We start from the raw sequence: 56,172 nt of genomic DNA on the forward strand, positions 1-56,172 counted from the left end.
ATGAAGGTTCCCTTCATCGTTTGCGCACGTGCCGGTGAGCGCTGGCGGCATAGGCCGGTGGTGCGGGCGGGATCCGTTCATCCAGGACGTAGCCGCACTTCTCCGCGACCCGGCAGGAAGCCTGGTTGTCCTCGGCGTGCACGAGGCTGAGGCGGGTGAGGTTCAGCGTGTAGAACGCCCAGCCCGTCACGGTTTCCACGGCGCGCGCGGCGATGCCCTGGCCGCGGGCCTGAGGTGCGGTCCAGTAGCCGACTTCGGCCACCTCCGCGGTCGCCTTCACCACCACGTGGCCGACGGGGACGTGCTGAGTCAGCACGGCGAAGCTGAACCGGGTCCGGGAGGCCCACCCGGCCGCCTGCACGTCCAGCCACTGCCGCGCTTCCGCCTCGTCGGTGAGGGAAGTGGAGAGCCAGCGGCGCATCGCCGGGTCGCGGTGTGCCGCGAGCAGTGCGGGCAGGTCGTCCGTCCGCCACGGGCGCAGGGTGATCGTCACGGTCGCCATTGTGCTCCGGCGACCGTGACGGCTTCCGTTCGTCAGCCCTTCGTGGAGCCGAGGGTCAAACCGCCGACGAACTGCCGCTGCAGCACGAAGAACACCACCAACGTCGGCAACGCCACCAGCAGCGACCCCGCCGCGATGAGGTTGTTGTCCGTGAAGAACGTGCCCTTGAGGTTCTGCAACGCCGAGGTGACCGGCATCTTGTCGCCGTCCTGGATCAGCACCAACGCCCACAGGAAGTCGTTGTAGATCCAGGTGAACTCCAGCGTCGCCAGCGCGGCGAGCACCGGCCGGCACAGCGGCAGCGTCAGCTGCCAGTACTGCCGGAACACCGACGCGCCGTCGACCCGCGCGGCCTCGGTCAGCTCGTACGGGATCGTCTTCATGTAGTTCGACAGCACGAACGTGCAGAAGCCGGACTGGAAGGCGATGTGGATCAGCACGACACCGATCGGCGAGTCGATCAGCGAACCGCTGTCGCTGATCCACTCCGGCACCTCGATGAGCCGGTACAGGCGCCACAGCGGCGTCACGATCACCTGCTGCGGCAACAGGTTGCCCGCGGTGAAGATCATGAGCAGCAGCAGGTTGAACTTGAAGCTGAACCGGGACACGCCGAACGCCACCATCGAGCTGAGCAGCAGCGTGATGATCAGCGCCGGGACGGTGATCAGGAACGTGTTCCAGTAGAAGTGCGGCAGGTCGCCGATGTCCCACGCCTTCGCGAAGTTCTCGAGCGTGAGCGACTTCGCGATGGAGAAGTACCCGTTGACCGACGTGTCCTCGTACGTGCGCAGCGACGCGTAGACGGCCCACAGCAGGGGCGCCAGCGTCATGAGGCACGTCAGGATCAGGAAGGTGTGCAACGCGACCCGCGCCGGAGTCACGGTGCGCTTCTTAACAGCCGGCACCGAAGGCCGTTCCAGCGTGGCCGTCACGACCGGTTCTCCTTGCTGAACGTCTGGTACAGGTAGGGGATGATCACGCCGAGCGAGATCGTCAGCAGGATCACCGCCACCGCGGAACCCCGGCCGATGCGCGAGGCCTCACCGATGATGTTGTCGGTCACCAGCACCGACAACAGCTCGAGTCCGTTGCGCCCCTTGTTGATGACGTACACGATGTCGAACGCGCGCAGCGCCTCGATCACCGTCACGACCGCGACGACGATGTTCACCGGCTTCATCACCGGGAAGGTGACGAGGAAGAACGTCTGGGTCGCCGAGGCACCGTCCAGCGAGGCGGCTTCCTTCAGCGACGGGTCGACACCCTTCAGGCCGGCCAAGTACAGCAGCATGATGTAGCCGGTGTGCCGCCACGCCGCCGCGACGAGCACGGCGTAGAGGTTGATGTCGGAGTCGCCGATCCAGTCGACGGGCTTGTCGCTCAGGCCGAGCAGCGAGTTCAGCAGACCGCCGTCGGGCGTGTAGATCAGCTGCCAGATGAACCCGATGAGCGCGAGCGACAGCACCATCGGCATGTACAGCGCGCTCTGGTAGATCCGGCTGAACTTGATCTCGCGGTCGAGCAGCACGGCGAGCAGCAAACCCGCACATGTCGGCACGATGAGCAGGAACGCCAGCCAGATCAGGTTGTGCTGCACGGCCGGCCAGAACCGCGGGTACTCGGTGAAGATCTCGACGTAGTTCGAGACACCGATCCACTCGATGTCCTCGAAGCCGCCGATGCCGTTCCACCTGCTGAACGACAGCGCGACGGAGCCCAGCGTCGGGATCCACACGAACAGCAGGTGCACGATCGTGGGGATGCCGAGCATGAGCCCCAGCACCAGTTTGTCCGTGCCGGCGAGGGCGGTGGCACGCTTTCCACGCCGACGAGGCGGCGGCCCCTGGGGGGCCACCGCCTTCGGCTTCTCCTGCAATGCGGTCACTTGAAGATGTTCTTCGCCTGGTCGGCCATGCCCTTGAGCACGGTGTCGACGTCGTCGGGGTTCTTGATGAAGGAGATGAGGCCGTTGGTCGCCGCCTCGCTCGCGAAACCGGGATCGGTGTCGCGGTCGAGGAACTGCGTGATGTGCTTGGCGTTCTTGATGACCTCAGCCGACTTCTTCTGCAGCGCGTTGTAGCCGGACGTGTCCGCCGTCTGGTTGGTCGCGACCGCGGTCGGGTCGGCCTTCAGGTAGGCGAGCTGCGGCTCGGCGCTCGACAGGTACTCGAGCAGCTTGAGCGCGCCCTCCGGGTTGGCCGGCTTCTTCGCCATCATGTAGCCGTCGATCGGCGCTTCGACCGTGTCCGTGCCGTGCTCCGGGTTGATCTCCGGGAACGGGAAGAAGTCCAGGTCGTCCTTCTCCGCGTCCGGGAACTGCTGGCCCACGAACGCGCCCAGCAGGTACATGCCGGACTTCTTCTGCTGCAACGTCTGCGCGGCTTCCTGCCACTCGCGGCCGAGTGCGTTCTCCTGGTGGAACGGCAGCAGCCGCTTCCAGGTGTCGAACACGTCCTTGACCTTCTTGTCCTGCCAGCTCTCCTTGCCGGCCAACAGGTCGACGTGGAACTGGTAGCCGTTCTGGCGGAAGTTCAGCTGGTCGAACGTGCCCATGAGGGGCCAGCCCTGCTTGCCGGCGGACGCGATCGGGATCAGGCCGTCGGCCTTCATCTTCGTGGCGAGCGCGACGAGCTCGTCGAGCGTCTTCGGGGTCTGGTAACCCTTCTCCTGCCAGACGCTCTTGCGGTAGAAGATGCCCCACGGGTACTGGGTGAACGGGATGAAGTACTGCTTCTTGTCCGAACCCGTGGACGCCTGCTTGAGCGCGTCGGAGTAGTTGCCACCGACCTTGCCCCACAGGTCGCTCAGGTCGCCGGTGAGGCCCTGGTCGGCGAAGAACCGCATGCGGTAGCCCGCGAACCAGGCGAGCACGTCGTCCGGCTTGCCCTGCAGGTAGTTGTTGATCTGCTCCTGGTACTGCTCGTGCTGCTTGGTGTTGATCGTGACGGACAGGCCGCCGGAGTTCTTCTCGAACGCCTTGACCGCCGCCGTGATCGCGTCCTTCGGCACCTGGTCGGACAGGTTGTTGCCGAAGGTGACGACCTTCGAGTCGCTACCGGAGCCCGAACCGCCGCCACCGCACGCCGCGAGGCCACCGGTCGCGGCCACACCGGCGCCGGCCAGCATGATCCGCAACAGGGTGCGCCTGTCGAGTTGCGGTAACGGAGAGGAACCTGACGCGTACCGGACCATCTTCGCTCCTACAGGTGACACTCGCTCGTGTGCGAACCGAACAGGACTCCAACAAAGTTGCGCACAATGTGGTCCCAGGCACACATCCTGTCAAGTCCCGTTACTCAGCTGTTAAACCCGTGCACAGCCGGTTTCTAGCACGATCCCGGTACTTGTACCGGTCAACCGCCGAACAGACCCAAACGTGAAGTTGTGTTTGCTTGTGTTGACGTTGTGGGTGTTTGTCGGCCACTCTTGCCGCCGTGACGACTTGGCCAACTGACATGCCCGGGCTCGGCTGGGGTGCTGACTACAACCCCGAGCAGTGGCCTGAACACGTGTGGGCTGAGGACGTCGAACTGATGCGCAGGGCCGGGGTGAACCTGGTCAGCGTGGGGATCTTCAGCTGGGCGAAGATCGAGGTCAGCAAGGGTGAGTACCGGTTCGGCTGGCTCGACCGGGTGCTCGACCTGCTGCACGCGGGAGGCATCCGCGTCGACCTCGCGACGGCCACCGCCGCGCCCCCTCCGTGGCTCACCACCGCGTACCCCGAGATGCTGCCCGTCCGCGCGGACGGCGTGCGGTTATCGCACGGATCACGGCAGGCGTACTGCCCGTCGTCGCCGATCTACCGCGACCGGGCGACCGCGCTCGCCGCCGAGATGGCCTCGCACTACCGCGACCACCCGGCGCTGGCCGCGTGGCACGTCGGCAACGAGTACGCGTGCCACGTGAAGCGCTGCTATTGCGACACGTGCGCGGCGTCGTTCCGTGACTGGCTGTCATCGCGGTACACGCTCGATCAGTTGAACGACGCGTGGTCGACGGCGTTCTGGAGCCAGGGCTACACGGACTGGTCGCAGATCCTGCCGCCGCGTGTCACGCCGACGTTCTCGAACCCCGGCCACGTGCTCGACTACGACCGGTTCTCCGACGACGCGATCCTCGAGCTGTACAAGGCCGAGCGCGACGTGCTGAAGATGATCACGCCGGACGTGCCGGTCACCACGAACTTCATGGTCAACTGGACCTTCGGCGCGCTGGACTACTGGAAGTGGGCGCGCGAGGTCGACTTCGTCTCCAACGACCACTACACCGAGTCCCAGTCACCCGACCGGCACGTCGAGCTCGCGATGTCCGCGGACCTCGTGCGCGGGCTGGCGGGCGGTGAGCCGTGGTTGCTGATGGAGCACTCGACGTCCGCGGTGAACTGGCAGCCGCGCAACATCGCGAAGCTGCCGGGCGAGATGCGGCGGCACTCGTTCCAGCACATCGCCCGCGGTGCGGACGGAGCCCTGTTCTTCCAGTGGCGGCAGTCGCGCGGTGGTGGCGAGCGCTACCACTCGGCGATGGTGCCGCACGCCGGAACCGACACCAAGGTGTACCGCGAGGTGTGCCAGGTCGGTGCGGAGCTCGGGCAGTTGACCGGAGTTGCCGGATCCACTGTGGACGCTCCGGTCGCGATCCTCTACGACTTCCAGTCCGGCTGGGCGCTGCAGCAGGACGCGCACCCGACCCAGGACTTCGACTACTTCAAGCACGTCTTCGGCTACTACAAGGCTTTGTGGGAGTCCGGGGTCACGGTCGACTTCGTGGCGCCCGGCACGAACCTCTCGGCGTACTCGATGGTCGTCGTACCGGCGTTCCACGCGGTGTCCGACGCGCACGCCGCTGTAGTCGCCGACTACGTGGCAGGCGGCGGTCATGTCGTGGTCACGTACTTGTCCGGTGTTGCCGACGAACACCTCCGGATCCGGCTGGGCGGGTACCCCGGTGCGTTCCGCGACGTCCTGGGTGTGTGGTCGGAGGAGTTCTTCCCGCTGCGGCAAGGCGAAACCGTCTCGTTGAGTGATGGTTCAACAGTCTCGCTGTGGACGGAACACCTGCACGTCAGGACCGCTGACATCGTTGCCTCGTACGTCGACGGGCCGTTGCCCGGCGTGCCCGCGGTGACACGAAACGCGTTCGGCAACGGTGTCGCGTGGTACGTGGCGTGCGATCTTGATGGGAGCGGTCTCCGCCGAACGGTGGAAAACGCGCTTTCCGGTGCGGGCGTACCGGTGTCTGCCCAAAGGATCGAACACAGCGGGATCGAGCTTGTGAGGCGGAAGGGCGACGTATCGTGGCTCTTCGCCGTCAACCACACCGACACCGACGCGCAGATCGAGGCGTCCGGTGTCGACGTGTTGTCCGGCGCGCAGGTCTCCGGACGCCTCACCGTGCGAGCCGGGGACGTCGTCGTCCTCAGGGAAGAGGTGTGAGGTGCTGGCACGTCAACGGCAAGCGGTGATCCTGGAAGAGGTCAAGCGGACTGGCGCGGTGCGCGTGAGCGACCTGGTCGTCCGGCTCGGCGTCTCCGACATGACCGTGCGCCGCGACCTCGACGTGCTCGCCTCGCGCGGACTGGTGGAGAAGGTCTACGGCGGCGCGACGTCCGTGGTCGGCCGCTCGACCGACGAGCCGGGGTTCGAGGCCAAGTCGGTGCGGCAGCTGCCCGAGAAGGAAGCGATCGCGGCGCTGGCGGCGGGACTCGTGCGTCCGGGAACGGCCATCGGGCTGTCCGCGGGCACGACGACGTGGACGTTGGCCCGGTTCCTGGACGACATCCCGGACCTGACCGTCGTCACGAACTCGATCCGCGTGGCTGACGTGCTGCAGCAGAGCGGGCGCACCGACCGCACGGTGGTGCTGACCGGTGGCGTGCGCACGCCGTCCGACGCGCTGGTGGGCCCGGTGGCCGTGCAGGCGTTGCGGTCTCTGCACCTCGACGTGGTGTTCCTGGGCGTGCACGGCATGGCCGAGCGCTCCGGCTTCACCACCCCGAACCTCAACGAGAGCGAAACGGACCGCGCGCTCGTCGACGCCGCCGGGCGGGTGGTCGTGGTCGCGGACCACACGAAGTGGGGCACCGTGGGCATTTCCACGATCGCCGACCTCGACGAGGCGCACGTGCTGGTGACCGACGAAGGTCTGTCGGACGACGCGCGCGCGGCACTCACCGAGCAGGTCGGTGAGTTGGTTTTGGCGCATGTACCAGGAAGCGGCGAGGAGTTGGCGTGAGGCGTACCGCGGGGAAGCTGGCGGACGGCCGGGAGATCATCTACTTCGACGACAGCGCTGAGGCGCCACCGCGGGTCGCGGTGGACACCCGGGACCTCCCGGAGTCTCAGCCGATGTCCGAAGTCCGGCTGGACCCGTTGACCCGCGAGTGGGTCGCCATGGCGGCTCATCGCCAGACTCGGACGTACAAACCGCCGGCGGACCTCTGTCCGTTGTGCCCGTCGACGCCGGGGCGGCCCACGGAGATTCCCGAGGCCGACTACGACGTCGTCGTGTTCGAGAACCGGTTTCCCTCGCTGGCGCAGAACGTTCCCGAAGTTCCGTCCACTGTGGATGGTGAGGCGCTGTTCGTGCGCGCGCCGGGGCGTGGGCGTTGTGAGGTCGTGTGCTTCACGTCCGACCACAACAAGTCGTTCGGTGAGCTCTCGCCGTCGCGCGTGCGGACCGTCGTCGACGCCTGGGCCGACCGGGTCGAGTACCTGTCGTCGTTGCCCGGTGTCGAGCAGGTCTTCCCGTTCGAGAACCGCGGTGAAGAGATCGGTGTGACGCTCTCGCACCCGCACGGCCAGATCTACGCGTACCCGTTCGTGACGCCTCGGACCGAACGCATGCTGGAAGCCGCGTTGGAGTACTACGCAGCTAACGGGCGTCCGTTGTTCGGTGACGTGCTGGAGGCCGAGCTACGCGCGGGCGCGCGTGTGGTGGAGGAGTCTCCGCACTGGGTGGCGTTCGTGCCTGCTGCGGCGCGCTGGCCGGTCGAGGTCGTGCTGGCGCCGCGTCGCCAGGTCGCGGACCTCGCCGGTCTGTCCTCTGTGGAGCGTGACGACTTCGCGTCGTTGTACCTGAAGGTGTTGCACCGGCTGGATGCCTTGTACAACCGGCCGTTGCCGTACATCGCGGCGTGGCACCAGGCGCCGGTCAACGTCGGTCGTGACGAGCTGTGGCTGCACCTGCAGGTCTTCTCGGTGCTGCGGACCGCGGACAAGCTGAAGTACCTCGCGGGCTCCGAGTCCGGTGAAGCCGTGTGGATCAACGACGTGACGCCGGAACAGATCGCCGAGCGCCTCCGAACGGTCTGAAGAACTCCTCACAGAGCTCCAAGGCTGGTCTAAGGGTTCTCTCAGGACGGGCCGAGAGACTATGCCCATGACCGAGAGCAACCAGCCAGCGCAGCAGCCGGACCAGCCCCACTCCGTGCCGCCGACCGCCGGTCAGAGCGACTCCGGCGCGCGGGAGCAGGGCCCGTCGCAGCCGGAACCCGGCCAGCCGGATCCTTTGCAGGGGGGATCCGGCCAGGCTGGGGCTCATGGAGCACCCGCAGGCCTGGGTGATGTGCCCGCTTCGTTCACCTCCGCCCAGCGGCAGGTGCCTTCACCTGCCGCGGGCCTGGGCGACGCGCCCGCTTCCTTCTCCTCGGGCCAGGTGCCTTCACCTGGTGCGGGCTTGGGTGACGTGCCCGCCTCTTATTCTTCGGCCCAGCCGCAGGTGCCCTCACCTGACGCGGGCCAGGCGCAGCTCGGCGGGTCCGGACCCGGCCAGCAGCTACCTCCAACCGGGTCCGGCCAACTTCCCCAGGGCCACCCCCTCGGCCTGGGGTCCACCACCGCCCAGTTCGGTGCGGAACCCGGCCCGTCCACGGGCCAGTACTACCTGCCGCCCGGTTACCAGCCTCCGCCCGTCCCTGCGCGCCCCAAGGGCCGCGGCAAGGTCGTGGCGGGCGTCGCGGCCCTCGTGCTGCTCGTCGGTGGCCTCTCCGGCGGTCTGGGCGGCTACCTGGGCTACACCTTCGCGAACGAGTCGTCGTCCGTCAGCTCGCTCGACACGCCGCGCCCGGCCTCGCAGACCAGCAACGCCCCGGCGGGCTCGGTCGAGGAGGTCGCGAACAAGCTGCTGCCGTCCGTCGTGCAGATCCAGGTCGTGACGCGACAGGGCGCTGGCGAGGGCTCCGGCTTCATCATCTCCAGCAACGGCCAGATCGTGACGAACAACCACGTCGTCGAGGGTGCCGCGGCCGGCGGTGACATCAAGGTCGTCTTCCAGGACGGCAAGACGGTCAGCGCCAAGATCCTGGGCCGCGACCCGAGCTCGGACATCGCGGTCATCCAGGCGGACGGCGTCTCAGGGTTGCCCGTCGTGCAGCTCGGCAACTCGGGCGACATGAAGATCGGCCAGGGCGTCGTCGCGATCGGCTCGCCGTTCGAGCTGTCCGGCACCGTCACGTCCGGCATCGTCTCCTCGCTGAACCGCCCGGTCTCGGCCGGTGGTGACGCCCGCAACTCGCAGGCGACCGTGCTGAACGCGATCCAGACCGACGCGGCGATCAACCCCGGCAATTCGGGCGGCCCGCTGGTGAACATGCAGGGCCAGGTCGTGGGCATCAACTCCGCGATCTACAGCCCGAACCAGTCGGGCGGCCAGGCCGGTTCCGTCGGCATCGGCTTCGCGATCCCGATGGACCAGGCCCGCCGCACGGTCGACGAGATCGTGAAGTCCGGCAAGCCCAAGCAGACCGTGCTCGGCGTGAAGGTCGAGTCGACCGAGCAGGGCGCCAAGATCTCCGAGATCACGCCTGGCGGTGCTGCCGAGAAGGCCGGGCTGAAGGCCGGCGACGTGATCACCAAGTTCGGGGACCGGCGGATCGACGAGTCGGACACGCTGGTGGCCGCTGTTCGGTCCAAGGCGCCCGGCGACAAGGTCACGATCACGTTGTCCGACAACAGGACTGTGGAAGCCACCCTCGACGGCGTCGAGGTGGGATAGGTCGGGGGAGCGCGTGGTTCTGGCATCCGCCGCCCGCCAGAACCACGCGTCACGACCCGAAGGACCGGCCCTGTGCGCACCTGCCCCGCGCGCAGGCCGGTCTCTTTTCGTTTTCTTACGGATCTGAGCCGGGCGGGCTCGGGTGGCCTAGCTTGGTGACGTGGTGGAACGGGTGCTGGTCGTCGACGACGACACGACGGTGCGGGACGTGGTGCGCCGCTACCTCGAACACGCCGGGTACGAGGTCGAGCTCGCCGGCGACGGGGAGACGGCGCTGCAGCTGATGGCCGCGCACGAGCCGGACATCGTCGTGCTGGACCTGATGCTGCCCGGGATCGACGGGATCGAGGTGTGCCGGCGGATCCGGCAGCGCGGCAGCACGCCGGTGGTGATGCTGACGGCGCTGGGCGAGGAAGAGGATCGCATCGCCGGGTTGCAGATCGGGGCGGACGACTACGTCACCAAGCCGTTCAGCCCGCGCGAGCTGGCGTTGCGGGTGTCGTCGGTGCTGCGGCGCGCCAGCCGGGCCTACGAGCCGCGGGTGGTGCGAGATGGGGACCTCGAGCTCGACGTGGCCGCGCACACCGCGACGTTGGACGGCATGCCGTTGCAGCTGACGACCCGGGAGTTCGACCTGCTGGCGTTCTTCATCGGCAACGCGGGCAAGGCGTTCGGGCGGGCCGAGCTGCTGGAACGGGTGTGGGGCTGGCAGTTCGGCGACCAGTCGACCGTGACCGTCCACGTGCGACGGTTGCGGGAGAAGATCGAGAAGGATCCCGCCAAGCCGCGGCGGCTCAGCACCGTGTGGGGTGTGGGCTACCGGTACGACAGAAGTTCGTTGTGAAGATCTTCGACCGGCTGAGCCGGGTGTCGCTGACCACCGCGATGACCGTCATGGTGATCGTGCCGGTGGTCGCGACCATCGGCGGCGTGCTCGTCGTGAGCGGGTTCATGTTCACCCCGATGCTCAACGCCGCGCTCATGGCGTGCGCGGTGGTCGCGGTGGTCACCGTGCCGTTCTCGATCATGCTGGGCCGGGCGATCGCGCGGCGGACCATGTGGGAGCGCGAGGCCGAGGCGGCGCGGCGGCAGCTGGTGGCGTGGATCAGTCACGACCTGCGCACGCCGCTGGCCGGGATCCGGGCGATGACCGAGGCGCTGGAGGACGGCGTCGTCTCCGAGCCGGGCGAGGTGGCCGTCTACGCGAAGCAGATCGCGCAGGAGGCCGACCACCTGTCGAAGCTGGTGGACGACCTGTTCGAGCTGTCGCGGATCACGGCGGGCGCGTTGAAGCTGGCGCTGCACGACGTGGCGCTGGCCGATGTGGTCAGCGATGTCGTGGCGGCGTCGCGGCCCGTGGCTCAGCTTCGAGGTGTGGAGCTGCGCGCGGACGCTCGCGAGTGGCCGGTCGTGCGCGGGTCAGATCCGGAACTGATGCGTGTCGTGCGCAACCTCGTGTCGAACGCCATTCGCCACACACCGGAGGGCGGCACGGTCGCCGTCCAGGTCGATGTGGACGGTGGCGAAGCGGTGGTGCGGGTGGACGACGCGTGCGGCGGCATACCCGCTGACGTGCTGCCTCACGTGTTCGACGTGGGGTTCCGCGGTTCTCCGGCACGCAATCCGTCCGGTGCCGGACTGGGCCTCGCGATCGCGCGCGGCCTGGTCGACGCGCACGACGGGACGATCGCCGTGCAGAACCAAGGTCCTGGCTGCCGCTTCGAAGTCCGACTCCCGCTACGGTGATCGGTATGGAACGCAGCGCGCAGCGCCTTGGCCGCGCTTTGGTCGTGATCGTGGACGACCGGGTGGCGCACGGCGAGCAGGACGACAACTCCGGTCCCCTCGTCACCGAACTGCTCGAAGAAGCGGGCTTCATCGTCGACGGCACCGTCGCGGTCGAGGGTGAGGTGGTCGACATCCGGGCCGCGCTCAACACGGCCGTCATCGGTGGCGTCGACCTCGTGGTCACCGTGGGCGGCACAGGTGTGTCCCCGCGCGACGTCACCCCCGACGCCACGCAGGGTGTGCTCGACCGTCCGATCCACGGCATCGCCGAGGCCCTCCGCGCCTCCGGTCTCGCCGCGGGCGCGGTCGACGCGGGCATCTCGCGCGGGCTCGTGGGCGTCTCCGGCAGCACGCTGGTCGTGAACCTCGCGGGCTCCAGGTCCGCCGTTCGCGACGGCATGGCGACGCTGTCGGCGTTGGTGCCCTACGTCATCGAGCAGTTGAGTGGTCTTGACGAAGAGTGATTCGCCAGAGCCGGCCGACGACGACGCTGCTGTGAAGCGCCGTCGCCGGCTGGCTGAGGTGTTCGGCGACGTGCTGCCGGAGACGACGTCGGACGAACGCGGTGGCGCCCCCGAAGGCGACCGCGAAGCTTGGTACCGCGAGAACCGGCCGCCGCACCACGGCGGATAGGGGGTCGTGATGCGCAGGCCGTGGAACCCGGACTTCAAGCCGAAGCGCTCGGACCGGATGGCGACCGTGCTGCTGCTGCCGCAGGACGAGGCCGCCCTGCAGGCGGCGATCGTCGCTGCCTGGCCGTCTACGCGGATCATCGACGGACGCGCCCCGTGGCCCGCTCAGACCACGTCCAGGCCGCCGGTGCGGGACTCCGTGCTCGATGTGGAACGCAACGCGTTTCTCTGGGACCCGGAGATCCATCCCCGGCTGCCCACACCGCGGTTCACCGGCTACGCCAGGCGCGCTCCCCAGGCCGGACGCGTGGTGGAGTGGCGTCGGAGCCTCTGCACGGACGGCGTCCTCGCCAGCGGCATGATCAGCGCCGTCGTGTGGGACGACATGGACCCGCGCATGATCGCGTTCATCAGCGCCGTCTGGCGTGCGGTGGTGGAGCACACGAGCAACAACCTCGTGCGGTGGATCGAAGGTACGGGTCAGGAACAGCTGATGCGTGCCAGCCGCGTCGGCCATCACGCGCTGGCCGCCGCTCGGGCCGGCGAGATCTGCCTGGGCACGACGGAGGAGAAGTGGCGGCTGCACCCGCCGAGCCAGGAGAAGGCGCGCGGCGCTCACTGGTGAGACCGCGCGCCTCGTCCCTAGACCTTCGGGTTGCGCACGTCGGTTCCTGACGTCGGCTGCTGCCCGTTCTGCGCGGCCAGCAGGTCGCGGATCTCCTTGAGCAGCTCGACATCGGTGGGCTCGGACGGGCCGGGCTCCACACCCCGCTCGCGGCGCTCCTTGATCTTGTTCATCGGGAGCACGAAGATGAAGTAGACGACCGCGGCGACGATCACGAAGTTGATGCCCGCGGTGATCAGCGCACCGAAGTCCATCACGGTCTTGTCGGAGTCACCGAGCTTGACCGCCAGGCCCTCCACGTTGTTGCCGCCGAGCAAGGCGACCAGCGGGTTGATGATGTTCGCCGTGAACGCGGTGACGATCGCTCCGAACGCGGCGCCGATGACCACGGCCACAGCCAGGTCGATGACGTTTCCGCGCATCAAAAAGTCCTTGAAACCCTTCAGCATCAGCGGAGGGTAACGGCTAACGCATGATCCAGTGACATCGCGGCCACGCGATTCGCATTAAGTCTCGGCAACATGAGCACAACGACTTGTCCTCGTGTCTCACGCACGGATGCGTTCTCCGCCAGCACTTCGGCCGACGGCGACACCACGTCGACCCGGTCGCCCATCCGCACCACACCGGCCAGGCCCTGGTCAGCGACCCGCACGGCAACGGAAGCCAGGTCGTCGGTAGCTGAGGAAAGATCGAAGTCGGTCAGCGGGACGCCGGAACGTGCCGCACCGCTCAACGTTCTGCCCACGACCAGGTCCGCGCGGGAGAACGAACCCGTGACAGGGGCCGGGAAAGACACCAGCCGGACATCGGTCGCCGACAGCGCGGCACCGGCAGGCAGATCACGTGAGGTGACGACGGCCGGGTACCCCACGTCAGGCCAGAAGGCTCCCAGAGCGGCCAGTAGCACCAGGCCCAGAGCCAGAAACCGGCGCCACGCAACAGAAGGACGACGGCGGAGCAGAACGCGGACCCGGTCGAACGCGGTGCTGGAAAGAGTCATGCCCTCGACGGTAGGGCCGTCGAGGGCATGTCAAAGGGGGCTCAGCCGCAAGTTGTGGACAACTCGCGATCTTCAGGACGCAGCTGCTGCCGGAGCGCTCGTCGAAGACTTCGAGTCCGACGAAGACGTCTTCTTCTCCGACGACTTCGAGTCCGACGACGCCGCGGGCGTGGACGAAGTGGTCGACGACGTGCTCTTGGTCGAGGACCGGCTGTCCGTGCGGTAGAAACCGCTGCCCTTGAAGACGACACCGACGGCGCCGAAGAGCTTGCGCAGCTTGCCCGAGCACTCGGGGCACTCGGTGAGCGAGGCGTCGCTGAACGACTGCACAGCCTCGAACCGGTGCTCACACGCGGTGCAGGCGTACTGGTACGTAGGCACTGGGTTTGCTCCTAGCTCTGGCACTCGACCGTTGTGAGTGCCAACACGATTTTCGCTCAAGTCCTTCCCGGAGTGCAAACACCCCAGGTCAAAGTCACAGCCACCGCAGGCCCACCGAGGGGGTCAAAACGCCGTTCATCAGCACGTCATGCGGCTCCGCGGGCACGTCGGCGAGCACTTCCGCATCCCGCACGACAGCCACCAACGGGGCTTTGACCAGCGGCAACGTCCGGTCGTAGTGGCCCTTGCCCTTCCCGAGCCGCACCCCGGACACCGACACCGCCAGCGCGGGCACCAGCACCAGCGAGGCTCCAGAGATCGCCGAGGCGCCGAGCCGCGGTCCGGTGGGTTCGAGCAGTCCCAGACCGGCCTGAGCGAGTGCTCCGGTGTGGACGGCCCAGTCGAGCGGCGCGTCCCCCGTCACGATCGGTAGCAGCACGCGGCAGCGCAGTCCGTCCAGCCACGACGCGTCACCGGGCTCCGACCCGACCGGCAGGAACGCGCACACAGTCTGATCAGGACGAACGTCCAGGGCGGCCACGTGCGCCGCCAGCGCCGCCGCCTCCACAGCGCGGTCCTCGGCGGAAACCGCACGGCGCGCGGCCTGCAACCGTGAACGCAGCGTGGCCTTACGATCACGAAGATCGGACGTCATGGTGGGTAACTCCCGGTATGTCGTTAGCATCGCTGCCCATGAGCAGCGCCTTCCACACCGCTATCGTGCCCGCGGCCGGCTTGGGCACCCGTTTCCTCCCCACGACCAAGGCCGTGCCGAAGGAGTTGCTGCCGCTGGTCGACACCCCGGCCATCGAGTACGTGGCCAGGGAAGCCGCAGAGGCAGGCGCGACGAAGCTGGTCATCGTGACCTCGCCGACCAAGGGGTCGGTCGCGAACTACTTCGACGAGAGCCCCGAGCTCGAGCAGTCGCTGGCCGCCAAGGGCAAGACCGACCTGGTCGAGAAGATCCAGCGCGCCCCGAAGCTGATCAAGGCCGAGACCGCCGTCCAGGAGCAGGCGCTGGGCCTCGGGCACGCCGTCGGGTGCGCCGAAGGCAACCTGACCGGCGACGACGAGGCCGTCGCGGTGCTGCTGCCGGACGACATCATCCTGCCCACCGACGCCCTCAAGAAGATGGCGAAGGTCCGTGAGGAGAAGGGCGGCAGTGTCCTGCTGGCGTTCGACATCCCGCGCGAGCAGATCTCCGCGTACGGCGTGTTCGACGTCCGCGACACCGGCAACGACGACGTCAAGCAGGTCGTCGGCATGGTCGAGAAGCCGAAGCCGGAGGACGCGCCGTCGACGTTCGCCGCCGCCGGGCGCTACCTGCTCGACCGGGCCATCTTCGACGCGCTCAAGCGCATCACCCCTGGTGCGGGCGGTGAGCTGCAGCTCACGGACGCCATCGCGCTGCTGATCGCGGAGGGTCACCCCGTGCACGTCGTGGTCCACCGCGGCGGGCGACACGACCTCGGCAATCCCGCCGGATTCCTGCGGGCTGCGGTTGACTTCGCACTCAAGACCCCGGAGTACGGACCCGATCTGCGCGAGTGGTTGCGGGAACGCCTCGACAACTCCTGAGCGCTAGGACCAATCACATGAGGTCAGTGGACGAGCAGCTCGCTCGGGTGATCGCGGCCGCGGTGCGGCCCGCACCCGTGCGGGTGGCGATCTCGGAGTCGCAGGGCCTGCTCTGCGCCGAGGAGGTCGTGGCGGAACGCGCGTTGCCCGGCTTCGACCAGGCCGCCGTGGACGGCTACGCCGTGCGCAGCGTCGACGTGTCCGGCGCGAACGCGAGCCCCGTGCAGCTACCGGTCGTGGGCGAGATCCCGGCCGGCTCCCGGCAGCCCCGCCGCCTGCAGCCCGGCCAGGCCGTGCGGGTCGCGACCGGTGCGCCGCTGCCCACGCTGGCCGACGCGGTCGTGCCGGTCGGCTACACCGACGGCCACCACGCCAAGGTGACGGTCAACCGCAGCGTGCCGTCCGCCGGGTTCGTCCGCCGCACCGGTGAGGACGTGCAGACGGGTGACGTCGCAGTGCGTCGTGGCGCGTCCATCGGTGCAGCTCAGGTGGGTCTGCTGGCCGCTGTCGGCCGCAACAAAGTGCTCGTCCACCCGCGTCCGCGAGTCTCCGTGATCTCGCTCGGCGAGGAGCTCGTCGACGTCGACCGCACGCCCGGCCAGGGGCAGGTCTACGACGTGAACTCGTACGCGCTGTCCGCCGCCGCCCGCGACGCGGGAGCCGAGGTCAGCCGGGTCGGCATCATGTCCGCCGACCCGCGCCGGCTGCGCGAGGTCGTCGAAGGCCGGCTGCTGCTCTCCGAGATCGTCGTCATCGCCGGTGGGGTGGGCGGCGCGATCGGTGACGAGGTCAAGGCGGCGCTGGCCGACCTCGGTGACATGGACGTCACCCGCATCGCCATGCACCCCGGCTCCGCGCAGGGCTTCGGGCGACTCGGCCCGGACGCCGTGCCGACGTTCCTGCTGCCGGCGAACCCGATGAGCGCTCTGGTCGTGTTCGAGGTGCTGGTCAGGCCGCTGATCAGGGCTGCGCTGGGCAAGAAGAACCCGTACCGCCGGGCCGTCAGCGCCCGGCTGCTGTCGCCGCTGCAGTCGACGAAGGGCCGGCGCGGCTTCCTGCGCGGGCAGCTGCTGCGCGACGCGGACAACGGCGAGTACCTGGTGCAGCCGCTCGGCACGTCCGGTGCCCACCTGCTCGCCTCACTGGCCGAGGCCAACTGCCTCATCATGGTCGACGAGGACGTCACGGAGGTCTCGGTCGGCGAAGAGGTGCTGGTCAGCTTCCTAGCGCAGCGTGGATGAGCGTTTTCGCGGATCTCGGCAGGCACCCCGGCTGGCCCGCCCGGCTGGGGCCCATCGAGGTGCGTGCGGGAACCGTCGAACTGCGTGGTCCCCGGCTCTTCGACGGCTCGAAGTGGTCGCGCCAGCGCATCCGTGACCGCGACTACCTCGAACAATGGGAGCCCACAGCCGCTGAGGGCTGGGAGGAGCGCAACGCGACGCTCTCCTGGCCCGCCCAGTGGTCGTCGCTGCGTGCGATGGCCCGGCGCGGCACCACGCTGCCGTTCATGATCCTGGTCAACGGCGAGGTCGCCGGCCAGATCACCGTCGGCAACATCGTGCGCGGCTCGTTGCTCTCGGCCTGGATCGGCTACTGGGTAGCCGCTGATCGGGCGGGCGGCGGCGTCGCAACGGCGGCCGTGGCGTTGCTCACGGATCACGCCTTCCGCGACGCTGGTCTGCACCGGCTCGAAGCGACTGTCCGTCCAGAGAACGCCGCCTCACTTCGCGTGCTGGCCAAATCCGGCTACCGCGAGGAAGGCCTCTTCAAGCGTTATCTGGATGTTGCCGGCCAGTGGCGTGACCACCTCTGCTTCGCGCTCACCTCCGAAGAAGTCCCGGATGGCCTAGTGCGCCGTTTGGTCGCACGCGGAGAGGCCCGTCTTCCCTGACGTTCGCGTCCGTTCGTCCTAATCGCTTCACCCAAAAGTGGGTGATACACCACACTTTGGTACGCACCGAGTTCGGCGAGCCTCCGACACAGGTGTGACTGTTGTGACTAGCGTGGTGAAAGCACCACGCGTGGGCCGGGGGAGGTGAACGGGGAATGCCGAGTTCGCTGATCATCGTTGCGCTGGTCGTGGCGTGGCTCGTGGTCCTCGTCCCCATGATGGCCCGCAAGCGCCAGGAGAGTGCGCGCAGCGTGGGGGAGGAGTACGACGCCATGCCAGACGCCGAGTACGACGACATCCACGACATCGACGACGACTACTTCGACGAGGAGGAGTACGTCGAGCGCCCGTTCCGGCGCGGCCGCGGTGGCTACGACCCCGAGACCGCCGCCCTGGTGGCGCAGGCCAAGTACGCGTTCCGGCGCCGGGTCGTCGCGTTCCTGCTGTTCGCCGCCATCGCTTCCGGCGTCGTGGCAGGCGTGTTCTACCCGATGCTCTGGTACGGCCACGCGGGAGTCGACCTCCTGCTCGTGGGCTACCTGACCTACCTGCGCCGGCAGGTGCGGATCGAGGAGGAGATCCGCGCACGCCGGCTCGCCCGCCTGCAGCAGGTGCGCCGCCGCCGTGCGACGGGCCCGCAGGTGCAGCAGGCCGACGAGATTCCCGCGCCCGCGCCGGCTCCGGCCGTCGAGGAGATCGAGACCACGCAGGTCGAGATCGTCGACGAGAGGCCGGCGCTGCCGCCGTTGCCGCGCTTCGAGTACCAGGTGCGTCCGGGCACGATCCCGGTCGACTCCGACGACGAGGACCCGGTGTTCGTCGAGTTAGAGGGACTGGAGTCGCTGCGGTACCGAGGTGCTGTGGGGGCCTAGAGGGGGTGGTGAAAACACCCCCTCTAGGACTGCTATAGTTCTCTCGTAACACCGCAAGGGGCTGTAGCACAGTTGGTAGCGCGTCTCGTTCGCATCGAGAAGGTCAGGGGTTCGATTCCCCTCAGCTCCACAAACACATTGCACGACTGCAAGGGCCTCGCTGTCCGTCGGCCTGAAACACTGTCGGCGTGAGCCAGGAAATCCGGCAGTCGTGCAATCGCATCGGGGCGTGGTTGCGGGCACACACCCGAGAAGAGCATCGGCCCAGGCCTGCCGCTGACCAGACGTCCGTCGACCGGGTCGAGCGTGACGTTGGTGTGGCGTTTCCGGCGGACCTCGTGGCGCTTTGGCGGCAGGACGGGATCGACGCGGGCTGGTGGTTGCCGCCTGAATGCGGGTTCGCCCTGGAAGAGCCGGACGAGGCGCTGGCCACCTGGGCGATCCTCTTGCAGGTGGCCGAAGAGGAGGACCCCGACGATCCGATGTGGCCCGACCGGTTCACACCGGATCTGTTCCCGATCGCCATGAACAGCGGTGGGGACAGCCTGGTCGTCGACCTCCGGCCAGGAGAGCACCGCGGCGCCGTCCACTTCTGGGATCACGAGGAGTGGGGACTGGATGAGCCGTTGTGGCCCGGTGTGGGTGCGATGCTCGCCGACATCGCTGATGCCCTCGAAGCCGGAGGCCCCGCGCTGACGTGGCATGCGGCTCGCGGCGGACGGCAGCGGCCTTGTGCTCCGATCGTCAATCACCAGAACGAGTTCGAGGGATGGCAGTCCTGACCCGGAGGTCGGATGCGAACCACACGAAACGGTGACGCGCCTGCGCACACTCGGCGAACGCGAGAAGAAAACGGTTGTCTGAGGGAACCAGACCCAGTCCATTTCCCTCTTATCGATGCGCCGAGTCCACACGGCACGGTCGCGCCTCCTGTTCGCCCGCTGCAGAAAGCCGTTCCATGCGCATCTCGCTCGCCGTGATCACCATCGCCCTGCTCGCCGCCGGTTGCGGCGGTTCCGGTCAGGAGAACAAGCCTGCCGCCGAGAACCAGCCGACCGAAACCTCGTCGTCGGCCTCGGACATGCCGAAGAACCTCCTCGTCGGCGACTGGAAGGAGAGCGCGGGTCAGTCGGACAAGGTCCAGGAGACACTGTCCAAGGCGGGCTTCGACTGTTCCCGCGCCGACATGGACTACGTGGACCTGCGCATGTGCGTGAAGTCCGTGCCGCCGCCCAGCGCGGAGAAGGCGGGCTCCAGCATCCGGATGAAGTTCCTCGCCGACGGCAAGGGCACCGTTGTGCGCGCCGCGATCGACGGCGCCGACAAGGAAGGCTCGATGCGCAGCGCGGCGCTCAAGGCGTTGCTGCCCGAGCAGGACGTGGCCGTGGTGCAGGCGGGCGGTCAGACGCTCACCTGGGGCACCATGAAGGAGCAGCAGGACACCGTGCACCTCGTCGTCAAGGGCGGCGAACAGGCTGCGGACGTGCTGAACCCGATCAGCTTCAACACCACCAAGGAGCAGGCGCTGCCGAAGATGCAGGCCGGCGGCTTCAAGTGCGAGTTCAAGGCGCCGATCGGCTCGACGCAGCAGACCAGCCTCGAGTGCAACATGTTCGGCGGCGGGTTCGAGGACATCCAGCGCAGCGCGTCGCTGGCCGACGCGGGCAACGGGTTGAGCGCCATCACCATCAAGGCGTGGCAGGGCAAGACGACCGACCAGAACATCGCTGCGCTCAAGTCCATGGTCAAGCCCGCGTTCGAGGTGAGCGACGACCTGAAGGACATCAAGGCGTACGTGGAGAAGAACCTCGACGGCAAGGAGCACTCCGCCTACGTCGGCAAGTTCATCGTGACGATCCAGATCTCCAAGAGCCTGATGCTCGGCGACTCGGCGGCGGTCAACGTGACGCACGAGACGAACGACTTCGGCGCAACGAAGAAGTAGTCGCTCACCGGTTCTCTCCGTGTGGAGGTCCTGTGAAAACGGCTTCGGCGGAGACGTCGTCACGGATACCTTGTGCGCGTGAACAACCTTGGGGGATTCAAAGCGGTAGTCGTCGTGGCGGCGGTGGCACTTGCCGCCGTCAGCTGCTCGACTGGCGCACAACAGCAACCGGCCGCGCAGGAGAAGCACTTCGACGTCACGGGTTTCGGCAAGCTCAAGCCGGGCATGTCCCGGCAGGACGCGCTCGCCACCGGTGACCTCGCGGCCACGGGTGCGGGCAAGTCAGGCAACTGCGAGGACTTCCGGTACCAGGGCGCGCCGGCGCCGGACGCGGCCGAGCTGGCCGCGGACGCCGACGTTGAACAGAAGCTCTCGGCGGCGCAGAAGGCCGCGGACGACGCGGAAGCCGCCGTCGGTCCCGCACCGGGGGCGAACGCGGGCGCCGCGGACTACGCGGCCCACGCGGAGAAGCTCGCGGCGTCGGCGGAACTGAGTGCCAAGGCGACCGAGCTGATCGCGGAGTCCACGCAGCGGATCGCCAAGCGGGCCGAGGCGCGTGAGGCCAACGGTGGCGTGTTGTTCGCCGGCGACAAGATCCGGATGATCGTGCCGCCGCCGGGCGTCACGGCTGCCAACAACGTCGGCAAGGGTGCCACCATCGACCAGGTCAAGGCGGCCTACCCGAACGGCAAGGACGCGGACGACAAGGGCTACGACGTGCCGGTGCCGGACCAGCAGGGTGTCGTGCTGAGCTTCCACTTCACCGACGGCAAGCTCGACGTGTTCATGCTGTTCAACGGCGCGGCGAAGTGCAGTTGACCTGAGCGACCGGGGGCCGTCCACGTAATGTGGGCGGCCCCTTCGCCTATATACCGGCCGTAAGCCCGTTCGGCTCCCGAAAGGCTGTGCCCATGAGCGACGCGCCGCAGGACAAGGTCACCGTCCTGTCCGCCGAAGCGCTTGCCCAGTTGAAGTCGTTCCCGCTGCACGGCGACGAACGGCTGCTGAACAAGTTGCTGTGGAAGTCTCCCAACGGCGACACGATCGTCGGGCTCATCCAGATGGCACCGGGTGCGCGCGACGTCGGCCACAACCACCCGTCGGCGACGCAGCACACGTGGGTCATCGACGGCACGGTCAGCATCGGTGGTGTCGAGGCGAGTGCGGGTTCGTACGCGTTCGTGCCGCCCGGTGTCGACCACGAGACCGTTGCCGGTGACGAGCCTGTCACGATGTTCTACATCTACCAGCCGTTCGCGCCCGAGCACGACCACGACCACCACGACCAGCACGACCACTGAGCTACGTCCAGCTGCGTAGCCGGGATACCGGTCGAGGCTGACGACCTGCCGGTGTGACCGGAGCACGCTTCGTCGCATGAACAAGATTGCGGCGAACGTGACGGCGTCGGCGTTGCTGGTGGCGACGGCCGGTGTCGTGGTGCAGATCGTGTCAGGAGTGGACTTCCCGCCGGTACCGCCTGTTTTCTTCATCCAGCTGATACCGGCGGCGTTCGTCTACTTCGGACGGTGGAGGTGGGCGGCCGTGCTGGCGGCCGTCGCGGGCCTGTTCCTCATCGGCGGTTTGTTCGCGAGCGGGGAAGCCGGGCGTCTCGCCGACACCGGCCTGCCCGGTGGTGTGGGCGGCTCGATCGGGCTGTGGGTGCAGATGGTCGCGGTGGTCGTCGCGGCGGTGTCGGCGGTCGTGGCGCTGGTGCGGCGATGATCGCGGTCTTCCGCGTCGTGCTCGGGTCTGTCGTCTTGCTGTCGAATCTTCTTTCACGGTCCCGACAGGTCTCCCGATGACAACCCGTTCAGCGCACGAAAGGTGGACCGGTTCTCGCCATCATCGAATGCCATGCGGTTTTTGCGTAGGTCAGTGGCATTGGTGGCGATCGGAGCGCTGCTCGGAAGTGGGGCGGCGCAAGCAGATGCGGGTTGGTTCGAAATCCAGGGTCTCGACGGGCGCGGCAACAACCGCGCCCATCCCGACTGGGGGACCGTGGGCGAGGCGTACTCCCGTCTCGCTCCCGCGAGATATGCGGACGGCGTCGGGCAACCGGTTGCCGGGCCGAACGCGCGGTGCGTCAGCAACAGGATCTTCGCGGACGGCAGGCAGAACTTCCTGTCCGACCGCGGTGTCAGCCAGTGGGCGCAGGTGTGGGCGCAGTTCATGGACCACACGTTCGGCTTGCGCGAGGACACCGCAACGGACGCCTCGATCCCGTGGGACAACGACGCGCCGATGGAGCACGTGCGCAACGACCTCGGCTCGATTCCCATGCGGCGCAGCGGTGTCGTGGACGGGGTGTCGCCGCACGAGCAGAAGAACATCGTCAGCTCCTACCTCGACGGATGAGCGATCTACGGCGGCACGCAGGAACGGCTGAACTGGCTGCGGGACGGCGCGAAGTTGTTGCTGCCCAACAACATGTAGCCCAGGCGGCAGGCGCGCGGCGGCGACGGGACGGACGCGCCGGTCATGACCGGGCCGTTCGGGGCGATCAACACCGGCACCGGCGTCGTCGCGGGTGACATGCGGGCCAACGAGAACGCCACGATCACCGCGGTGCAGACGCTGTTCGCCCGTGAGCACAACAGGATCGTCGACAGGCTGCCCTCGCACCTGTCCGACAAGGAGAAGTTCCAGATCGCGCGCAAGGTCGTGAGCGCAGAGCAGCAGTGGATCACCTACCACGAGTTCCTGCCCGCGATGGGCGTGCGACTGGCGCCGTACCGCGGTTACCGGCCGGACGTGCGGACCAGTCTCGCCAACGAGTTCGCGACCGTCGGCTACCGCTCGCACAGCATGGTGCGCGGTGACTTCAAGGTGGTCACCCAGCTCTCCCGCTACACCCAGCAGCAGCTGGACACGTTGCGCGCCAGGGGAATGAGCATCACGATCACCGGCTCCCAGGTCGAGATCGGGATTCCGCCGCGCCTGCTGCCGTTCAACCCGGACCTGGTCGACCAGGTGCAGATCGGCCCGCTGCTGCAGAGCTTCGGCCTCCAGCCCGAGAACCGCAACGACGAGGTCGTGGACGAGGACACGTTGCGCAGCATCGTCTTCCTCATCCCCGGCTGCGTGCCGCGCTGCCTGACCGCGGTGATCGACGTGGCCGCGCTCGACGTCGAACGCGGCCGCGACCACGGCATCGCCGCCTACAACGACCTGCGCCGTACGTACGGACTCGCACCGAAGCCCTCGTTCCGCGCGATCTCCGGCGAAACCACCGAGACCTTCCCTGCCGACCCCGAGCTCACGCCGGGCGACGAGATCAACGACCCGGACAGCCTCGACTACGTGCGTCCGGGAGTCCGCCGCACCACCACAGCGGCGCGTCTCAAGGCCATCTACGGTGACGTTTCCGGGCTCGACGCGGTCGTCGGCATGATGGCCGAGCCGCGCCTGCCCGGAAGCGAGTTCGGCGAGCTCCAACACGCGATCTGGAAGCGGCAGTTCGAGGCCCTGCACGACGGCGACAGGTTCTTCTACGCCAACGACCCGGCCCTGCGCGTGATCAAGGCCCGCTACGGCATCGACTACCGCCGGCCGCTCGGCGACGTCATCGCCGCCAACACCGACATCCAGCGCGCTGACCTGGCGTACGACGTGTTCCGCGCTCACCCATCTGTGGGGTGAAGTTCGGTGAGGAAAGCGGCGGCCACCAATAACTTCCTCTGCGTGAGATCAGTGGCCGCCGCGTTATTACTCGTGGCCGTCACCTCCGGCGGAGCAGCGGCCTCGACCGCCGCCCCGACCGCGAGGTGCGCGGCCGCCCGTCCCGTAGTGACCTCGACCGAGACAGCAGTAGAAGCGCGCGTTCTCACCGGCTGCACGGCCGGTGAGCTCGTCGTGTTCCGCGCCGCCTTCGTGGCCCGCGCCCACGGCACCTCGTGCACCGCGATCTCCTCCGAGCTCGAAACCGACCCGGCCCCCGTCCCCCAGTGGATCCGCGCCCGCCTGGAACTGGTCTGCGCGCCCGGTGCGAAGGGCCTGCTCGGCTCACAGGTCACCGTGGAGATGGACGGCACCCAGGCCACCCGCGTCGCCACGTACGGCTTCGGCGACACCTTCCACGAGCCGAACCCGTCCGCGCACCACCTGTGGACCGTCGAGTACCTCGCTGGCCTCGGTGATCTGCCGGTGGCGGCGGACCCGGCGGTCAGATCGTCGAGCGGGTCGGCTGGGGAGGGCGGCTCGCGGGTGCAGGCGGACCACCAGGTCTACGACGGCTGACCCTGCGGCATGATCTGCCGATGCGTCCCGATGTCTTCGTGGTCTGGGCACACACCAGTCCCGGTTGGGACGCTGCCCGCACGCAGGCGTGGCGGGACACCGTGCACCGGTTCACCCTGCTCCTGCACGACCTCGGCGCGGACGGGGACGTCGACCTCTACCACGAGCACGAACCCGTCGACTGGTCGACGTTGTGCCTGCAGCGCATGGAGGACGCGGACCGGATCGTGGTGGCGGTGTCGGCCGGCTGGAAGCTGGCGTTCCCCGGTCGCAACCCGCAGAGCCGCGGTGCCGAGTACGAGTGCAGGTACCTGCGCGGACTGCTCATGGACCACCCGGACGTGTTCGAGCGCAAGGTGATCCTCGTGGTGCTGCCCGGCGCCACGAGAGCCGACATCCCGCTTTCGCTGGCGTGCATGCAGCGTTACGAGGTCGATCCGGCCGTGCCCGGTTCCGCGCAGGGACTCAAGCACCGGCTGTTCGACCAGCCCAAGTACGTCAAGCCGGTGCTGCCCGTGCCACGGCTGCGAGAGCTCGCGCGGGCCGGTGCGCCCGAGGTCGTCGCCGAGCTGTTGAACACCACCGTCTACCTGCCCGATCCCTGCCGGCCGGGGCTGGTGGCCACCGAGGTCGACGGACACGAGCAGTCGGTGCTCGTCTTCACCGGCGTCGACCGGCTCGCGGCCTACCGCAAGCTCAAGAACCTCCCGTGGGACGACCGGTGGCTCGAGGTCGGGGGTGCCGAGCTGCTGCCGCTCGTGGCACCGCTCGGGGTCGGCGTGGTGATCGACGCGGGGGCCGCGCTGGACGAGACGGTGTTCGTCTCCGCCGCCGAAATCCGCGTGCTGCTCGCCTGAGGTCCCTGTATCGTTCTTCACCAAACTTCTGGCACGCCGAACCTCTGGAGAGTGTGCTGTGAACGGGTTCGCCGTCGACCCCGCGGAGCTGCGGGCGCTGGCACGGCCGTTGGTGCGGGTCGCAGGGGACGTGGCGGACCTGTCCGGTCACCCCGAGGGGCAGGTGGACCCGGCTCGCGGTGAGCTGTTCGCCGCTCTCACCAGGTTCCGCGCCGCCGCTGACCACGCGACGGACGTGCTGGTGCGCGACGTCGGCGAGACCGATGCCCGGCTCGCCGACACCGCACGGCACTACGAAGAGGCGGACGTCTTCCCGGCGTGAGCCTCTCCGCCGACTTCCACTCCCTGCGGAACGTCCAGGAGTGGCTGCAGCGAATGCGCGACGAATGCGCATCCGCGGGGACCGCCTACGCCAAGGCGACGCCGTCCGGATGGACAGGTCCCGCGAGCACGGCGTTCGACGAGTACCGGCATCGCGCCCGGATGCGGTGGTTCGACGTGTCGGACGCGTTCGGCTCGGCGCACGACGCCGTGGAGACCTACCTGTACACGCGGGTCGAGGTCGACCGCCTGGTGGACTTCGCGGACCCGGCCCTGGCCGACCGGCTGCGGCGGCAGCTCGCCGACGAGGAACGCCTCGCCGTCATCACCGTCGACAGGGCGACGGAAGAGCTGTGGCACGTGCGGTCGGAGCTGCCCGAAAGGGTCGAGGCGGTGCTCGTACCGCCGCCAGTGCCACCGCCGGTACCGCCACGCCGGCCGTCCCCGGCGGAGGACTTCATGAACCGTCCGCACGTCGAAACCGTGCTGACGACGTACGCGATCGCCGCGCGGTACCCGAGCTGGCAGCGCCACCGCTGAGCCTCGCTCAACAGGACCGCGCACGGATGCGTTGTATGTGCCAACAGGCCGATTGCGTGGCGAGACGGAGGTACAACGCAGTGATCATGCAACAGGTTGCTGTGGCGTCAACCGCAGACCAATTACGCACCGTAGGCTGTCGGGACGCCTAGGCTGGGGGTGATCGCGGAAGGGGTGGTGTGGGTCGTGGGGCTCGCGGAGTCCTTGCTCACGTGGCTGCACGGCTTCGTGGGCGCGAGTGTCTGCCCCGGTGACTGGGTGTGGACCACCACAGCGCTCGGCGCGGTTCTCGGGTTGTTCCCCACGGTCGGGGCGCTGCTGTCCATCGCGGTGCGCCGGATCGTCGGCAACTCCTACGGGCCGTTGACGGGTGCCATCTTCACCGTGCTCGGCGTCACCAGCTGTCTGGTGCTGCCGTGGCTGATCATGCGCGGCACCGTGCAGGGGCTGTCCAGGCGGGCCATCAGCGGCTCGGGCTCGCTCGACGAGGCCACCTGCTTCGGGCAGTTCTCCCAGGGCAGCTATCTGGTCGACGGGGCTCCGTCGATCGTCGGCGTGGTCCAGCGGCCGGGCCAGCCCGTGTTCCTGGTGGTCGCCTGCATCACCGTCGTGCTGGCGCTGTTGTGCCTGCTGTTCGTGATGCTGCAGTCCGGGTCGGCGTTCCGGCTCGGGCCGAACTGGCCGCGCCGGGTGTTCTGGCCGATGTTCGTGGTACTGCTGGTGACGACGTCGTCCTTCCCGGTGACGTTGGTGGGCCATGTGCTGCTGGGCTTTCTGCCGATTGCGGTAATCGGCTCAATCGTCGTGCGGATTTTCGGGTTGACTACCGCCATGCTGAACCGCCCCGGCCGCGACCGGTCTCAGGACCGGAACTCGCAGAACCCGCCGCCACCGCAGCCGGTGGCGCGCACGCCGCAGCCCCAGAACAACCAGTTGCCGCAGGGTCAGCCGCAGAAGAAGGCGCCGACCAAGCCGATCACGGCCGCGCAGCACCAGCCGCCCCCACATCAGCCGGCCCAGCACCAGCCCTCGCAACACGGCCAGAACCCGCCGCCGTACCAGCCGGCGCAGGTGCCGAAGTACCAGCCGGCGCCGATGAACCGGCCGATGCGCCCGGTCGGGCCGCCTCCCGGTCAGTACCCGCCAACCCGCGTCGCCGAGGTGCTGCCGCAGCCCAAGCCTCCGCAGCCTTCCCAGCCTGCCGTCCTCGCCGACACGCCGGGCCCGCTGCCGTTCGGTCCCGGTGCCGCTTCCGCCGACGCGCCCGCGCCGGTGCAGAAGTCGGGCAAGGTCTGGAACCCTGGCAACGGCAGGTTCCGCCGCGTCCGCCAGCTCGGCTCCGGCGGGTTCGGCACGGTGTGGCTGGCCGTCGACGAGCAGCTCGACCGCACCGTCGCGGTGAAGCTCGCGCACGCCCCGGACAACGAGACCGAGGCGCGCATGCTCCGCGAGGCCCGCGCGCTGGCCGCGGTCCGGCACCCCAACTGCGTGCGGGTGTTCGACATCGTCCAGGACCCGGACGGCCTCGCCCTGGTCATGGAGTACATCGAGGGCGCCTCGCTGTCCGAGACCGTGCTGAAGAACGGTCTGATCGACGACAAGCTGGCCGCCCGGCTGTGGCTGAACATGGCCGACGCACTGGCCGCCGCCCACGACCGCGGCGTTTTACACCGCGACGTGAAGCCGTCCAACGTGATCGTCGACGGCCAGGGCACCGCGCACCTGATCGACTTCGGTATCGCCCGCTCCAAGGGCGACAGCACCCTGACCGCCACCGGCATGATGGTCGGCACCCCGGACTTCCTCGCCCCGGAAACAGCTCGCGGCGAGACGGCGTCCCCGGCGTCGGACTCCTGGCAGCTGGCCGCCACGGTGTCCTACGCCCTGACCGGCCACCCGCCGCGCGGCTCCCGCGAGAACCCGATCTCCTCGCTGATGGCCGCAGCCCAGGGCGAACCGATCACCAAGCTGCCGCAGAACAGCGCGCACGCCCGTCTGCTGCTCGCGGCGATGGACCCGGAACCGGGCCGCCGTCCGACGCTGGCCCAGGTGCGCGGGCAGCTGTCCGGGTTCCTCGACCAGCAGGGGATGAGCAAGGAAGGTCCGGTCACGCGGATCATCAGCAAGCCGTCTCCACCGCCCACGAAGCACATGCCGATGTAGGCGAACCGGGTGAACGTCGTACCGGTCCGTAACGGTGGTTCACCGTTCAACGACCTAGGTCGTGGTTCACCCGGAAAGCCTCGGCATCGCAGGGATGCCTCGCGAGGAGTGGAGAGGCGGTTTCCGCCGATCGCCTCTCCACTTCACCTTCGCCCAACCGGCCGCAACCTCTTGCGCAGCACCACGAACAGTCCCGCTGCGGCCACCACCACGAGCCCGACGAGCCACACCGGTGCGGGCGAGGGCTCAGGTTCGGAAGGCACGACCGCCGCAGCCGGAGCGACAGCGGGCTTGGCGAGCGGCGGCGCGATCTCCTGCCACGGCCACGGTTCGGTCGAGCCAGGCATGACCAGCTGCGGGTCCGGCGGTGTGATCTGGAACGTGCCCGGCACGGTCAGCGTCCCCAGCGGATGGTCCTGGAACATCCCCTGCACGCCGAAGACCTCGTACGAGCCCGCGGGCAGGGTGAACGTCACGGCGTAGTGCGCGGGCTGGCCGAGCGGCACGCCGACGAACTCGTGAGAGTCCGCACCGGAAACGAACCGCAGCCCCGTCTTGCCGAGATCGCCGCTGAACGGATGGGTGCCGTGCTGCAGCACCCAGTAGCCGGCGGTGTGAGTGGTGGACGGCTGGATCGACGGCACCGGGTCCAGGTACGTGACCGCCCAGCCGCCCGCGACGGCGGAAGGTGCGCTGAGAAGCAGGAAGGCGCAGATCAAGGCGAAAATCCTCATGCGGGAGTTACACCGGGAACCAAGCCGGGGTTCCCGGTGTAGGAAGGGCATCACGGACGACGCGGTGGCACGGGCGATCGCAGGTGACCAGGCGGCCTACGGCGAGCTGGTCACCCGGTACACCGCGCTCGCGCACCGGACGGCGTACCTGCTCGGGGCGGGTGCGGACGCCGGTGACGTGGTGCAGGAGGCGTTCGTGAAGGCGTACCGGAAGCTCGGCACGTTCAGGCAGGACGCCGACTTCAAGCCGTGGCTGCTGAAGATCGTCGCCAACGAGACCAAGAACCTCCATCGCGGCAGACGGCGCCGCAACCTGATGGAGCTGAAGATGGCCACCATCACGGAGACCGTCGACCACGACGACCCCGGGACGCTGGTCGACGACTCCCGCACCAAGCTCCTGCAGGCCGTGCAGAGCCTGCCCGAGCACGACCGCCAGGTCGTCACGTGCCGCTACCTGCTCGACCTCAGCGAGGCCGAGACCGCGCAGACCCTCAACGTGGCCAAGGGAACGGTGAAGTCACGGCTGTCCCGCGCGCTGGCCAAGCTGCGTCCGATGCTGGAGGAGGTGGCCCATGAGCGATAACGACGTCGAGGCCGCCCTCCGCGACCTCGGCCGGCAGATCCACGTGCCGGAACCGCCGGACGTCACGGCCCGGGTCCTCACGAAGATCAATGCACCAGAACGCCGAAACCGTTGGCTCGCAGCACTTGTGGCGGCCGTGACGGCGTTCGCGATCGCCTTCGCGGTGTCCCCGGCCGTGCGCGCGGGCGTACAGCACCTCCTGGAGTTCGCCGGCGTCGAGTTCCGCACCGAGCCGCCGGCATCGGTCGCACCACCGCTGCCCAGCCAGGAGGTCTCGCTCGACGAGGCCCGCAAGCAGCTGCCGTTCGAGATCTACCTGCCACCGCAGCTCGGCCAGCCCGACCAGATCACTGTCCACGAGGGACGGTTCGTCACGCTGCACTACAAGGACATCAGGCTCGACCAGTTCGACGGGACCATCCAGTCCACCGCCGGCAAGCTGATCCACGACGAGGGCGTCGAGCAGATCGGCGACAAGGTCTGGATCCCGTACCCGCACGTCTTCTTCTACATCGACCGCAACGGCCAGTGGCACGACGAGGAACCGCAGGGTGCCGGGAAGACCCTGCTCTGGCAACGAGGTCAGGTCACCATGAGGCTCGAGGGTGACCTGACCAAGGAGAAAGCCCTGGAGATCAGCGAGGGCTAACCCAGTGCCTTCGCGATCATCGGTGCCAGGCTGCGGCTGAACTCGCTGTTGAGGTGGTCGGGGTCGAAGTAGACCACCACGTTGCCGATCACCGAGTAGCACTGCTTCTCGTCGCAGAAGTAGTCGCTCAGGTCGATCACGGACACCCCGGGGTTGCGAGCCGTGCGAGCGACCTCGACCGACGGGTCGGTGGGCTGGGCCTTGTCCCGCCCGACGGCGCAGTCCTCCGGCTTGGTCGGGTTGAGGTTGACGCACTCGGAGTTGCGGACCTCACCGTTGAACGGCGGGTCGGCGAGCACGACCACGCGGGCACCCGCGTCCGTCCACTTGCGCCACCTCGGCTCCAGACCCGCGCGGTACTGCTCGACCTGGCTGCGGCCGCTCTTGTCGTCCGCGGTCTCCCGGCGCGAGAAGAACGACGTCAGGACCAGCGACGGCTTGTCCTCGGCGATCGTGTCGGTCAGCTTCCCGCTCCAGCTCGAACAGTGCTTGACCTCCTTCTCGGTGGTGGCCTTGCCGCGGAACTCGGAGACCCGGACGTCCGCCATCGGGCACGCGCCGAGGAAGTCCGCCTTGACCACCCACTTGCGTTCACGGGCGATCTCGAAGACCGCGGGCTGCCACTGCTGGGCGTGCGAGTCGCCCACCAGCCACACCTTCTCGGCAGCGGCGGAACCGCCGGAGAAGTCGCAGACCGCCACCGCGTGCTTGTCCTCGCCGACGGTGTAGTCCTTGTTCGCGCACTCGGGTGCGAGTCGCCAGTACTCGTTGGCGGGGCCCATCGCGGTCACGCGGGCCGGGCCGTACGGAGTGGGGCAGCCGTTGGAACCGACCATGGCACCGGCGCCGTTGCACGGGGTGTTCAGGCCCGCGGCCACGTCCCGCTCCGCCTGCGCGACATGGCGTCCGTAGGTCCACTGGAGACCCGTGGCCAGCACCGCGACGACCGCGACACCCGCCACCATGCCGGCGAACGTCAGGCCGGTGCTGCGGGTCAGCGGGCCCCACGACATGCCGCGGTCCTCGACCAGCGTCTTCGACAACCAGGCGAGCACCAGCGACAGCGCGAGCAGGCCCAGCAGCCACGGCGTGGTGAGCTCGCCCTTGTCCAGCAGGCCGCTCAGCGCGAACGGCGCGAGCAGCACGACCGGCCAGTGCCACAGGTACAGCGAGTAGCTGACGTTGCCCACGAACTGCACGGGCCACGACGCGGTCACCACCGTGTGCCACTGCCTGCCGGGACGCAGGCCGGAGATGATCACCAGGCCGGTGCCGGCCGCCGGGATCAGGGCGAGGTAGCCGGGGAACGGCGTGTGGTGGTCGTAGACGAACGCCGTCGCGATGATCATCGCCAGGCCGGCGAACGCGGCCAGCCCCGCGGCCACGCGCGGCAGCACGAGCTTCGTCGAGGCCAGCGCCACGCCCGCCCCGATCGCGAACTCCCACACCCGGACCGGCGTGATGAAGTACGCCTGGCTCGGCGAGACGATCGTGTAGTAGACGCTCAGGCCGAGCGACAGCGCGCCGAGCACCGCGACGCCGGTCACGACCCAGCGGCGCCTGCCGATCTTGAACAGGCCCATCAGCAGCAGCGGCCAGAACAGGTAGAACTGCTCCTCGACCGAGAGCGACCAATAGTGCTGGACCAGGCTCGCGGCCTCGTTCTGCGCCGAGTAGTTCACCGACTTGCCCGCGAGCAGCCAGTTCTCCCAGTACGAGGCGGCGGCGAAGGACTCCCAGGCGTTGGCCGTCCAGCGCGGGTAGGGCAGCAGGAAGTAGGCCGCGGCGATGCTGAGGACGAGCACCAGGAACGCCGCGGGCAGCAGCCGCCGAACCCGCCGCGCGTAGAACCTGCCGAGCCGCACCCGGCTGGTGCGGACGATCTCGCGGTCGAGGTGCGAGGTGATGAGGAAGCCGGAGATGACGAAGAAGACGTCGACACCGACGTAGCCGCCGGTCAGCGCGTTGGGCCAGAAGTGGTTGACCACGACGGCGAGCACGGCGATCGCCCGTAACGCCTGGACGTCGGTGCGAAAGCCGGCACGCGAGGACTCACCGCTGCCGGGTCTCTCACTGCCGTGCTTCGGGCCTGCTTCGACGGTCGTGCTCATGGTTCCCCCAGATCGGCCAGCACGACTCAGGGCGAGATGTACCTCGATTTGGAGTCACTCGATCGTGCTGAAGATTGGGGGATGTTAGCTCATCGCTCCTGGTGGGGACGCTGCTGAGTGCCCTAACGCACCTGCGGCAAGCGGGCCAAGATCAGCGCCAGCTGGGCAGCCACAGCTCCTGCTGCCACATCTCCGGTGTGATCGGCACGCCGTTCAAGATCGGCCACAGCCACACGAAGTTCGCCACCACGATGCCGACGTACAGCGCCACGACGAGCAGACCCGTGCCGCGGCGTTCGGAACCGGCCGTGCGCCGCCCCAGGATCTCGCCCAGCGCCAGCACGATCATCAGCACCAGGAACGGCGCCATCGGCGTCGTGTAGAAGAAGTACATCTGGCGGTCGAGGTTGAGGAACCACGGCAGCAACCCGGCCAGGTACGCGACGAGCACGCCGGCGTAGCGCCAGTCCATCTTGCCGATGGTGCGGAAGAGCGCCCAGCCGATCACCGGGAACGCGAGCCACCACATCGCGGGCGTGCCGATCAGCATGATCGCGCCGACGCACGACGCCGCGCCGCAGCCGGTCACGCTGCTCTCGTAGTAGTAGAGCATCGGACGCAGGCCCATCGGCCACGTCCACGGCTTCGACTCCCACGGGTGCCGGTTGGTCGCCGAGGTGACCAGCTCGACGTGGAACTTGTAGACCGTCTTGGCGTTGTACCAAAGCCCTTGCAGGACATCCGGGATGTACGAGATGTCCTTGACCTTGCCGCCGACCACGTGCCGGTCGATGCCGGTCTCGCTCGCCATCCACGGGAACCAGGTCGCGACGTAGACCAGCACCGGAATCGCGACGAGACCGCCCAGCGACGGCAGCAGGTCCTTCGCGATCGCGCCGAGCCACGGCTCCTCGACACCGGCTGCCCGGCGCGCCAGGGCGGTCCAGACGACCGTCAGCAGCCCGAACGCGCCGATGTACCAGATGCCTGACCACTTCACGCCGCACGCGAGGCCGAGCGAGATGCCCGCACCGAAGCGCCACCAGCGGAAGCCCAGCCACGGCCCGAACGCCGAGTTGTTGACGAACCCCTCGCGCACGGCCACCGCTAGTCGTTCACGGACCTGTTCGCGGTCCACGACCAGACAGCCGAACGCGGCGACGACGAACAGCGCCAGGAAGATGTCGAGCATGCCCATCCGCGACTGGACGTGCGAGACGCCGTCCGCGATGAGCAGCACGCCGGCCAGCGCGCCCAGCAGGTCCGAGCGGGTCAGGCGGCGGGCGATCCGGACGATCAGCAGGATCGTGATCGCACCCGCCAACGCCGACGCGAACCGCCAGCCGATGCCGTCGTAGCCGAAGAGCTCCTGGCCGATCGCCATCAGCTGCTTGGCGAGCGGCGGGTGCACGATCAGCTCGTAGCCCGGGTTGTCCTCGTAGCCGCCGTTGCGCAGCACCTGTGCCGTCTGCGGCACGTAGTGCTTCTCGTCGAAGATCGGCGTGCCCTTGTCGGTCGGATACCCGAGGTTCCAGAACCGGACGACGGCGCCGATCAGCGTCACGACGATCGTGACGAGCCACCCGCGCATGCGGTCTCCGGACGGAGGCGGGTCGAGCGCTGCCGCACGATCCGTGCGTGGCTCCTCGACGACGACGGGCGCCTCTCCTGGCTGCACGAGGACTGTCACGCCGCCGATCGTAGGGTGAAGCATGTGAGTCCTGTATCCGGTTCAGGCCGTCTGGTTCTGGCCGCCACCCCGCTCGGCGACATCCGCGATGCTTCCCCACGCCTGGTCGAGGCCTTGGAGACAGCCGAGGTGATCGCCGCGGAGGACACCCGGCGGTTGCACAGTCTCGCGGCCGCGTTGCAGGTCAAACCGTCCGGACGGGTGATCAGCTTCTACGACCAGGTCGAGACCGCGCGGCTGCCGGGACTGCTCGAGGCGCTGCAGAACGGCCAGACCGTGCTGCTGGTGACCGATGCCGGAATGCCGTCCGTGTCCGATCCGGGTTACCGGCTGGTGGCCGCGTGTGTCGAGCAGGACCTCAAGGTCACCTGCCTGCCGGGGCCGTCCGCCGTGACGACCGCGCTCGCCGTGTCCGGCCTGCCGAGTGACAGGTTCGCGTTCGACGGCTTCCCGCCGCGCAAGTCCGGCGAGCGCAAGCGCTGGTTCGCGCCTTTGGCCACCGAGCAACGCACCGTCGTCTTCTTCGAGGCACCCCATCGGCTCGCGGACACGCTCGCGGACGCCGTCGAGGTGCTCGGACCGGACCGTTCCGCCGCCGTGTGCCGCGAGCTGACCAAGAAGTACGAAGAGGTCGTGCGGGGAACTCTCGCCGAGCTCGCCGAGTGGGCCGTGGAAGGCGCACGCGGCGAGATCACCGTCGTCCTCGGTCCGGCTCCTGCCGAGGAGAAGCCGGACATCGAGACCCTGGTCGCCGAGGTCAAGCAGCGCGTCGCCGACGGGGAGCGGATGAAGTCGGCCGCCGCCGAGGTCGCGGAGGCGGCCGGCATCAGCAAGAAGGCCCTCTACGACGCCGCGATCAAGTCAAGCTGACTCGCGGTTGAACGTCCGGACGCCGTAGAAGACGCCGACCAGCACCAACGCGGCCACCGATACCAGGCCGAACAGGAGCGAACCGGTGTTGAAGATTGAGCGTTCGGCGTCGACGACGTGCGCCAACGGGTTGACCCGAGACAACCAGTAGAGCCACTTCGGCCCGTTGGACATCGGCAGCAGCACGCCTGAGAGCAGCATCAACGGCACGATGGTCGACGACAGCACGGACGCGAAGACGTACTCCAGCTTCACCTTCAACGCGATCGCGTACGACACGGATCCGATGGCGACGCCGAGCAGCGCGACGAGTCCGAGCCCGAGCAGGATCTGTCCGGGAGACGCGCGGAAACCGAACAGCATCGCGGCGAGCATGATCAGCAGGCCCTGCACGACCAGCAGCACCACGTCCTTGCCGACCCTGCCGACGAGCAGCGCGACCCGGCTGACCGGCGTGACCCGCAGCCGTTCCATCACGCCCGCCCGCACCTCGGGCAGCAGCGAGAAGCCCGCGTAGGCCGTGCCGAACAACGCCATCTGCACCAGCAGACCCGGCACGAACCACTGCCAGCCGGTGTCGCCGAGCAGCGGCCCGAACAGGCCCAGGTACAGCAACGGCTGGGACAACCCGAAGATCACCGCGACGGGGTTGCGTACCACCGGCAGCATCACGCGGGCGAAGACGAGCCAGGTGTCACGCAACATTGCTCTCCTCCCGGAGTGAACGGCCGGTCATGGTCAGAAAGACGTCGTCCAAGGTCGGCCGGTGGACCTGGACGGAGTGCAGCTCGACGCCGATCTGGTCGAGGTCGCGCAGCAACGCGGGCAGCGCGCGGTCGCCGTCCGGGATGCGGAAGCTGACCTTCTCGCCGTCCACCACCGCGTTCTCGAACTTGGTGGCGACGAGCGAGGCCTGCGGTGTGCCGAGCACGACCAGGTCGCCGGAGACGCGGCTCTTCAGCTCGTCCGGTGAGCCCTCGCCGACGATCAGGCCGTGGTCGATCACCAGCAGCCGGTCGCTGAGGAAGTCGGCCTCGTCCAGGTAGTGCGTGGTCAGGAAGACCGTGACGCCGTCGGCCTTGAGCTGCTTGACGTGGTCCCACAGGTTGCGGCGGCTCTGCGGGTCGAGCGCGGTCGACGGCTCGTCCAGGAACAGCAGCCGCGGGCCGTGCAGCAGGCCCATCGCGATGTCGAGCCTGCGCTGCTGGCCGCCGGAGAGCGTGATGACGCCGCGCTTCTCCAGACCGGTGAGCTCGAACCGTTCGAGCAGCTCGGCGATCTTCCTGCGGGCGTCGTGCTTGGTGATGCCGTAGAAGCGGGCCTGGAACTCCAGCTCGTCCGCCACGCGCTGGTCGGCGCTCGCGCTGTTCTTCTGCCCGACGTACCCGATGTTGCGGCGCACCCCGGCCGGATCGGTCAGCAGGTCGTGCCCGGCGATGATCGCCTCGCCCGCCGTCGGTTCCAACAGCGTCGTGAGCATGCGCAGCGTCGTGGACTTGCCTGCGCCGTTCGGGCCCAGGAACCCGACGAGCTCCCCCTCGGCAACGTCGATGTCGACCCCTCGAACTGCTTCGACAGGGCCGAGCTTCGTCGTGAACCGGCGCGCGAGGCCGCGTGCCTTGATCATGACTGAATCCCCTCTAGTCAACTTTGACTAGAGGTTAGCGGGAACTAATCAAGTTTGACTAGTCCTTGAGCGCGTACTCGCCGGCCTCCAGGCGTTCGATCAGCTCGCCAGTCCAGCGCACTTGGCCTTCGAGGTGGACGAGCCACAGCCGGAACAGCTCGCTGACGTGCTGCGGCTTGCCCATCTCCGGCATCGAGGTGATGCCGTGCCGCGTCGGCGGGACCTGCCCTTCGAGCCCGGCCAGCCGGTTCTTCAGCAGCACGACCGCCTGCCTGCGGGGGACGAGGTTGATCATGGCCACGCCCGCGGAGACCTCGTCGTTGCCGGCGGTCGCGTCGCCCAGCGCGTGAGCGAGCAGGTCCTGGAGCTCGTGCTCACCGGCTGCGGTGATCTTGTAGGTGGTGCGGGCCGGACCTTCGCCGGACTCGGTGCCGACCGGTTCCAGCAGTCCGTCCTTGGCCAGCGACTTCAGCGCGTGGTAGATCGAGCCCGGCTGGACGTTCGCCCACTGGTCCGCCGCCCACGACTTCAGCTCGCGCCGCACCACGTAACCGTGTGCCTCGCCGACGAGCTTCACCACGCCGAGCACCAGCATCCTGGTCGCGGACAAACCGACCTCCCATGCATTGACTTCGAACCGTGCCTCGCGGCACGAGCTTCCTGTTTCACCGCGGACTGCGGCGAGCGGGACCTCGCCGTCTTACATCTGCTCCGCTCTGGCGGCCGGTGCGGCTTTTGAACCTGGGGTAGCGGGCGCGTGCCGCGAAGAAGTTCTGGAATGCCGTGTGCTGGTGCCGCAGCGTCTGCTGCAACGGCACTGACGACACCTCCGATAGGAACGCGAGATCCTCGGTGCGCTTCCACTCGGTCAGCTGGGCATCGGTCTGCTTGTACGAGGTGCGAGCGCCGTCGATCTGGTAGCGGCGTGAGCGCTCGTCCAGAGTCTTGTTCCAGACCAGGCGTACGCACCCGAAAGTGCGATTCAGCAACCTGGCCTGGTCGGACGTCGGGTAAGCCCGGCATTTGTACGCCGTTCGCACGGTGACAACGTACCGGGGAGCAGATCGCCAGACGGGAGGCCTTGGTAAACCGGCTGGCACCGCCTCCGTAGGCTATGTGCATGAGTGCCTCCGTACTGACCGCGGTGGCCTGGCCTTACGCCAATGGCCCACGGCACATCGGTCATGTCTCCGGTTTCGGTGTCCCTTCCGACGTGTTCTCCCGCTACATGCGCATGTCGGGGAACCGGGTGCTCATGGTCAGCGGCACGGACGAGCACGGCACACCGATCCAGGTGCAGGCCGAGAAGGAAGGGCTCACGGCTCGTGAGCTCGCCGACAAGTACAACCGTGTGATCGCGTCTGACCTCCAGGGCCTCGGGCTCTCCTACGACCTCTTCACCCGCACGACCACCGGCAACCACTACCAGGTGGTGCAGGACCTGTTCTCCGCGCTGTGGAAGAACGGTTACGTCATCCCCAAGGTCGAGATGGGCGCGATCAGCCCGTCGACCGGCCGGACGCTGCCCGACCGCTTCATCGAGGGCACCTGCCCGATCTGTGGGTACGACGGCGCGCGCGGTGACCAGTGCGACAACTGCGGCAACCAGCTCGACCCGATCGACCTCAAGAACCCGCGCTCGCGGATCAACGGCGAGACGCCGAAGTTCATCGAGACCGAGCACCTGTTCCTGGACCTGCCGTCGTTCATCGAGTCGCTGGGCTCGTGGATGTCGACGCGCACGGACTGGCGCCCGAACGTGCTGAAGTTCTCGCAGAACCTGATCAAGGACCTGCGGCCGCGTGCGATCACCCGCGACCTCGACTGGGGTGTGCCGATCCCGCTCGACGGGTGGAGCGACCAGCCGATGAAGCGGTTCTACGTGTGGTTCGACGCCGTGATCGGGTACTTGAGCGCGTCCGTGGAGTGGGCCCGTCGTTCCGGGAACGACGACGCCTGGCAGGAGTTCTGGACGGGTGACGCCCAGGGCTACTACTTCATGGGCAAGGACAACATCGTCTTCCACTCGCTGATCTGGCCGTCGCTGCTGCTCGGGCAGAACGGCGCCGGCGACAAGGGCGGCGAGCCCGGCCGGTTCGGCACGCTGAACCTGCCGACCGAGGTCGTGTCGTCGGAGTACCTGACGATGAGCGGCTCGAAGTTCTCGACGTCGCGCGGCACCGTGATCTACGTCGGCGACTTCCTGAAGGAGTTCGGGCCGGACGCGCTGCGGTACTTCATCTCCGTGGCGGGCCCCGAGAACCAGGACACGGACTTCACCTGGGAGGAGTTCGTCCGCCGGACGAACTTCGAGCTGGCGAACGAGTGGGGCAACCTGGTCAACCGCTCGATCTCGATGGCGCACAAGAACGTCGGCGCGATCCCGAAGGCGACCGCGTTGACGGATGCCGACCACGAGCTGCTGCGGCAGTCGAAGGCCGCGTTCGACACGGTCGGCGCGCACCTGCGCCGGTCGCGGTTCAAGCAGGCGTCCGGCGAGGCCATGCGCGTGATCTCGGCGGCGAACAAGTACCTGTCGGACCAGGAGCCGTGGAAGCTCAAGGACGACCCGGACCGTCGCGACTCGGTGCTGCACACGGCTCTTCAGGTCGTGCAGGACGCGAACACGCTGATGACGCCGTTCCTGCCGCACTCGGCGCAGAAGGTGCACGAGGCGTTGGGCGGCACGGGCGTGTGGGCCGCGCAACCGGAGATGACCGAGGTCACCGACCTGGACGTGCCTGACCGTTCGTACCCGGTGCTGACCGGTGACTACGCCGGTGAGCAGGCGAAGTGGGAGTCCACGCCGCTGGAGGTGGGCCGGCCGTTGCAGAAGCCGACGCCGCTGTTCCCGCGGCTGGAGAAGGAACTGGGCGAGACCGGGCCCGAGTGGGCTCCGATCGTCACCGACTAGTGGCTGACAAGCGTGAACGACCGCCGGTGCCGGAAGCTCTTCCGGCACCGGTGATCGACGCTCACACGCATCTCGACGCGTGTGGCGCGACCGATCCGGCCGGTGTGGCGGAGATCCTGGACCGGGCCGAGGCCGCCGGGGTCTCGCACGTGATCACCGTGGCGGACGACCTGGCCGCCGCGCAGTGGGCCGCCGAGGCGTCCACTTGGGACTCGCGGGTGTACGCGGCGGTGGCCGTGCATCCGACCCGCACGTCTTCGTTCGGTGATCACGAGAAGGCCGAACTGGAGCGGCTCGCTGCGTTCGACCGCGTGGTCGCGATCGGCGAGACAGGTCTGGACTACTACTGGGACTACTCGCCGCCGGCCGCGCAGCACGAGGCTTTCCGTTGGCACATCGACCTTTCCAAGCGTGTCGGGAAGCCGTTGATGATCCACGACCGGGACGCGCACGAGGACATCCTGAAGGTGCTGGAGTCCGAGGGCGCACCGTCCACTGTGGTCTTCCACTGCTTCTCCGGCGACGCGGACTTCGCCCGGCGGTGCGTCGACGCGGGGTACGTGCTGTCGTTCGCGGGCCCGGTGACGTTCAAGAACGCCCGTGCTCTTCGCGAGGCGGCCCAACTGGTGCCGCAAGATCAGCTGTTGGTCGAGACAGATGCCCCGTTCCTGACGCCGCATCCGTTCAGGGGGCGTCCAAACGAACCCTATTGTGTGAATTACACAGTTCGGGATTTGGCCACTCTCCGTGGCGAAGATCTTTCTGAACTCTGCTCCGCCGTCACCCGTAATGCTCAACGAGTGTTCGGACTTGGTTACTGAGATGCGATGTAAGACGAACGGAGCAAAGGGTTCCTACCCCCATGGGGTGACTGAGGTCACAACATTGGCGGGGGTGTTTGCGCAACGTCCGCGACCCCGTTACTGTCCCGTGACCGTGCCACCCGGACCGACCCAGTCGGTTGGGAGCACGCCCGCAGTCGGGGCGGGACCCAAGCCAGAAGCGCGAAGAAGCGAGACCACGTAGGAGGAGTTGCCGGGAACCTTCGAGCTCAACCCTCGAATGATCTTTGCAGCGCCAACTGTGCGGTGGCCTCGAGCTTCCGCAATGGAGGTATCGACCCAGTGTCTGGAAGCGACAGAACTGCCGCTCCGTACGACTTCAACGACGACACCGACTGGTTCACGCCGGTCGGGAACACCGCGGTCGGCGTCGTTGATCCCCACCCGAGCTTTCCCGCCGGTGCGCTGAGCATCTCGCCCGCGGACGTGCTCGAGGTGCTCGGCCCGGACGCCGACGAGCTCCTCGCCACGGCGAACGTCGACGTCGACGAGCTGATCCGTCTCATCAACGCCGAGACGACGATCATGCCGCCCCTCGTCCTCCCGTCGGAGGCGGAGGAGAAGGACGACCCGCAGGTCCTCGTCCAGACCGTCACGAACTGGAAGCGCCGCTTCCTCAAGGGTGCGGTCGCCGCGGTCCTCGTCTCGATCTCCGGTGGCGGCGTGACCGCCATGGCGATGGACAAGTCCCTCACGGTCGACGTGGACGGTGCGATGCAGACCGTCCACTCCTACGAGGGCACGGTCGGCGACGTGCTGGCAGAGGAGGGCATCGTCGTCGGTGAGCACGACGCCCTGTCGCCCTCGCTGAACGCCCCGATCTCCGACGGCGGCAAGATCACCCTCGACCGCGGCCGGCTCGTGAAGATGAGCATCGACGGCCAGGCCAAGGAGGACTGGGTCCGCTCGGTCACCGTCGAGGAAGCCGCCAAGCAGATGGGCGTGCCGACCGAGGGCGCCTGGTTCTCCGCCCCCGGTTCGCAGGACGTGCCGCTCGAGGGCATGAACCTCGAGGTCAAGACCCGCAAGAACATCAAGCTCTTCGACGGCGCGAACCCGGTCCGCGAGGTGCAGACCACCGCCGTCACGGTCGACGAGCTGCTGAAGAACGAGAACCTCTCGCTCGGCCCCGAGGACGCGGTCGCCTCCGGCACCGACGTCAAGCTGGCCACCGGCGCCGAGGTCTACATCTCCCGCACGGGCGTCACGGTCATCAACGTGAACGAGCCGGTCGCCCCGCCGGTCGAGAAGACCAACGACCCGAACATGAACGCGGGCGAGCAGAAGGTCACCGACCCCGGCGAGGCCGGCGAGCAGATCGCCACCTACCGCGTGACCGTGAAGAACGGCAAGGAGATCAGCCGCGAGAAGATCGGCGGCAAGGTCACCAAGGAGCCGAAGCCCAAGAAGGTCACCGTCGGCACCAAGCCCCTTCCCGACGGCGCGGTCTGGGACCGCCTCGCCGGTTGCGAGGCAGGCGGCCGCTGGGACATCAACACGGGCAACGGCTACTACGGCGGTCTCCAGTTCAACGCGGGCACCTGGGCCGCCAACGGCGGCACCCAGTACGCCCAGCTCCCGCACCAGGCCACCCGCGAGCAGCAGATCGCGATCGCGACGAAGCTCCGCGACCGCGCCGGCGGCACCTACGGCGCCTGGCCGGGCTGCCGCGCGAAGCTGGGCCTGCCGTAAACCGCTGAACCTGCTTGACGAGGCCGCTCCCGGTTCGCCGGGGGCGGCCTTCGTCGTACCGGGCCACCTGCGAGAATGCTCAAGTGAGCCTGCTGGGACCCGCCGAAGTGAGACGTCTGGCCGAAGAGCTGGGCATCCGACCCACCAAGAAGCTGGGCCAGAACTTCGTGCACGACCCCAACACGGTCCGCAAGATCGTCACCGCCGCCGGCCTCACCGAGGACGACGTCGTCCTGGAGGTCGGCCCGGGCCTGGGTTCCCTGACTCTCGCCCTGCTGCCCAGCGCCAAGCGGCTGGTAGCGGTCGAGATCGACCCGCCGCTCGCAGACCGCCTCCCGCAGACCGTCAGCGAGATGGACCCGGAGAACGCCGCCAAGCTGCACGTCGTCCTCAAGGACGCCATGAAGGTCACCCACGAGGACCTCCCGGTCCAGCCGACGGCGATCGTGGCCAACCTGCCCTACAACGTCGCCGTCCCGGTCGTCCTGCACCTCCTGCACGAGCTGCCAAGCCTCAAGAAGGGCCTCGTCATGGTCCAGGCCGAGGTCGCCGACAGGATGGCCGCGGAGCCCGGCAGCAAGATCTACGGCGTCCCCAGCGTGAAGATCGCCTGGTACGGCAAGGCCAAGAAAGCGGGCCCGGTCGGCAGGAACGTCTTCTGGCCGGCTCCCAATGTGGACTCGGGTCTGGTCTCGTTCCACCGCCACGAAAACCCGCTGTCCACAGTGGACCGCAAGAGGCTCTTCGGGATCGTCGACGCGGCCTTCGCGCAGCGCCGCAAGACCCTCCGCGCGGCCCTCAAGGGGTGGGCGGCCACGCAGGACGTCAACATCGACGAACTGCTCGAAAAGGCCGGCATCGACCCGCAGGCCAGGGGCGAGCAGCTGAGCGTGATCGACTTCATCCGGATCGCTGAGGTCTAGGCCGGGGATCCATCGGCCAACAGTGTGATCTGTCGAACGAATCGGATTCTGGCTTGCGCAACCGAACGTGCGTCCGGTTGACTGCTAGATGCCATCCGGAGCGACTGAGAGACCTGGCTCTACGACGTCGCAGCAACCACCCGCTGGATGCGGGCAGGTGCTAACGCCAGGACCGATGGAGGATCACATGGGTACCACGCGAATGCTGACGCGCCGGCGAGTCGTCGACCAGTGCCGCCGCACGTCTTCTGCATGTCGTCGCCACCTCGTCTAAGGCGCCTTCTCAAAGTCCTTTGACGCGCACTCAGCCTAAGAGTGGCGCACACCTGAGCAGCAGAACTCCGATCGCGCACCGCCCACGAGGCGTGTGTGCCATCGCGCGCAGCCGTGGAGTAGAAGTGATCACTGTCGAAAACCTCACCAAGTCCTTCCAGGGTGTCAACGCCCTCAACGGCGTGACCCTCGACGTCGAGGCGGGCACCGTGCTCGGCGTGGTCGGCCCGAGCGGGGCCGGCAAGTCGACCCTCGCCCGCTGCGTCGCGCTGCTGGAGCGCCCCGACTCGGGTGCGATCCGCGTCGACGGCACGGACATCACCGCGCTGGACGGGTCTGCGCTGCGGGCCGCTCGCAGGCAGATCGGCGTTGTGCCGCAAGGGGATTCGCTGCTCCGGCAGCGCACCGCCGCCGGCAACATCGCCCTGCCGCTCGAGTCCGCCGGCATCCCGGGACCGCAGCGCCGCACCCGTGTGGGCGAGCTGCTGGACCTCGTCGGCCTGACCGACAAGGCCGCCGCCTACCCCGACCAGCTGTCCGGCGGGCAGCGTCAGCGCATCGCCGTGGCGCGTGCACTCGCCGCGAACCCCAGCGTTCTGCTCGCCGACGAGCCCACGTCGGCCCTGGACCCGGAGACCACCGGTTCCGTGCTGACCGTGCTCGACCGTGCGCGCGCGGAACTGGGTGTGACCGTTCTCGTCGTCACGCACGACATGGGCGTGGTTCGGAAGATCTGCGATGACGTCGCCGTGCTGGAGCAGGGCCGCGTCGTCGAGCACGGCAAGGTGCTCGACCTGGTCAACGACGCCGGCAGCCGCACGAGCAGCGCGTTGCTGCCCGCCGTCGACCTGAACCCGATCAACGAGAGCACCTACGACCGCGTGGCTGACGTCGTGCTCGTCGGGTTCGCCGCGGTCGGCGCTCTGCTGCCAGAGGCGGCGCACCGGTTCAGCGTCGAGCTGAACATCGTCGGTGGCGGCCTGACGCGCCTGGGTGAGACCCCGGTCGCGCGGTTCCGCCTCGGCCTGAACGGTGAGCGGTCCGACTCCGCGCTGGAGTGGATCAGCGAGGCCGGCGGCGCTGTGCAGAGGTCCCTGAAGGGGCCGCAGGGAGTAGCTGCGTGAGGTCTGCAACACCCTGGTCCGACGTGGTGAGCTACCTCGTCGAGGCCACCGGGGAGACGCTGTACATGGTCGGCGTCTCCACCGTGATCGCCACGGCTTTCGGAATTCCGGTCGGAGTCTGGTTGCAGCTCACCGCTCCTGGTGGCCTGCGACCGGCCCCGGTCCTGCACCGCGTTCTCGGCTTCATCACCGACCTGGGCCGCTCGATGCCGTTCATCGTGCTGCTCGTCGCGCTCACGTCGGTCACCCGCCTGATCGTCGGCGGATCCATCGGCAGCACGGCGGTCATCGTGCCGCTGGCCGTCGGTGCGATCCCGTTCGTCGGGCGGCTCGTCCAGAACATCCTGTCCGAGGTGCACGTGACCGTGGTCGAGGCCGCGGTCACGACCGGTGCCTCGACGCTGCGGATCGTGCGTTCGGTGCTCATCCGCGAGTCGCTGCCCGCCCTGATCAACGCGATCGGCGTGACGGTGATCGCCCTGATCGGGTACTCCGCGATGGCCGGCGTGATCGGCGGCGGTGGCCTCGGTGACCTGGCCATCCGCGAGGGCTACCAGCGCTTCAACGACCGGATCCTGTGGAGCACCGTGGCGTGGCTCGCCGTGCTCACGACGCTGATCCAGCTCGGTTTCACCCGTGCCGCCCGTGCGTCCGACCGGCGCCGGCACGCCTCCGTCTGAACCACCCGCAATTTCTCAAAAGGAACGTCATGCGTATTAAGGCTGCCCTGATCGCGGTCGCTTTGACTGCTTTGTCCGCTTGCTCGGCCGGTGGAGCGTCCTCTTCGGACACCCTGAAGGTCGGCGTCTCGCCCGTCCCGCACGCGCAGATCCTCAAGTTCGTGGCCGACAACCTCGCCGCGCAGAAGGGGCTGAAGATCGAGGTCGTCGAGTTCACCGACTACGTGCAGCCGAACACGGCGCTGGTCGACGGTTCGCTCGACGCCAACTACTTCCAGACCGTCCCGTACCTGGCGACGTTCACGAAGGAGAGCGGCGCCGAGGTCGAGTGGGTCGCGCCCGTCCACGTCGAGCCACTGGGCCTCTACTCCAAGAAGGCCAAGAAGCTCGACGAGCTGCCGTCCGGTGCCAAGATCGCCGTCGCGAACGACGCCACGAACGAGGCGCGCGGCCTGAAGCTGCTGGAGGCGAACGGCCTGATCAAGCTCAAGGCCGTGGACCAGCCGACCGTGCGCGACGTGGCGGAGAACCCCAAGAACCTGCAGTTCGTACCGCTGGAGGCCGCTCAGCTGCCCCGTTCGCTGGAGGACACCGACGCGTCGGTGATCAACGGCAACTACGCGATCGACGCGGGCCTCAAGCCGTCCACCGACGCGCTGGCGCTGGAGAAGGCCGAGGGCAACCCGAACGCCAACGGTCTGGTCACCAGGACCGAGCTGAAGGACGACAAGCGCATCCGCGAGCTGGCGGAGCTGCTCGGATCGCAGCAGGTCAAGGACTACATCAAGCAGACCTACAACGGATCCGTGATCCCGGTTTGAGATCCGCGGTGACCGGGGGAGGAGTCCGCGACCCCAGAACGCCCGTAGGCTGACATGGTGCTCGCAGTCGTTCCTCCCCCGGTCACGGTCCGCGTCCCGGCCAAGGTCAATCTGCACCTGGCCGTCGGTGACGTGCGCCCGGACGGCTACCACGACCTGGTGACCATCTTCCAGGCGCTCTCGCTGGTCGACGAGGTCACCGTCGCGGTGGCGGACGAACCCGGCGTCGAGTGCCACGGGGAGGGCGCCGACCAGGTGCCCACGGGAGCCTCGAATCTCGCGTGGCGCGCGGTTCGCCTGCTGGCCGCGCACGTCGGCAAGGACCCGGACGACCCGAAGGTCCGCGTCGTCATCCGCAAGGCCATCCCGGTCGCGGGCGGCATGGCGGGCGGCAGCGCGGACGCGGCGGCTACCTTGGTCGGCCTGTCGTCGTTGTGGCGCCTGGAGATCAGCCGTGACGAACTGGCCGAGCTGGCCGGGAAACTCGGCGCGGATGTGCCATTTGCTCTGTACGGCGCAACGGCGTTGGGCACCGGCCGCGGCGAGCGGATCGTCCCGGTGCTGGGGCGTCACCAGTTCCACTGGGTGCTCGCGTTCGACCGGCGTGGACTGTCCACTCCGGACGTGTTCGACGAGCTGGATCGCCTGCGCCTGGAAGGAGACCCGCCGCGCGTCGGTGCGGTCGAGGCCGTGCTGGAGGGTCTGTCCTCAGGAGACCCGCGTCAGCTCGCGTTGTTGCTGGGCAACGACCTGCAGGCTGCGGCTGTGTCTTTGCGGCCGAACCTTCGCCGGACGTTGCGCGCGGGTGTCGACGCGGGTGCGTTGGCCGGCATCGTGTCCGGTTCCGGCCCCACGACGGCGTTCCTGTGCGAGGACGGCGACACGGCGGTGCGCGTGGCCGCTGAGCTGGCCGGTGCGGGTGTCTGCCGGACGGTTCGCGTGGCGCACGGGCCGGTGCCCGGTGCACGCGTGATCACCACGGAGGAGCCGAAGCCGGCTCCTCCCGAGGTGCACGCCTAACACGCTCAGGGGCTCCGCAGCGCCTCAGCGGAACTCGTGCGCGACCTCGATCGGACCGACCAGGTGCGCGTTGAACTCGTCGAGCTCCTCGGCCGGAACCCACAGCTCCAGAATGGTCCTGCCGCCGGCCTGCTGGACCGGATAATGCCGCAGGAACTCCGACTCGACCCGGAAGCGGGTGACGTAGCCGACCCCGTGGTGCGGCACGTTCCACTCCCGGGCGATCTTGATCGCGTACTCCTCGTCGAGCACGGGGTAGAAGATCGGCTGCTCGGGGAGACGGGGTGGCCAGGCGTGCCAGCCGGACTGCCGGACGAGTTCCAGCTCCTCCGGACCGGTCGGCCGCCACAGCACAGTGGTCTGCGTTTCCTCGTCCTGAACCACCGTGCACCCCTCCGTGCTCCATCGAGTGGATCGTTCTGCCGACCTCGGAGCCTAGGAGCAGCCTGATCCCCCTGCCAGCGGATTTCGGGTGGGAGACCGTCGCTTTGGCCCTGGTAGGTAGCCTCTCCAGGGGCATTTCTTCTGAAGTCGTGAGGTTTTGATGGCCAACCTGGTCAACCTGGAGTCCGTGTCGAAGTCGTTCGGCGTCCGTCCGCTGCTCGACGGCGTGTCGCTCGGCGTCAACGAGGGCGACCGGATCGGTGTCGTCGGCCTGAACGGTGGCGGCAAGACGACGCTGCTCGAGGTGCTGGCCGGGGTGGAACCGTCCGACGACGGCCGGGTGTCGCGGTCGCGCGATCTGCGGATGGCGGTAGTGACGCAGCGGACCGAGCTGCCGGAGGGCTCGACCGTGCGCCACGCGGTGATCGACCCGCTCGGCTTCGACGCGGAGCACGAGTGGGCGGCGGACGCCCGTGTTCGGTCCATTTTGGACGGACTCGGGATCACGGCGCTGGGACTGGACTCCGTCGTCTCCACGATGTCCGGTGGCGAGCGGCGCCGGGTGGCGTTGGCCGCGGCGCTGATCCAGGACCTCGAGCTGCTCGTGCTCGACGAGCCGACGAACCACCTCGACGTCGAGGGTGTGCGGTGGCTCGCGGAACACCTGCTGGCCCGCAAGTGCGCGCTGGTGGTCGTGACGCACGACAGGTGGTTCCTCGACACGGTCTGCAACCGCACGTGGGAAGTGGTGCACGGCAAGGTCGAGCAGTACGAGGGCGGCTACGCGGACTGGATCTACGCCCGTGCCGAGCGCACTCGCCTCGCCGACGTGCTGGAGGAGAAGCGGCAGAACCTGGCGCGAAAGGAGCTCGCGTGGCTGCGTCGCGGCGCGCCCGCCCGTACCTCCAAGCCGCGCTACCGGATCGAGGCGGCCGAGGCGTTGATCGCGGACGTGCCGCCGGTGCGGGACAACGTCGAGCTGCTGGCGTTCGCCAAGAAGCGCTTGGGTCGCACGGTGATCGAGCTCGAAGACTGCACACTGTCCATTCCGGACAGGGTGCTGGTGCGCGATTTGACGTGGCGCATCGGGCCGGGTGAGCGGATCGGTCTGGTCGGTGTCAACGGTTCCGGCAAGACGACGCTGCTGCGGTTGCTGGCGGGCGAGCGCGAACCCGAGACGGGCAAGCGGATCCAGGGCCAGACGGTGAAGATCGCGCACCTCTCGCAGGAGCTGCTCGACCTCGACGGGTCGATGCGCGTGCTGGAGGCGATCGAGGAGGTCGCGCGCCGGGTCGTCCTGGGCAAGTACGAGATGTCGGCGTCGCAGCTGGGCGAGCGGTTCGGGTTCTCGTCGCAGAAGCAGTGGACGCCGGTGTCGGACCTGTCCGGTGGCGAGCGGCGGCGGTTGCAGCTGTGCCGGTTGCTGATGGCCGAGCCGAACGTGCTGCTGCTCGACGAGCCGACGAACGACCTGGACATCGACACGTTGCAGCAGCTGGAAGATCTGCTCGACTCGTGGCCAGGCACGCTGGTCGTGATCTCGCACGACCGGTACCTCGTCGAGCGCGTGTGCGACAAGGTCGTGGCGTTGTTCGGTGACGGCGGGCTGACCGACCTGCCCGGCGGGATCGAGGAGTACCTGAAGCGCCGCGACTCGTTGCGCGACAGGGAGAACGCTGCCGCCGCCCCGGCCGCGGACAAGGCGCCGTCGAACGCCGCCGACCAGCGTGCCGCCCGCAAGGAGCTGGCGCGGCTGGAGCGGCGCCTCGAGGTGCTGCACAAGAAGGAAGCCGAGCTGCACGCGGCTTTGGCCGAGGCCGCGACCGACCCCGACCGTTTGTTGAAGCTCGACGCCGAGCTTCGCGCCGTGCTGGCGGAGGAGTCCGACGTCGAAGCTCAGTGGATGTCGGCAGCCGAAGTCGTCGAGGGCTGATGGCGTATGCAAGTACTACCAACTGCGAGTTGGTAGTACTTGCACACGCCCGAACAACAACGGCTAGCGGCCGCGGCGGCGCAGTTCGTTCGCCAGCATGGGCAGCAGCTCGTCGATGAACGACGTGTCGTAGCCCTGGCCGGAGAGCAGGGCATAGCTGAAGCGCGCCTTCAGGACCTCTTCCGAGGTCGCTCCGAGCATGCCGTCGAGCGCGACGCCGATCTCCTCGAGCATCCGGTCGACCTGCGCGGTGCGGTAGCCGCGCTGGCCGGACGCCGCCTGCGGGATCCGCAGCTGGCGCAGGTCCTTCCACGACTTCACCGTCGGCATGCTGCGGACCGGGCCGGAGAGCTGCTGCTCGATCTGGCTCAGGAAGCCGTCGACCTCGGTCTCGTCGTACCCGCGCCGTCCGATGAGCGGACGGGAGAACCTCACGTCGCGGATGTCCTTGCCGGTCAGGTTGTCCTGGCCGAGCAGGGTGGCCTCGATGCGGTCGAGGAACGCGTCCACCTGGGACTCCTGGTAGCCGCGGCGGCCGCGGGGAGGGCGGTGGAAGGCGATGTTGCGGATGTCCGCGGCCGTGAGCTTCGGAGCGTCGACGGCCTTGGGCTGCGCGGGTTGCTGCACCGGCGGTAACTGCTGGGGGCGTGGCGGCGGTTGTGGACGGCGCTGCTGGGGTCGTTGCTGTTGCTGCGGCAGCTGCGTGGTCGGGGGCGCCGGCTTGGCGGGCGGCGGCGCGGTCTCGAACATGAGCACCACGAGGTCGAGGAACGTGTCGACGTCCTCCTCGTCGTACCCGAAGGTGCCGGGCGCGGTCTCGCCGAACACCGCGTCCTGAACCTGCTGGGCCGTCAGGTTGTCCTGTCCGCGCAGGGTCGCCTCGATGCGGTCGAGGAACGCGTCGATCTGGCCCTCGTGGTACCCGCGCGTGCCCGGTCTGGGCTTGTGGAAGCGCACCGCGCCGACGTCGTCAGGAGACAGCCGCACCGCGGGTCTGAGCCCCTTCGACGTGGCGTGCGCACCCTGGGCGGGCGCACTGGCCTGCTGGCGTTGCGGAGTGGACCGCAGCGTGTCGGCCACCAGTTCCATGAAGACGTTGACCTCGTTCACGTCGTAGCCCGGATCCCGGATCGCGGTGCTGAACTTCACGTTGAGCACGTCCTCGCGCGTGAGGATGTCCCTGCTGCGCATGGTGTCCTCGACCCGGTCGAGAAATGCGTCCACCTCAGCCGCGTCGTACCCGCGCGCGCCCTTGGGGGGACGATGGAACGCGACGAGGGCCACGTCCTGCGCGGAAAGCAGAGGTGCCGGATGCGCGGGTAGGGAATGCTGCGCTCCGGGGCCGCCCCGATCCACCAATGACCTCCTCCTGCGTACCTGTACTGGGGAGTATCGCGTTTCGCGTGGCATAACGTTTCGTCCTGATGGACCAAACGGCGCCACTACGATCGCGAACATGAGTCAGTTCGTGGATGTGATGCTGGCGACGGCCGCAAACGGCCGGGACAGGGGCATGACGACGGGTGAACCCGCCGCTCCCGTCCGCCGGACCTGGGCCGAGGTGCACGAACGCGCCCGGCGGATGGCCGGTGCGCTCGACGTGACGCCGGGCACCGCGATCGCCGTGCTCGCCGCCGAACCAGCCGTGATCGCCCCAGCCGTGCAGGCCGCATGGCTGTGTGGTGGCAGCGTCACGATGTTGCATCAACCCACACCACGCACCGACCTGGCCGAGTGGGCCGAGGACACGCTGCGGGTGCTCGCCATGATCGACTCTCGCCTGGTCCTGCTCGGCAGCCCGTTTGACGCCTTGTCTCCCGTGCTGGACCAGCACGGAATCCCTTATCGCAAGCTGTCCGAGCTCGACGGAGAGCCGATCGCCGCTCCTGTTCCCACCCCCGAGGATGCCACGGCACTGCTGCAGTTGACGAGTGGATCGACCGCCGATCCGAAAGCGGTCCGCATCACGCACCGCAACCTGATGGCCAACGCGCGCGGCATGGAGATCGCGGCGGCGCTGAATCCCGAGTCCGACGTGATGGTTTCGTGGCTGCCGCTGTTCCACGACATGGGGATGGTCGGGTTCCTGACCGTGCCGATGCTGTTCGGCCTGGAGCTGGTGAAGGTCACGCCGGTCGACTTCCTGTCGCGTCCGACGTTGTGGGCCGATCTGATCACCCGGTACCGCGGGACGATCACCGCGGCGCCGAACTTCGCCTACGCGATCGTGGCTCGTCGTCTTGCGTCCTCTGCTGACTCTTTCGACCTCTCGTCGATGCGGCTGGCGTTGAACGGGGCCGAGCCGATCGATCCGGCAGCGGTTGAGGCTTTCGTGTCGGCTGGGGCTCGCTTCGGGTTGCGTCCGGAGTCGATCCTGGCGGCTTACGGCATGGCGGAGACCACTCTGGGTGTGGCTTTCGCGCCGCTGTTCTCCGGTCTGTCCGTGGACGTGGTGGATGCGGACGCCGTCGAGGCGGATCATCGCGCTGAGCCTGCTGCTGAAGGGCGTGCGTTCCCGTTGCTCGGGCCGCCGTTGCCCGGCTTGGAGCTTCGGGTGGTTTCCGATTCTGGCTCGGTGCTCGGCGTGCGGGACGTTGGTGAGCTGCAGATCCGCGGTGAGGCCGTGACTCCCGGCTACCTGACGGTGAACGGCCCTCTGGCCACTCAGGACTCCGAGGGCTGGCTGTCCACAGGCGACATCGGATATCTGGTGGAGGACGGACAGGTCGTCGTCTGCGGGCGGCGCAAGGACGTCATCATCATGGGCGGGCGGAACATCTATCCGACCGATGTGGAGCGTGCTGCCTGCTCGGTGGATGGTGTGCGGGCCGGCAACGCGGTGGCGGTGCGGCTGGACGCGGGGACGCAGCGGGAGCGGTTCGCCGTGGTGCTGGAGTCGAAGCTGGCGGGGGATGCCGAGGCGGAGAAGGCTCTCGTGAAGGAAGTGACGGCTCGGGTCGTGGATGCCGTCGGGTTGCGGCCGTTCGCGGTGGTGGTGCAGCCGCCGGGGACGTTGCCGAAGACGCCGTCTGGAAAGCTTCGCCGGTCCGCGGCGGCCGCGCTGGTCTAGTAGAGGTCGTCCAGGGCTTGGAGTCGTTTGCGCAGCTCCCTCGCGCTTTTGCGGGGGAGTGCGCTGACGACGTGATCGAGGAGCCGGCGCTGTTGGACGGGATGAGGGCAGCACTCGCACTCGTCGACCGGGCTGTCGTACAGCCAGAGGCGGCGAGCGGGAGAGTCCGCGTACCGGACCCACGACTCGAGCGCGAGCGTGACGCTGCCCGGCCAGAGGTAGTTGCGGGTGCGTTCGATGCGGTCGATGTCTGCGATCAGCCGTCCGGACAGCCCGCGCAGCACGTCGGGGCGCTTAGGCGGCATGGACCTTTCGGTTGCTCATGCCGTGATCGTACGGCTCAGTGGAAGGCGTTTTGGGCGGCTTCCAGGCCCTTGGTCACGAGCGCCTCGGTCGCGTCCGCCGCCCGGTCGATCTCCAAGGCGAGCTGCTTGCGCTCCACGGTGGAGAAGTCCTTCAGCACGTAGTCGGCGGGATCCTGGCGCCCAGACGGCCTGTCGACGCCGAAGCGGACGCGGTGGTAGTCCTTGGTGCCCAGGGACTTCGTGATGGAGCGGAGTCCGTTGTGGCCGTTGTCGCCGCCGCCGAGCTTCATGCGGATGGCGGCGAACGGGAGGTCCAGCTCGTCGTGGATCACGACGATCAGGGTGGGCTTGAAGAACTTCGCGGCGCTCGAGACCGGGCCGCCGGAGAGGTTCATGAAGCTACGGGGCTTGGCGAGCACCACGCGGTGGCCGGAGAGCCGGCCCTCGACGATCTCGGCGCCTGACTTGTGGGCCTTGAACTTGCCGCCTACGCGGGCGGCCAGCTCGTCGAGGACCAGGAAGCCGATGTTGTGGCGGTTGCCCTCGTACTTCGGGCCCGGGTTGCCCAGGCCGACAATGAGGGCGAGGTCATCGTCCACGGAACCGCAACTCCTGCTCGAGGTCGTCCAGCAACGCGTCCACGGCCTGCACCTGGTATCCCTTGCCCAGCAGGCCGGACGTGGTGCTGAACCGGGTGTTGCGGACCTCGGTGGAGGTCATGGCACCCCGGCCGTCCAGGTTGGCCGCGGCGCGGGTGATGAAGGCGTCCACTTCGGCGCGATCGTAGCCGGTGCCGGCCTTCGGGAGCTTGCGCGCGTGCAGGTCGTCGCCGGTGGCCAGGCCCGTCGGCGGCACGATGCCGTTGCGGACCTGGTGCTCCAGCACGTGCAGGACGCCGTCGACGCTCAACGGGTCGTAGCCGTTCGGGACCGTGGCGAACCTGACGGTGCGCACGTGGTCCGGGTTCAGGCGGATCCGGCCTGCCAGTGCGTCCGCGACGATCTGCATGAACTCGTTGACCTGCTCCGGGTCGTAACCCTGCCGCTTGCGGCGGAAGGTCTTGGAGCGGATCTCGGTCGGCCGCAGGTATGCGGACGGCGCGCCACCCCCCTCGTGAGGAGGTGGCGCGCCGTCAGTCCGGCCCGACGTGATGGGGCTCAGCTTTCCTCGGTGGCCTCGGCCGGAGCGGCCGCCTCGTCGCCCTCGAGCTGCGCCGCGGACGGCGCCTCGTTGACGGCGACGACCAGGGCCTCGGCATCGCCGGCGAGCGTGGCGCCCTCCGGCAGGGTGAGGTCGCTGGCGTGGATCTGGGTGCCGGCGGCGACGCCCGCGATCGACAGCTCGATCTGCTCGGGGATGTTCAGCGCGTCGGCCTCGATCGTGATGGTCGAGAGGTCCTGCGTGAGCAGCGTGCCCGAAGCGGGCTCGCCCGAGATGACCAGCGGCACCTCGACGGTGACCTTCTCGCCGCGCTGGACGAGCAGCAGGTCGACGTGCTCGATGTAGTTCTTGATGGGGTGCGTGGTGACGGTCTTGGTCAGCGCCAGCTCGCTCCCGCCGTCGAGGGCGAGGGTGAGGACGGCGTTCTGACCGTGCTCGCGGACAACACGGGCGAACTCGAGCGCCGGCAGGGCCAGGTGCTTCGGGTCGGAACCGTGGCCGTAGAGCACCGCGGGGATCTTGCCGGCGCGACGGGTACGGCGGGCTGCGCCCTTGCCGAATTCAGTGCGCTGCTCAGCGGCGAGACGGACCTCGGACACGGTGGGGTACTCCTTAACAGATCTGGCCTTGTACGTCGGGGCGGTGCACAAGTCGTCAGCAGTTTCAGCGGTTGACGCTCGAGCAAGCGGTGAGGCTTGTTCAAGCGGTGAGGCTTGGTGGTGGCCTGCGGCGGCGAGCAGCGCGGAAACAGGGTCAACACGCGCGGCATCAAGCCACCGCGTCGATCACGCCGAGCTGGGGAGCTCGCCCTCGCCGAGGCAACCCGAACAGTGTAGGTGAGTGCTGGTGCGGGGTGCTAATCGGGGGTCCCAGACCGCACGCGGGGCCCTTTCGTGCTCGAGGAGAGCACGAAAGGGCCCCGCGTACCGTCTGGAGCAGGGAGCTAGGCGTTGCCGTCGAAGAGCGAGGTGACGGAGCCGTCCTCGAACACTTCCTGGATCACGCGGGCCAGGAGAGGGGCGATGGACAGGACGGTCATCTTCGGGAAGCGCTTCTCGGCCGGGATCGGGAGCGTGTCGGTGAACACGACCTCGCGTGCGCCGGAGTCCTGCAGGCGCTGGGTGGCCGGGCCGGACAAGATGCCGTGGGTCGCGGCGATGACAACGTCGGCGGCGCCCTCGTTGAGCAGCTGCTTCACAGCGCCGGCGATGGTGCCGCCGGTGTCGACCATGTCGTCGATCACGATGCAGAGACGGCCCTCCACCTTGCCGACCACGCGGTTCGAGACCACTTCATTGGGGCGAAGCGGGTCGCGGGTCTTGTGGATGAAGGCGATCGGGGCGCCGCCGAGGGTGTCCGCCCACTTCTCGGCCAGCTTGGTGCGGCCGGAGTCCGGGGAGACGACGGTGATCTCGTGGCCCGCGTACTTGCCGCGGATGTGGTCGGCCAGCAGGGGCATCGCCCACAGGTGGTCGACCGGGCCGTCGAAGAAGCCCTGGATCTGCGCGGTGTGCAGGTCGACGGAGACGAGGCGGTCAGCGCCTGCCGTCTTGAACAGGTCGGCTACCAGGCGGGCCGAGATGGGCTCGCGGCCGCGGTGCTTCTTGTCCTGACGGCTGTAGGGGTAGAAGGGCATGATCACGGTGATGCGCTTGGCCGAGGCGCGCTTCAGGGCGTCGACCATGATCAGCTGTTCCATCAGCCACTGGTTGATGGGGGCGGTGTGGGACTGGATGACGAAGGCGTCGCAGCCGCGCACGGATTCCTCGAAGCGGACGAAGATCTCGCCGTTCGCGAAGTCGTAGGCCTGCTGCGGGGTCACCGTGACGTTGAGGTGCTTCGAGACCTCTTCCGTCAGCTCTGGATAAGCGCGCCCGCCGAAGAGCATCAGGTTCTTCTTCGGTGTGCCGGGCATCTGCGGGTTCACGGTCAGCGACCCTCCTCTGTCTTCTCGTCATTCTGCTTCGCGAGGGCCTCTGCCGCTGCCTGAGCCGCAGCCGTTCCTGCACGGCGGCTGGTGACCCAGCCTTCGAGGTTGCGCTGAGGGCCACCGGACACGGCGAGCGCGCCCGGTGGGACGTTGCGGCGCAGGACCGTGCCCGCGCCGGTGTAGGCGCCGTCGCCCACCTCGACCGGCGCCACGAACATGTTGTCCGAGCCGGTGCGGCAGTGGGATCCGACGATCGTGCGGTGCTTGTTCACGCCGTCGTAGTTGACGGTCACCGACGCCGCACCGATGTTGCTGTGGTCGCCGATCGTGGCGTCACCGATGTACGAGAGGTGGGGGACCTTCGAGCCCTCGCCGATCGTGGAGTTCTTCGTCTCGACGAACGTGCCGATCTTGCCCTTCACGCCCAGCGAGGTGCCGGGGCGGAGGTAGGCGAACGGGCCGACGGTGGCGTTGGCGCCGATCACCGAGTCGCTGCCGTGGG

61 protein-coding genes, 1 tRNA gene and 1 riboswitch (1 of these 63 only partly in view) are annotated in these 56,172 nt (G+C 68.2%); of the genes, 39 read left to right on the top strand and 23 right to left on the bottom strand.

Translation table 11 applies throughout. The features are described from left to right. Positions 1-13: 13 nt before the first annotated feature. Genes UK23_RS13815 through UK23_RS13830 form a run of 4 tightly spaced genes read right to left on the bottom strand, consistent with a single transcriptional unit; the run spans position 14 to position 3,697 of the window. On the bottom strand, positions 14-493 hold the full coding sequence (locus UK23_RS13815; RefSeq protein ID WP_196777727.1) for a GNAT family N-acetyltransferase: 480 nt from the start codon (positions 491-493) through the stop codon (positions 14-16). A gap of 41 nt (positions 494-534) precedes the next feature. Next, entirely contained in the window at positions 535-1,437 is a 903-nt protein-coding gene (locus tag UK23_RS13820) for a carbohydrate ABC transporter permease (RefSeq protein WP_231114501.1), read from the bottom strand. Continuing rightward, positions 1,434-2,390, bottom strand: a complete 957-nt coding sequence (locus UK23_RS13825) for a carbohydrate ABC transporter permease (RefSeq protein WP_231114502.1) — start codon at positions 2,388-2,390, stop codon at positions 1,434-1,436. The genes UK23_RS13820 and UK23_RS13825 overlap by 4 nt, the downstream gene beginning before the upstream one ends. Next, positions 2,387-3,697 carry an ABC transporter substrate-binding protein gene (locus tag UK23_RS13830; RefSeq protein ID WP_045311891.1) on the bottom strand — a complete coding sequence of 437 codons (1,311 nt, stop codon included), beginning with the start codon at positions 3,695-3,697 and terminating at the stop codon, positions 2,387-2,389. The genes UK23_RS13825 and UK23_RS13830 overlap by 4 nt, the downstream gene beginning before the upstream one ends. 242 nt (positions 3,698-3,939) lie before the next feature. Between UK23_RS13830 and UK23_RS13835 the strand changes: the two genes are divergently transcribed. From UK23_RS13835 to UK23_RS13870, 9 genes are all read left to right on the top strand, one after another. Next, positions 3,940-5,937 (top strand): beta-galactosidase, encoded by a 1,998-nt coding sequence (locus UK23_RS13835; RefSeq protein ID WP_196777728.1) that lies wholly within the window; start codon positions 3,940-3,942, stop codon positions 5,935-5,937. 1 nt (position 5,938) lies between these two features. Next, on the top strand, positions 5,939-6,736 hold the full coding sequence (locus UK23_RS13840) for a DeoR/GlpR family DNA-binding transcription regulator (protein ID WP_045311893.1): 798 nt from the start codon (positions 5,939-5,941) through the stop codon (positions 6,734-6,736). Beyond that, complete coding sequence (gene galT, locus UK23_RS13845) at positions 6,733-7,815, top strand: galactose-1-phosphate uridylyltransferase (protein WP_045311894.1); 1,083 nt, start codon at positions 6,733-6,735, stop codon at positions 7,813-7,815. The genes UK23_RS13840 and galT overlap by 4 nt, the downstream gene beginning before the upstream one ends. 67 nt (positions 7,816-7,882) lie before the next feature. Further along, on the top strand, positions 7,883-9,496 hold the full coding sequence (locus UK23_RS13850) for a S1C family serine protease (protein ID WP_082114637.1): 1,614 nt from the start codon (positions 7,883-7,885) through the stop codon (positions 9,494-9,496). 160 nt (positions 9,497-9,656) lie between these two features. Beyond that, positions 9,657-10,340 carry a response regulator transcription factor gene (locus UK23_RS13855; protein ID WP_045311895.1) on the top strand — a complete coding sequence of 228 codons (684 nt, stop codon included), beginning with the start codon at positions 9,657-9,659 and terminating at the stop codon, positions 10,338-10,340. Positions 10,341-10,381: 41 nt separating this feature from the next. Then, complete coding sequence (locus UK23_RS13860) at positions 10,382-11,242, top strand: sensor histidine kinase (protein ID WP_082114643.1); 861 nt, start codon at positions 10,382-10,384, stop codon at positions 11,240-11,242. Positions 11,243-11,247: 5 nt separating this feature from the next. Next, complete coding sequence (locus UK23_RS13865; protein ID WP_045311897.1) at positions 11,248-11,748, top strand: MogA/MoaB family molybdenum cofactor biosynthesis protein; 501 nt, start codon at positions 11,248-11,250, stop codon at positions 11,746-11,748. Next, positions 11,735-11,917, top strand: a complete 183-nt coding sequence (locus tag UK23_RS51520; protein ID WP_156213088.1) for a hypothetical protein — start codon at positions 11,735-11,737, stop codon at positions 11,915-11,917. Before UK23_RS13865 ends, UK23_RS51520 begins: the two co-directional genes overlap by 14 nt. A gap of 9 nt (positions 11,918-11,926) precedes the next feature. Beyond that, positions 11,927-12,541 carry a hypothetical protein gene (locus tag UK23_RS13870; RefSeq protein ID WP_045311898.1) on the top strand — a complete coding sequence of 205 codons (615 nt, stop codon included), beginning with the start codon at positions 11,927-11,929 and terminating at the stop codon, positions 12,539-12,541. 17 nt (positions 12,542-12,558) lie between these two features. Here UK23_RS13870 and mscL read toward each other — a convergent pair whose 3' ends face one another. The 4 genes from mscL to UK23_RS13890 all read right to left on the bottom strand — a co-directional run bounded on the left by mscL (position 12,559) and on the right by UK23_RS13890 (position 14,580). Beyond that, positions 12,559-12,990 (bottom strand): large-conductance mechanosensitive channel protein MscL, encoded by a 432-nt coding sequence (mscL, locus tag UK23_RS13875; RefSeq protein WP_045311899.1) that lies wholly within the window; start codon positions 12,988-12,990, stop codon positions 12,559-12,561. Next, a complete protein-coding gene (locus UK23_RS13880) occupies positions 12,990-13,544 on the bottom strand; it encodes an SAF domain-containing protein (protein ID WP_045311900.1) in 555 nt (184 codons plus the stop codon). The genes mscL and UK23_RS13880 overlap by 1 nt, the downstream gene beginning before the upstream one ends. Before the next feature lie 72 nt (positions 13,545-13,616). Then, a complete protein-coding gene (locus tag UK23_RS13885; RefSeq protein ID WP_045311901.1) occupies positions 13,617-13,925 on the bottom strand; it encodes an FmdB family zinc ribbon protein in 309 nt (102 codons plus the stop codon). Between the two features lie 94 nt (positions 13,926-14,019). Next, positions 14,020-14,580, bottom strand: a complete 561-nt coding sequence (locus UK23_RS13890) for a 5-formyltetrahydrofolate cyclo-ligase (protein ID WP_045311902.1) — start codon at positions 14,578-14,580, stop codon at positions 14,020-14,022. Between the two features lie 38 nt (positions 14,581-14,618). Here UK23_RS13890 and UK23_RS13895 point away from each other — a divergent pair, with 38 nt between their 5' ends. The 17 genes from UK23_RS13895 (at position 14,619) to UK23_RS13970 (ending at position 28,331) form a co-directional block, all read left to right on the top strand. Further along, on the top strand, positions 14,619-15,503 hold the full coding sequence (locus UK23_RS13895; protein ID WP_156213089.1) for a UTP--glucose-1-phosphate uridylyltransferase: 885 nt from the start codon (positions 14,619-14,621) through the stop codon (positions 15,501-15,503). Between the two features lie 17 nt (positions 15,504-15,520). Next, entirely contained in the window at positions 15,521-16,744 is a 1,224-nt protein-coding gene (gene glp / locus UK23_RS13900; protein ID WP_045311904.1) for a gephyrin-like molybdotransferase Glp, read from the top strand. Continuing rightward, entirely contained in the window at positions 16,741-17,394 is a 654-nt protein-coding gene (locus tag UK23_RS13905; protein ID WP_045311905.1) for a GNAT family N-acetyltransferase, read from the top strand. The genes glp and UK23_RS13905 overlap by 4 nt, the downstream gene beginning before the upstream one ends. A gap of 155 nt (positions 17,395-17,549) precedes the next feature. Further along, entirely contained in the window at positions 17,550-18,266 is a 717-nt protein-coding gene (gene glpR, locus UK23_RS13910; RefSeq protein WP_045311906.1) for a gephyrin-like molybdotransferase receptor GlpR, read from the top strand. A gap of 57 nt (positions 18,267-18,323) precedes the next feature. Further along, positions 18,324-18,396, top strand: a tRNA-Ala gene (locus UK23_RS13915). Positions 18,397-18,454: 58 nt separating this feature from the next. Continuing rightward, the gene (locus UK23_RS13920; RefSeq protein WP_082114638.1) at positions 18,455-19,048 is read left to right on the top strand and encodes an SMI1/KNR4 family protein; all 594 of its coding nucleotides are present in this window, start codon (positions 18,455-18,457) and stop codon (positions 19,046-19,048) included. A gap of 176 nt (positions 19,049-19,224) precedes the next feature. Beyond that, a complete protein-coding gene (locus UK23_RS13925; RefSeq protein ID WP_045311908.1) occupies positions 19,225-20,211 on the top strand; it encodes a hypothetical protein in 987 nt (328 codons plus the stop codon). 78 nt (positions 20,212-20,289) lie between these two features. After that, positions 20,290-21,030, top strand: coding sequence for a hypothetical protein (locus UK23_RS13930; RefSeq protein ID WP_156213090.1), 741 nt, complete (start codon positions 20,290-20,292; stop codon positions 21,028-21,030). A 92-nt stretch (positions 21,031-21,122) separates the two neighbouring features. After that, positions 21,123-21,512 (top strand): cupin domain-containing protein, encoded by a 390-nt coding sequence (locus UK23_RS13935; protein ID WP_045311910.1) that lies wholly within the window; start codon positions 21,123-21,125, stop codon positions 21,510-21,512. A gap of 76 nt (positions 21,513-21,588) precedes the next feature. Further along, the gene (locus tag UK23_RS13940) at positions 21,589-21,936 is read left to right on the top strand and encodes a hypothetical protein (protein ID WP_045311911.1); all 348 of its coding nucleotides are present in this window, start codon (positions 21,589-21,591) and stop codon (positions 21,934-21,936) included. A 132-nt stretch (positions 21,937-22,068) separates the two neighbouring features. Continuing rightward, positions 22,069-22,569 carry a peroxidase family protein gene (locus UK23_RS48610; RefSeq protein WP_082114639.1) on the top strand — a complete coding sequence of 167 codons (501 nt, stop codon included), beginning with the start codon at positions 22,069-22,071 and terminating at the stop codon, positions 22,567-22,569. A 123-nt stretch (positions 22,570-22,692) separates the two neighbouring features. Further along, positions 22,693-23,853, top strand: a complete 1,161-nt coding sequence (locus UK23_RS13945) for a peroxidase family protein (protein ID WP_052684648.1) — start codon at positions 22,693-22,695, stop codon at positions 23,851-23,853. Positions 23,854-23,925: 72 nt separating this feature from the next. Then, entirely contained in the window at positions 23,926-24,450 is a 525-nt protein-coding gene (locus UK23_RS13950) for a hypothetical protein (protein ID WP_156213091.1), read from the top strand. Positions 24,451-24,470: 20 nt separating this feature from the next. Beyond that, on the top strand, positions 24,471-25,307 hold the full coding sequence (locus tag UK23_RS13955; RefSeq protein WP_045311913.1) for a hypothetical protein: 837 nt from the start codon (positions 24,471-24,473) through the stop codon (positions 25,305-25,307). A 58-nt stretch (positions 25,308-25,365) separates the two neighbouring features. Next, positions 25,366-25,629, top strand: a complete 264-nt coding sequence (locus UK23_RS13960; RefSeq protein ID WP_045311914.1) for a hypothetical protein — start codon at positions 25,366-25,368, stop codon at positions 25,627-25,629. Then, positions 25,626-26,168: a hypothetical protein gene (locus tag UK23_RS13965; protein ID WP_045311915.1), complete on the top strand. Its 543-nt coding sequence runs from the start codon at positions 25,626-25,628 to the stop codon at positions 26,166-26,168. The genes UK23_RS13960 and UK23_RS13965 overlap by 4 nt, the downstream gene beginning before the upstream one ends. 159 nt (positions 26,169-26,327) lie before the next feature. After that, complete coding sequence (locus UK23_RS13970; protein ID WP_231114503.1) at positions 26,328-28,331, top strand: serine/threonine-protein kinase; 2,004 nt, start codon at positions 26,328-26,330, stop codon at positions 28,329-28,331. Between the two features lie 143 nt (positions 28,332-28,474). On the opposite strand, the gene UK23_RS13975 is transcribed toward UK23_RS13970, so the two are convergent. Beyond that, positions 28,475-29,065 carry a hypothetical protein gene (locus tag UK23_RS13975; protein ID WP_045311916.1) on the bottom strand — a complete coding sequence of 197 codons (591 nt, stop codon included), beginning with the start codon at positions 29,063-29,065 and terminating at the stop codon, positions 28,475-28,477. Between the two features lie 64 nt (positions 29,066-29,129). On the opposite strand from UK23_RS13975, the gene UK23_RS13980 reads away from it, so the two are divergent. Then, positions 29,130-29,651 (top strand): RNA polymerase sigma factor, encoded by a 522-nt coding sequence (locus tag UK23_RS13980; RefSeq protein ID WP_196777729.1) that lies wholly within the window; start codon positions 29,130-29,132, stop codon positions 29,649-29,651. Further along, positions 29,641-30,300 carry a hypothetical protein gene (locus UK23_RS13985; RefSeq protein WP_052684649.1) on the top strand — a complete coding sequence of 220 codons (660 nt, stop codon included), beginning with the start codon at positions 29,641-29,643 and terminating at the stop codon, positions 30,298-30,300. Before UK23_RS13980 ends, UK23_RS13985 begins: the two co-directional genes overlap by 11 nt. Here UK23_RS13985 and UK23_RS13990 read toward each other — a convergent pair. After that, complete coding sequence (locus UK23_RS13990) at positions 30,297-32,411, bottom strand: acyltransferase family protein (RefSeq protein ID WP_052684650.1); 2,115 nt, start codon at positions 32,409-32,411, stop codon at positions 30,297-30,299. The genes UK23_RS13985 and UK23_RS13990 overlap by 4 nt on opposite strands. A 151-nt stretch (positions 32,412-32,562) precedes the next feature. Then, positions 32,563-34,125 carry a dolichyl-phosphate-mannose--protein mannosyltransferase gene (locus tag UK23_RS13995; RefSeq protein WP_045311918.1) on the bottom strand — a complete coding sequence of 521 codons (1,563 nt, stop codon included), beginning with the start codon at positions 34,123-34,125 and terminating at the stop codon, positions 32,563-32,565. Between UK23_RS13995 and rsmI the strand changes: the two genes are divergently transcribed. Then, positions 34,126-34,971, top strand: a complete 846-nt coding sequence (gene rsmI, locus UK23_RS14000) for a 16S rRNA (cytidine(1402)-2'-O)-methyltransferase (protein ID WP_045311919.1) — start codon at positions 34,126-34,128, stop codon at positions 34,969-34,971. Here the strand turns inward: rsmI and UK23_RS14005 are convergent. From UK23_RS14005 to UK23_RS14020, 4 genes are read right to left on the bottom strand one after another with little or no spacing between them, the layout of a single operon-like run. Next, positions 34,963-35,676: an ABC transporter permease gene (locus UK23_RS14005; protein WP_045311920.1), complete on the bottom strand. Its 714-nt coding sequence runs from the start codon at positions 35,674-35,676 to the stop codon at positions 34,963-34,965. The genes rsmI and UK23_RS14005 overlap by 9 nt on opposite strands. Beyond that, the gene (locus UK23_RS14010; RefSeq protein ID WP_045311921.1) at positions 35,666-36,598 is read right to left on the bottom strand and encodes a daunorubicin resistance protein DrrA family ABC transporter ATP-binding protein; all 933 of its coding nucleotides are present in this window, start codon (positions 36,596-36,598) and stop codon (positions 35,666-35,668) included. Before UK23_RS14010 ends, UK23_RS14005 begins: the two co-directional genes overlap by 11 nt. A 58-nt stretch (positions 36,599-36,656) precedes the next feature. After that, positions 36,657-37,208: a PadR family transcriptional regulator gene (locus tag UK23_RS14015; RefSeq protein ID WP_045311922.1), complete on the bottom strand. Its 552-nt coding sequence runs from the start codon at positions 37,206-37,208 to the stop codon at positions 36,657-36,659. A gap of 55 nt (positions 37,209-37,263) precedes the next feature. Next, on the bottom strand, positions 37,264-37,638 hold the full coding sequence (locus UK23_RS14020; protein WP_045311923.1) for an RNA-guided endonuclease InsQ/TnpB family protein: 375 nt from the start codon (positions 37,636-37,638) through the stop codon (positions 37,264-37,266). Positions 37,639-37,718: 80 nt separating this feature from the next. Here UK23_RS14020 and metG point away from each other — a divergent pair, with 80 nt between their 5' ends. The 8 genes from metG (at position 37,719) to UK23_RS14060 (ending at position 46,887) form a co-directional block, all read left to right on the top strand. Continuing rightward, on the top strand, positions 37,719-39,512 hold the full coding sequence (metG, locus tag UK23_RS14025; protein ID WP_045311951.1) for a methionine--tRNA ligase: 1,794 nt from the start codon (positions 37,719-37,721) through the stop codon (positions 39,510-39,512). 26 nt (positions 39,513-39,538) lie between these two features. Beyond that, positions 39,539-40,333 (top strand): TatD family hydrolase, encoded by a 795-nt coding sequence (locus UK23_RS14030; RefSeq protein WP_082114645.1) that lies wholly within the window; start codon positions 39,539-39,541, stop codon positions 40,331-40,333. A gap of 303 nt (positions 40,334-40,636) precedes the next feature. Beyond that, positions 40,637-42,046: a resuscitation-promoting factor gene (locus tag UK23_RS14035; RefSeq protein ID WP_052684651.1), complete on the top strand. Its 1,410-nt coding sequence runs from the start codon at positions 40,637-40,639 to the stop codon at positions 42,044-42,046. 89 nt (positions 42,047-42,135) lie between these two features. Continuing rightward, positions 42,136-42,969 (top strand): 16S rRNA (adenine(1518)-N(6)/adenine(1519)-N(6))-dimethyltransferase RsmA, encoded by an 834-nt coding sequence (gene rsmA, locus UK23_RS14040; RefSeq protein WP_045311953.1) that lies wholly within the window; start codon positions 42,136-42,138, stop codon positions 42,967-42,969. A gap of 88 nt (positions 42,970-43,057) precedes the next feature. Next, a riboswitch (SAM riboswitch) is annotated at positions 43,058-43,151 on the top strand. 216 nt (positions 43,152-43,367) lie between these two features. Continuing rightward, positions 43,368-44,366 (top strand): methionine ABC transporter ATP-binding protein, encoded by a 999-nt coding sequence (locus tag UK23_RS14045; RefSeq protein WP_045311925.1) that lies wholly within the window; start codon positions 43,368-43,370, stop codon positions 44,364-44,366. Further along, on the top strand, positions 44,363-45,046 hold the full coding sequence (locus UK23_RS14050) for a methionine ABC transporter permease (RefSeq protein WP_045311926.1): 684 nt from the start codon (positions 44,363-44,365) through the stop codon (positions 45,044-45,046). Before UK23_RS14045 ends, UK23_RS14050 begins: the two co-directional genes overlap by 4 nt. A gap of 29 nt (positions 45,047-45,075) precedes the next feature. Next, the gene (locus UK23_RS14055; RefSeq protein WP_045311927.1) at positions 45,076-45,867 is read left to right on the top strand and encodes a MetQ/NlpA family ABC transporter substrate-binding protein; all 792 of its coding nucleotides are present in this window, start codon (positions 45,076-45,078) and stop codon (positions 45,865-45,867) included. 54 nt (positions 45,868-45,921) lie between these two features. Continuing rightward, positions 45,922-46,887 (top strand): 4-(cytidine 5'-diphospho)-2-C-methyl-D-erythritol kinase, encoded by a 966-nt coding sequence (locus tag UK23_RS14060; RefSeq protein WP_196777731.1) that lies wholly within the window; start codon positions 45,922-45,924, stop codon positions 46,885-46,887. Positions 46,888-46,911: 24 nt separating this feature from the next. Here the strand turns inward: UK23_RS14060 and UK23_RS14065 are convergent, their stop codons facing one another. After that, positions 46,912-47,271, bottom strand: a complete 360-nt coding sequence (locus UK23_RS14065) for a hypothetical protein (RefSeq protein WP_045311928.1) — start codon at positions 47,269-47,271, stop codon at positions 46,912-46,914. Between the two features lie 160 nt (positions 47,272-47,431). On the opposite strand from UK23_RS14065, the gene UK23_RS14070 reads away from it, so the two are divergent. Continuing rightward, the gene (locus tag UK23_RS14070; protein ID WP_045311929.1) at positions 47,432-49,204 is read left to right on the top strand and encodes an ABC-F family ATP-binding cassette domain-containing protein; all 1,773 of its coding nucleotides are present in this window, start codon (positions 47,432-47,434) and stop codon (positions 49,202-49,204) included. A 63-nt stretch (positions 49,205-49,267) separates the two neighbouring features. On the opposite strand, the gene UK23_RS54810 is transcribed toward UK23_RS14070, so the two are convergent. Continuing rightward, positions 49,268-50,560, bottom strand: coding sequence for a DivIVA domain-containing protein (locus UK23_RS54810; RefSeq protein ID WP_196777732.1), 1,293 nt, complete (start codon positions 50,558-50,560; stop codon positions 49,268-49,270). Between the two features lie 100 nt (positions 50,561-50,660). Here UK23_RS54810 and UK23_RS14085 point away from each other — a divergent pair, with 100 nt between their 5' ends. After that, positions 50,661-52,274 carry a fatty acyl-AMP ligase gene (locus tag UK23_RS14085; protein ID WP_045311930.1) on the top strand — a complete coding sequence of 538 codons (1,614 nt, stop codon included), beginning with the start codon at positions 50,661-50,663 and terminating at the stop codon, positions 52,272-52,274. Here UK23_RS14085 and UK23_RS14090 read toward each other — a convergent pair. The 6 genes from UK23_RS14090 to glmU all read right to left on the bottom strand — a co-directional run. Next, positions 52,271-52,579, bottom strand: coding sequence for a hypothetical protein (locus UK23_RS14090; RefSeq protein ID WP_045311931.1), 309 nt, complete (start codon positions 52,577-52,579; stop codon positions 52,271-52,273). The two genes, UK23_RS14085 and UK23_RS14090, sit on opposite strands and share 4 nt — an antisense overlap. Positions 52,580-52,614: 35 nt before the next feature. Then, positions 52,615-53,178 carry an aminoacyl-tRNA hydrolase gene (gene pth / locus UK23_RS14095; protein ID WP_045311932.1) on the bottom strand — a complete coding sequence of 188 codons (564 nt, stop codon included), beginning with the start codon at positions 53,176-53,178 and terminating at the stop codon, positions 52,615-52,617. Beyond that, positions 53,168-53,731 (bottom strand): DivIVA domain-containing protein, encoded by a 564-nt coding sequence (locus UK23_RS48615; protein WP_231114507.1) that lies wholly within the window; start codon positions 53,729-53,731, stop codon positions 53,168-53,170. Before UK23_RS48615 ends, pth begins: the two co-directional genes overlap by 11 nt. Positions 53,732-53,736: 5 nt before the next feature. Beyond that, a complete protein-coding gene (locus UK23_RS14105) occupies positions 53,737-54,339 on the bottom strand; it encodes a 50S ribosomal protein L25/general stress protein Ctc (protein ID WP_045311933.1) in 603 nt (200 codons plus the stop codon). Between the two features lie 344 nt (positions 54,340-54,683). Beyond that, entirely contained in the window at positions 54,684-55,655 is a 972-nt protein-coding gene (locus UK23_RS14110; protein ID WP_196777735.1) for a ribose-phosphate diphosphokinase, read from the bottom strand. A 14-nt stretch (positions 55,656-55,669) separates the two neighbouring features. Further along, positions 55,670-56,172: the end of a bifunctional UDP-N-acetylglucosamine diphosphorylase/glucosamine-1-phosphate N-acetyltransferase GlmU gene (gene glmU, locus UK23_RS14115; protein ID WP_045311935.1), read on the bottom strand. Its footprint extends 967 nt past the window's final position; only the last 503 of its 1,470 coding nucleotides appear in the window; the start codon falls outside the window, past its right edge — the gene reads right to left on this strand; its stop codon occupies positions 55,670-55,672.

The sequence above is a fragment of the Lentzea aerocolonigenes genome, assembly GCF_000955955.1.
GTDB lineage: Bacteria > Actinomycetota > Actinomycetes > Mycobacteriales > Pseudonocardiaceae > Lentzea > Lentzea aerocolonigenes_A.

Coding starts and splice junctions, on each gene's coding strand:
- UK23_RS13830 (WP_045311891.1), bottom strand. CDS start 3,697: ATGGTCCGGTACGCGTCAGGTTCCTCTCCGTTACCGCAACTCGACAGG.
- UK23_RS13925 (WP_045311908.1), top strand. CDS start 19,225: ATGCGCATCTCGCTCGCCGTGATCACCATCGCCCTGCTCGCCGCCGGT.
- UK23_RS13935 (WP_045311910.1), top strand. CDS start 21,123: ATGAGCGACGCGCCGCAGGACAAGGTCACCGTCCTGTCCGCCGAAGCG.
- UK23_RS14090 (WP_045311931.1), bottom strand. CDS start 52,579: ATGCCGCCTAAGCGCCCCGACGTGCTGCGCGGGCTGTCCGGACGGCTG.
- UK23_RS13880 (WP_045311900.1), bottom strand. CDS start 13,544: ATGACTCTTTCCAGCACCGCGTTCGACCGGGTCCGCGTTCTGCTCCGC.
- UK23_RS13945 (WP_052684648.1), top strand. CDS start 22,693: ATGACCGGGCCGTTCGGGGCGATCAACACCGGCACCGGCGTCGTCGCG.
- UK23_RS13895 (WP_156213089.1), top strand. CDS start 14,619: ATGAGCAGCGCCTTCCACACCGCTATCGTGCCCGCGGCCGGCTTGGGC.
- UK23_RS13940 (WP_045311911.1), top strand. CDS start 21,589: ATGAACAAGATTGCGGCGAACGTGACGGCGTCGGCGTTGCTGGTGGCG.
- UK23_RS13985 (WP_052684649.1), top strand. CDS start 29,641: ATGAGCGATAACGACGTCGAGGCCGCCCTCCGCGACCTCGGCCGGCAG.
- UK23_RS13995 (WP_045311918.1), bottom strand. CDS start 34,125: ATGCTTCACCCTACGATCGGCGGCGTGACAGTCCTCGTGCAGCCAGGA.
- UK23_RS13955 (WP_045311913.1), top strand. CDS start 24,471: ATGCGTCCCGATGTCTTCGTGGTCTGGGCACACACCAGTCCCGGTTGG.
- UK23_RS13890 (WP_045311902.1), bottom strand. CDS start 14,580: ATGACGTCCGATCTTCGTGATCGTAAGGCCACGCTGCGTTCACGGTTG.
- UK23_RS13865 (WP_045311897.1), top strand. CDS start 11,248: ATGGAACGCAGCGCGCAGCGCCTTGGCCGCGCTTTGGTCGTGATCGTG.
- glp (WP_045311904.1), top strand. CDS start 15,521: ATGAGGTCAGTGGACGAGCAGCTCGCTCGGGTGATCGCGGCCGCGGTG.
- UK23_RS14005 (WP_045311920.1), bottom strand. CDS start 35,676: ATGTTGCGTGACACCTGGCTCGTCTTCGCCCGCGTGATGCTGCCGGTG.
- UK23_RS13850 (WP_082114637.1), top strand. CDS start 7,883: ATGACCGAGAGCAACCAGCCAGCGCAGCAGCCGGACCAGCCCCACTCC.
- UK23_RS13860 (WP_082114643.1), top strand. CDS start 10,382: ATGACCGTCATGGTGATCGTGCCGGTGGTCGCGACCATCGGCGGCGTG.
- metG (WP_045311951.1), top strand. CDS start 37,719: ATGAGTGCCTCCGTACTGACCGCGGTGGCCTGGCCTTACGCCAATGGC.
- glpR (WP_045311906.1), top strand. CDS start 17,550: ATGCCGAGTTCGCTGATCATCGTTGCGCTGGTCGTGGCGTGGCTCGTG.
- UK23_RS14055 (WP_045311927.1), top strand. CDS start 45,076: ATGCGTATTAAGGCTGCCCTGATCGCGGTCGCTTTGACTGCTTTGTCC.
- UK23_RS14070 (WP_045311929.1), top strand. CDS start 47,432: ATGGCCAACCTGGTCAACCTGGAGTCCGTGTCGAAGTCGTTCGGCGTC.
- UK23_RS13975 (WP_045311916.1), bottom strand. CDS start 29,065: ATGAGGATTTTCGCCTTGATCTGCGCCTTCCTGCTTCTCAGCGCACCT.
- UK23_RS14060 (WP_196777731.1), top strand. CDS start 45,922: ATGGTGCTCGCAGTCGTTCCTCCCCCGGTCACGGTCCGCGTCCCGGCC.
- UK23_RS48610 (WP_082114639.1), top strand. CDS start 22,069: ATGCGGTTTTTGCGTAGGTCAGTGGCATTGGTGGCGATCGGAGCGCTG.
- UK23_RS13905 (WP_045311905.1), top strand. CDS start 16,741: ATGAGCGTTTTCGCGGATCTCGGCAGGCACCCCGGCTGGCCCGCCCGG.
- UK23_RS14110 (WP_196777735.1), bottom strand. CDS start 55,655: ATGCCCGGCACACCGAAGAAGAACCTGATGCTCTTCGGCGGGCGCGCT.
- UK23_RS14010 (WP_045311921.1), bottom strand. CDS start 36,598: ATGATCAAGGCACGCGGCCTCGCGCGCCGGTTCACGACGAAGCTCGGC.
- UK23_RS13990 (WP_052684650.1), bottom strand. CDS start 32,411: ATGAGCACGACCGTCGAAGCAGGCCCGAAGCACGGCAGTGAGAGACCC.
- UK23_RS13870 (WP_045311898.1), top strand. CDS start 11,927: ATGCGCAGGCCGTGGAACCCGGACTTCAAGCCGAAGCGCTCGGACCGG.
- mscL (WP_045311899.1), bottom strand. CDS start 12,990: ATGCTGAAGGGTTTCAAGGACTTTTTGATGCGCGGAAACGTCATCGAC.
- UK23_RS14085 (WP_045311930.1), top strand. CDS start 50,661: ATGAGTCAGTTCGTGGATGTGATGCTGGCGACGGCCGCAAACGGCCGG.